The organism is Rickettsia philipii str. 364D (assembly GCF_000283995.1).
GTDB lineage: Bacteria > Pseudomonadota > Alphaproteobacteria > Rickettsiales > Rickettsiaceae > Rickettsia > Rickettsia rickettsii.
On sequence record NC_016930.1, the window covers coordinates 57,672 to 115,342 of the forward strand.

Sequence of the window (57,671 nt, forward strand, 5' to 3'; positions counted from 1 at the left end):
AAGAAAAATGAAGCTTAACGAAAATATCATTAGATTTCTTACAATTCAAGCAGATTCAATTAGTAGTGAACCTTCACCGATATTAAAAAATCAAAGTACAGAGAATGCTCCGGTAATTGACGTAACGATTAATAATTAAATTTGTAAGAATTAAGGTTAAAGAATGTTAAAAAGTAATAATGCTAGTGAAACAGCTGCTCACAAGGTAGGAGATAAAACTGCTAAAAAAGTATTTTTTAGAAGACGTAAAGGATGCCCTCTTTCTGTGCCTAATGCACCTGTTATTGATTATAAAAACCCTGAGCTTTTAATAAAATTTGTCTCTGAAGGCGGTAGAATGTTACCAAGCAGGATCACAAATGTTTGTGCAAAGAAACAAAGAAAGCTAAATAATGCTATTAAAATTGCAAGAATTTTAGCGTTATTACCTTTTGTATTTCAAGCTAAATAAAGGCATAATACATGGAAATTATATTAATAAAACCCGTAAGAAAATTAGGTAAAATTGGCGACATACTCAAAGTAGCAGACGGGTTTGGTCGTAATTATCTTTTACCGCAAAAATTAGCTATTAGAGCTACTGAGCCTAATAAAGAGCTAATAGTTAAACAAAAACACGAATTTGAAGCAAAAGATAAGCAAATAAGAGAAGAAGTAGAAAAAATTAATGCTCTTATTAAAGATCAACAATTAGTTTTTATCCGTCAAACATCAAATGACGGTAAACTTTTCGGTTCGGTTACTAATAAAGAAATAGCCAATAAATTATCTGAAAATATATCTTATAATATTTCTCATTCAAATGTTATTCTTGATAAACAAATTAAATCTACCGGAATTTATACAGTTGAAATAAGACTCCATGCAGAGCTTAATGCTATAGTTACGGTTATTGTTGCAAGATCAGAATCAGAAGCACAAGATTATTTACGCGAACAAAAGACTGAAACTTCAGAAGATTTAGCTGAGTCAGCATAAATTTTTTTTATCATCTAATTGTGTAGTTTTTTGTTACCATTGCAAAAGTAGAGCATTGTTGTATGGATTGAGAAACTTGTTCGATGTCATTCCCGCGTAGGCGGGCATCCAGCATAAAGCAAGATAAATCGAGCTTTTAATTTCAAGAATTTGCTGTATTTATACTTTTTTCTGGATTCCTGCTTTCGCAGGAATGACATAAGAGCCATGCAACAACGTCCCGCCTACGCGGAAATGACATACTACTAAGTTTGACCACAATATCCAAACACTTTACAAACAGTACTAACATTTTTCAACCATGCTATATGAAAAATTTGAGTATAATATCAATAATCTAATAGGTAATTTTAGCTTATCTAAAATATCGATTGCAGTATCTGGTGGGAGCGATTCGGTAGCACTTCTTTATCTTGCTAATATTTGGGCAGAGAAAAATAATATAGAATTATTTGTTATATCGGTTGATCATAACTTACGGGAACAGTCGAAGCAAGAGACCCATTATATCCAAAATATCAGTAATAGTCTAAATCGCAAGCATTATAGTTTATCTTTTGACCATCAAAATAATTTTTCCAATTTACAAGAAAGAGCAAGAGAAGGACGCTATGATTTGATGACCAATCTATGTCTAGAACTCGATATATTAGTACTTTTAACTGCTCACCATGAAGATGATTACGTAGAAAATTTTTGTTTAAGATTAGAGCGTAATAGCGGTATATTTGGACTTAGTAGCAGTAATATCAATTGGTATAATAATATACACATAATTAGACCGCTATATAATATTCCAAAAAGTGAATTAGTAGAATATTTAGTCAGTCATAATATAAAATGGTTTGAAGATGAGTCAAATTCATCTGATAAATATAGACGAAATGTTATTAGGCAAAAATTAGCTAAAGGTGCAGATTATATTAGACATTTTTCCAAACCAGTTTATAGAGAGGAATTTAAAGGAGACACGGAACGTAGCACCGCAGCGTACACAAGCGTACGTGAGGATGCGAGTACCGGAACGGCGTCTAAATTATCTCTAGAAGCGAAGTGTGGAAAGATGTCTAAAGCCGCAATAATCTCACAACAACTTAAAACCAACAAACGTATAGAAAACGAGTTTAAGCCTGAATTAATATCGGCGATAGCTGAAGCGGTCAAGATTTTTGAATATGGCTTTGCTTTTCTTGATTTAGTTAAATTTGATAAGTTTTCAAATGAGGTGAAAGTACAAATAATTAATTTTTTACTGATAATAATTAGTGGACAATCTAGAGCAGCTCGTTTTTATTCGGTAGAACCTATTTTGAAATTAATTACTCAAGACGTAAACTTTAAGAATACACTTCATGGCTGTATAATTAAGCGCATACAAAACGAGTTACTTATATACAGGGAATTCGGCAAAAAATTGCCTGAGAGTAAAATATTACTAGATAAATCCGTTATTTGGGATAATAGATTTTGTATCACAAAAAATCAAGAAGCTCCAAATTGTTTTGTAACTCATCTATCGTTAAAAGATTATAAAATAATAAAGAAACAATTAGATTTAGAACCTTTGAAAAATCTATCTTGCAAAAACCACAATGCAGTTTTATTGACCTTACCTATCATTAAAATACTTGAAAAAGTTATAGCAATACCACATATATCATATTATGATAACGACATGTGGAACTTTGAAGTATCTTTTTCTCCAAATTTTGTATCTCGTTTCACCCATTTTTGCTAACACCGGTATTTAAGAGGTTATCTGTAAATAAATTTTAACTATAAAATTTATTTACAGACCTCTCTTATACCAATAAAAATTTTATTAGGTTTTATATCGATGAATAATCAAGGTAGAAGTATTTTAGCTTGGGCAGTACTTTTTATTTTTGTAATATTACTTTTTAATGTGTTCCAATCTGACGGTTTACTTGGTGGAAGAAATAATATAACTTTTTCGGATTTTTTAACACGAGTTGATGAAAAGACCGTTAATTCGGTAAAAATTCAGGGTAGAGTAATTGAAGGCACTTCAAATGACGGCTCTACTTTTAATACTTATGCTCCTGATTATCCTGATTTAGTAAATCGTCTTACTAGCAATGACGTTAATATTGAAGTAGTGCCTCTTGAAACAAGAATGAATACCTTTTTAGGCTTTTTAATTTCTTGGTTTCCTATGCTTTTATTGATAGGTGTTTGGGTTTTTTTCATGCGTCAAATGCATGGAGGTGGGAAAGCTATGGGGTTTGGAAAATCTAAAGCTAGGTTGCTATCAGATAAAGGACCAAAAATTACCTTTAAAGATGTAGCAGGTATCGATGAAGCAAAAGAAGAATTAACTGAAATAGTAGATTTTTTAAGGGATCCAAGCAAGTTCCAAAAGCTTGGTGGTAAAATACCGAAAGGCTGCTTACTTATAGGTCCTCCCGGAACCGGTAAGACACTTCTTGCTAAAGCAATTGCAGGTGAGGCTAATGTTCCGTTTTTTAGCATATCCGGCTCTGATTTTGTTGAAATGTTTGTAGGTGTTGGTGCAAGCCGTGTGCGTGACATGTTTGAACAGGGTAAACGTAATGCTCCTTGTATTATCTTTATCGATGAAATTGATGCGGTAGGTCGCCATAGAGGTATCGGTATGGGTGGCGGCAATGATGAACGTGAGCAAACCTTAAACCAAATGTTAGTCGAAATGGATGGATTTGAAGCAAATGAGGGAGTTGTGATCATTGCAGCTACAAACCGTCCTGACGTTCTTGATCGTGCATTACTGCGTCCCGGTAGGTTTGATCGTCAAATTGCCGTTGCAAACCCTGATATAAACGGTCGTGAGCAAATTCTAAAAGTACATTTAAAGAAAATTAAATATAATAGTACGGTACTAGCACGAATTATTGCTCGCGGTACTCCGGGCTTTTCCGGTGCTGAACTTGCTAACTTAGTTAATGAAGCTGCTCTTATTGCTGCAAGGCTTGGTAAGAAAGAAGTAGATATGCAAGACATGGAAGAGGCAAAAGATAAGGTGCTGATGGGAGTTGCACGTCGCTCCATTGCAATGTCAGAGAAAGAAAAAAGGTTGACTGCATATCATGAAGGCGGACATGCATTAGTAGGACTTTATTGTCCTGCAGCATCACCTATTCATAAGGCTACGATTATACCGCGTGGTAATGCTCTTGGGATGGTGCAAAGACTTCCTGAAACTGATGAATATTCTCAGAATCGTGAACAGATGGAATCATCTATAGCAGTTTATATGGCAGGAAGAGTAGCGGAGGAAATTATTTTCGGTAGAAATAAAGTTACCTCAGGAGCTTCGTCGGATATAAAAGGTGCAACTAATATTGCCAGAGCGATGGTTACAAAAGCAGGTTTAAGTGATTTAATAGGACCGATATTTCACGGTTCAAGTGGTGACGATATGTATGGTAGACAACCTAATAATGAAACCTCGGAAGCTACTGCAGAGTTAATTGATGCTGAAGTTAAAAGAATTATTACGCAAGGATATGAATTTGCAAAAGATATTTTAACAAAACATATAGATCAACTTCATACCTTAGCAAATGCTTTAATTGAATATGAGACATTGTCCGGTCAGCAAATTAAAAATTTACTTAGTGGTAGAGCTTTAGATTCAGAAGAGGAGAATAAATTTCCTTTTAATGATTCATCTACTATAAAAATAGATAAAGAAAAATCACCTGAGAAAACAAAAACAACTAAAGCTAAAAAAGAAAATTACGCTTCCTAAGTTTAGTAGTATAATTTACGTATAAATGATTTATTTTGTGGTATTGGTGGTTTTAGAAAAGCCTTGGAAATAAAGGGGCTTGAATGTGTTTTTTCATAGACAAAGATGTACAAGAAGCATATAAAAGAAATTTCGGTGATAAGCCATATGGTGATATTATGGAAATATCAGAAACCAAAATCCCTAAACATGATATTTTATGTGCCGGTTTTCCTTGCCAATCTTTTAGTATTTCAGGTAAGAGGCTTGGTATAGGAGATGTAGACTTTTGTATGCAATAATCAGAATAGTACAATATCACAAATCCTATATATTATTGCTTGAGAATGTTAAAAATATTCTGAATATTAATAATGGCAGCGTAATTGAAACTAAAAAATTAGATGAGATTATAAAATATATATGACTCAATAAAAGAGCAGTTTAATGGATAATGGAATATACTTGATCAACTTCAAAATTGGCGAAGTCGTTCTACAAGTACTGCGGTACTCACGTGTTAAGTATACGCTGCGTTCCTCGTCTTGTGAACTCCTGGCTCTTTTTGAAGTTGATCTTCGTATATGGATTGCTAACTATAAATATCGTCATTGTGAGTAGGCATTGTTGCGTGGACCAGTAAATGCTCTTGATGTCATTCCCGCTTCTGCGGGAATGACATCGGTATCCACGCTGGCAATACCTTGTGAGTAACTGTAAGTAGCATGGCAACCTAGAGACATTAATGTCATCCACGTAGCAGGTATGAAAGATTGTGAATTAGCTAATGATTTTGTATAGTTCTAAAAACAAATTTTAAGAGAGTACTTAAAATGGCAGAGTTAAGGTTACCGCCAAATTCAGTAGTAAAAAAAGGTAGAGAGCATAAAGAACAAGAGGAAATGCTTAAACCTAGAAAGATAAAAATTTATAGGTATGATCCTGATCTTGATAAGAATCCTACTATCGATAGTTTTGAGATAGATTTAAGCAAAACCGGACCGATGGTTTTAGATGCTTTAATTAAAATCAAAAACGAAATCGATTCTACTTTAACTTTTAGGCGTTCTTGTCGGGAAGGAATTTGTGGTAGTTGTGCAATGAATATTGACGGTACAAATACTTTAGCATGCATAAAACCAATAGAAGATATATCAGGCGATATCAAAATCTATCCGCTTCCTCATATGAAAGTAGTGAAAGATTTAGTACCTGATATGTCGCATTTTTATGCACAATACGAATCTATAGAACCTTGGCTCAAAACTGATAGCCCTACCCCTTCAAACTCTGAAAGGTTACAGTCGATTAAAGACCGAGAAAAGCTTGACGGTGTATATGAGTGTATATTATGTGCTTGCTGTTCTACTTCTTGTCCTAGCTATTGGTGGAACGGTGATAAATATTTGGGTCCTGCGATTTTACTACAAGCACATAGATGGATTGCCGATTCAAGGGATGATAATACCGGTGAACGTCTTGAAGCTTTAGAAGACCCATTTAAGCTTTACCGTTGTCATACGATTATGAACTGTACTAAGACCTGCCCGAAAGGCTTAAATCCTGCTAAAGCTATCGGTAAAATAAAAAGTTTAATTGCAGAACGTCACGGTGTGTGATTCTTAATTAATTATTTTTAAAAATGATAAAATAATGAAAAAAGCAATTATTTTCTGTTGATTGTAATAATACCATGACACAAGGTGAAATGAATTATTGTGTCGTTGCAGAATATAAGAAAGTTGATAATAAATCAAATATACCAAGAAATATTAAAACAATATTTCAGACAAACGAGAACAAGTTAATTTACTTAAAAAATCCCCAAATTAATGGATTAAGTACCGAGATGCTGATTGTGAAGTTCGAAGTTTTGGGGTTTATAGCGGTTCCGTATACCCAATGATACTGCTTATGTGTCTTACATCTTACAGGAAAAACCGAAGAGCGTATAAAAAAGAATTTGAAGCCATGCTGAAATGTGAAGAAGGGGACTTAAAGTTGTCCATTTATAATCAAGACTCAGAACCTAGGTTTTTTTGTGGACATTTCTAGTTGATTTGCTATTTTGAGGTATTTTGTAACAAAAATTAATAAGATTTTTGCGGAATAGTTAGTCATATTTCAAAAAAATCTTATAATTTGCAGCAACAAATTAGAAATGTCCACAAAACCTAAATTAATTCATAATTTGTAATACTTTAAATAATTCTCCCATTTGTTTCGGTGATATTAGTCTTTCTACCTGTCTTTCTATTATTTGTGCCTGCTCAGACATCTTGCCAAACTCTACTTCTAGAGGTAATTTATACGTCGATCCGATACTCGCATCCTCACGTACTAAAGTGTACGCTGCGGTGCTGCGTTGCGTGTCTCCTTTAAATTCCTCTCTATAAGCGAATTTGGCAAGATGTCTATCATTAAGCTTGTCTTGCAATGTTTGTTTACGTAATAAGATTCCATTTTCTATTAAAAAATCTCGTTGCGATATTGTATCTATTACGTTTATTTTGCTGTTTTTAGCTACCGTCTTTAATGCATAAAAATCCACATGTGCCGATAAATCAGCTTCTCCAAGATTTTCAAGGATGGGGCAATATTTATGGTTTTTAACCGCTTGTAATGTTTGATTATATTGATATCTAGTTCTACCATTCGGAGCTATATCATAGCCGTAATCTATTATTAAGCCACTGCCGCTTAGTCTTTTTAGATGCTGCGCTATAAATTTTATAATTTCTATCGATTTATAAGATTCTTCAAGTACTGCCCCGTCTTTTGCTTCAATATGAGTACACAGCAGATATTCTTGTAATTGCTTATTAACGCTTATTTTATCGTATTTAATTCTTTCGTCTACCGGCTGCACTACAAATATTCTTTCATACCATAATTCCTTGACTTTAATATATTGCTTTATCGGTATAGCATCAAAGAATTCGTTAGCTATTATTATAGTAGGTTTTTTTGGTATATCTTCTACAAATGATTGATGACTAATCGGTAAATTAATATCTTGTAAATTAGCCTTTTGATAAGCAATAAAATTTTTATTAATTTCTATTAGTTCAATTGATAAGGCTTTATAAAATTCCGGTACTAATTTTGCAGTACGTAGTAAATCACGCATTAATAGACCTCGACCAGGACCAAGCTCTACTAAACTAAGACTTTTTGGGCAGCCAATTCTTTGCCACTCTCTGATACACCATAAGCCGATAATTTCACCGAATAGCTGTGAAATTTCAGGAGCCGTAACAAAGTCACCTTCATTAGCTAATGATTTTACTTGCTTATAATAGGAAGTAGGATTTAAGTTTAATACCTCCTGCATGAGGACATCGCAAGTAATATAACCGTTTTGATCAATTAATTGTCTTATTTTGGATTCGATTGACATATTAAATAACTTCCTAAAAGTAACATAGGTACAGATAAAATTTGTCCCATAGTTAAGCTATCTAAAATAAACCCGATTTGTATGTCGGGTTCTCTAAATATTTCAATAGTGATTCGGAAAAGACCGTAAAATGTGAAAAATATTCCTGAGTTTAAACCGCACTTTTTAAGAGTTTTGTGCTTAAATGTTGCATATGCTAAGATACTAAATAATACTAAACCTTCAAAAAAAGCTTCATATAATTGACTAGGATGTCTTGGCATCAAATCGCTATTTGGAAAAATCATACCAAAAGAAGCATTTGTAATACGTCCGTATAGTTCGCCGTTAATAAAATTAGCGATCCTACCTAAAAATAATCCGATAGGTACTGCAGGGGCTATTATATCCGTGAGACTTAAAAAATTAATTTTATATTTTCGGCAAAACAAATAAGCAGCAATAATCCCCCCTAAAGCTCCGCCATGGAAAGACATCCCGCCTTCATAAGTTTTTAAGATATCTATTGGATTTGAAAAATATCTAGAAGGGTTATATAATAAAACAAACCCTAGTCTGCCTCCGACTATTATGCCTATAACGGCATAAGTAATGAAATCTTCTAGATTTTTTTTGGTAATTTGAGGCTTAAATTTTTCTATAATTTTATTTGCATAGAACCAGCCTAGCAAAATTCCTATTACATATGAAAGAGAATACCAAGAGATAGCAAGTGGACCTATAGAGAAAATAACTGGATTGATATTAGGAAATGTCATAGATAAATAAGTTATTTAATTCATTTAACGTCTGAGTTACGGAAAATTACATAAGTAATTGACTAGGCAATTCAGTTTTTTATTATTTTTATGGGTTGCTGCAGCTGCTTCGTGGCTTTGCAATGACAGTATCTATATTTGCTTAGCAATACCAAATTCTTTTGAGTTAAAATTATTGATAAAAATAAAATTCTTAGTAATAATAAAAAAGATTTATATTCATAATAATAATGATAGGTAAAATATGCAATATTTAATGGATCTATATCATACCTCAAGTACTGAGTTAGTATTATTGTTTTTTATGTTAGTATCTCTTATACCGGTGATATTTCTAATTAAAAGATTAATTTTTATTCCGGTAAAAAATTATTTAACTAGACATCATTATGATGATTATGAAAGGATAAAAAAATATCCTATATTTCGTTATTTATTAAATACTTTATTAGCACTTTACTTTGTATGTTGGGGAAAGATTTTTCATCCTACTTCTTTTAAAGCACATGTATTACTGGGAATCAAAGATACTATAGTAATCTTATATACTGGTATATCTGTGACGATGTTATTATTAACGCTTATAGATGCTTTTGCAGATCTGTATCAAAATAGAATCAAAGCCGTTACAAAAAATGCACCGCTTAGCTTATATTTTCAAATATTAAAAATTATTGTCATAGTTATTGCAGCAATGGTAACTATTTCATATATATTAAATATTTCGCTTAGTACATTCTTAACAAGCTTAGGTGCAGCCGCAGCTCTTTTAACATTTGTTTTCAAAGATACCGTTTTAGGATTACTTGCAAGCTTGCAACTAACTACTCAAGAAATTATTAATATTGGAGACTGGGTACGTATAGGCGCAATTGAAGGAACAGTTGAAAAAATTACTATTTCCGTAGTAACAATTAGGAATTTTGACCAATCTATTTCCACAGTTCCTACTTACAGCATTTTAAATTCTAACGTAACTAATTATAGAGGAATTAGTGAATCAGGAGCAAGAAGGGTAAAGAGAGTATTTAATATTAATATGGCAACTATTAACTTCTGTGATGCTAATATTTTAAAAGCACTAAAAAAATCTCCTTATATATCAAAGGATGTAATAGATAAAATCACTCTTGATAAAGAAGAGAAAGATTTAACCAACATTAAACTATTCAAATTATATATTCAGGAATATCTAAAAAATAATCCAGCAGTTTATACCGAAGGGTTTACTTTTCTAGTAAGACAGCTTGAACCTACGATTCATGGGTTGCCTATAGAAATATATATCTTTGTTAAAGAAGTAAATTTAGTAGGTTATGAAAATATACAGGACAATATTTCTGAACATTTCATTTCTATACTTCCTGAATTTAAATTAAAAATATTTCAGAATGTAGGAGTGGTATAATATATCCGAAGTAAAATGAAAAGTAGTAAAAATAAAAAAATAAATTAAATTTGTATCCAAGATGGAAGTTGTCTTTCAGCTTGGATATTCACTACTTTTGAAAGCCAAGAAGTATATTATACTACTTGATTATTTGTTCTAAATGCTTTAAAACTTAAAGCTTTAAAAATATTAAAATTTAAGACCTAGGAATGAATAATAATATAATTAATTTAATAGCCGCTATTATACTGTCTTTAAGTATAATTTTCAGTTGGCAGTATTTTGTTGTAAAACCTGAACAAAAAAAACAGCAACAGCAAATAGCAGTGCAGAAAGCAGAAAATTTAAAGAAACAACAGTTAAAAGCTTTAGTCGAACCTGCAACTGGTATTGTTGTGCAAGAAGAAAGTCAAGTACAGCGTATTAAAATAGAATCTGAATCACTTACCGGTTCTATTTCATTAAAAGGACTTAGATTTGATGATTTAATATTAAAGAAATATAAACAAGATTTATCTAAAAATAGTCCTGAAGTGAGATTATTTTCACCGGCTAATACAGAAAATGCATATTTTGCTGAAGTTGGTTTAGTTAGTAATTTATCTAGTGTAAAACTCCCTAACAATGATACTATATGGAATAGTGATAGTGAAATATTAAGCCCTGAAAAACCTGTGCATTTATGTTGGGTTAATGAAGACGGAGTTAAATTTTTAGTTACTATTACTGTCGATGAAAACTATTTATTTACTATAGAGCAAACCATCGTTAATAATAGTGATAAAGAACTTCCTGTGCAATCTTACGGTTTAATAAATCGTAAATATATTGCTGTAGAGAAAGCGGTGAATATATTACATCAAGGACCTATCGGGTGTATAGACGAGAATCTTAAAGAATATTCTTATGATGATATTAAAGATAAGAAAAGTGAAAAATTTGCAGCAAGTAAGGTTGACTGGATAGGAATTACCGATAAATATTGGTTATCTTCCTTGATTCCGGATAAATCAAGTAATTACAGCTCGAATTTTAATTATGCTCTTAAGCAAGGGATTGAAAGATATCAGGTAGATTTTATTTCACCGGTACAAATAATAAAGCCCGGCAAAAATTTTTCAATTAAAAGCAGAATTTTTGCTGGAGCAAAAAAAGTAGACTTGCTTGATAAATATGAAAAGCAATATGATATTAAATTATTTGATAGAGCTATTGATTTCGGTTGGTTCTATATAATTACCAAACCGGTTTTCTACGCCATGAATTTTTTCTATGGCTATGTCGGTAATTTCGGTGTTAGTATATTAATTGTTACGGTTATAATTAAGCTATTAATGTTTACTTTAGCCAATAAGTCTTATCGTTCGATGAAAAAAATGAAAAATTTACAGCCGGAAATCGATAGGATAAAAATTTTATACAGTGATGATAAAGCACGTTTAAATCAAGAAATTATGGCTTTATATAAAAAAGAAAAAGTAAATCCGGTAGCTGGTTGTTTACCTATACTTGTTCAAATTCCGGTATTTTTCTCCATTTATAAAGTATTGTATGTAACTATTGAAATGCGGCAAGCACCGTTTTACGGCTGGATTAAAGACTTATCTGCACCTGACCCTACTACTATTTTTAATTTATTCGGCTTATTACCGTTCGCGCCGCCGTCATTTTTAATGATTGGAGCATGGCCTATTTTAATGGCTATTACTATGTTCTTACAGCAAAAAATGAGTCCTGAACCTGCGGATCCGATGCAAGCTCAAGTAATGAAATTTATGCCGCTAATTTTTTTATTTATGTTTAGTAGTTTTCCTGTTGGACTTTTAATATATTGGTCTTGGAATAATATTCTATCCATCATTCAACAATATTATATTAATAAATTTAATTAATTAATGAGAATAGATAAAAATTTACCTAATTATCTAACTATTGCTCGAATAATGGTAATTCCAGTTATTATACTGGTATTTTATATCAATAACTCACTTGCACGTACACTTGGGGCATTATTATTTGTTTTAGCTAGTATTACGGATTTTTTTGACGGTTATATTGCAAGAAAATATAATTTAGTTACAAGTTTCGGCAAGATGTTTGACCCTATAGCAGATAAGCTACTTGTAGGTTGCGTTATTATCATGCTACTAAAAAAAGATAATGTAGATGAGATACCTTGCTTATTAATTTTAGCACGAGAATTTTTAGTTAGCGGTCTTCGGGAATTTTTAGCTCTAGTAAAGGTTAGTGTGCCTGTATCGAGACTTGCTAAGGTAAAAACGTTTTTACAAATGTTTGCTTTATCGATATTGATACTAGGCTCAAAAGGTTCAGGAATTATTTATTTAGATATAGTAGGGGAAATAATTTTATGGATTGCCGCTTTTTTAACAATCATTACAGGTTATTCTTATTTTAAAGCCTGTAAGAAATATTTTTAAATAGGAAAATTTTATGATACATGTAAAATATATAATTTTAGGGTTTATGATGGTGTCTAGTTTAAATCTTTACGCTGCTAACAATGATATAATTGCCAATAAGAAAGTTGTAAAGGTAGAAGTAAGTAATGCACATTTAAAAACATTAAATGAAGCTTCTACTCTTTTAATTAGTTGTGTAGATTTTAGATTAATAGACGAAACAGATAAATTAATGAAGCAATTAGGATTAGAAGATAATTTTGATAAAGTATCACTGCCCGGTGCATCGCTTGCTCTTATTAACGACAAATATACTTATTGGGGAAAAACAATAGAAGATACTATTGAGATTTTGCAAGAATTACATAACATAAAACAAATTGTTTTTCTTGATCATAGAGAATGTGGAGCTTATAAAATACTTATAGGTCAGGAACAGCTAAATACCAAGGAAAAAGAAACAGCAGCACATGCAGCAATTTTAAACAAGGCCCGTGATATAATAAAAGAAAAATTCCCCCAATTAAAAGTTTATACTTTTTTAATGGGTCTTGATGGTGTAGTAGAGCAGATTTATGAAATACCTAGCTAAAAAGCGGAGTTGTTGTGGATAGGTTTATCCGTCATTGCGAGGACATTGCGTAGCAATCTCAGGAGTTTGTTATTATTGCATGAGATTGCCGCCACAGCCTACGGCTGCTCGCAATGACGATTTTTGACCCGCACAATAACGGTAATTTATTTTGTATCTTTGCTCTTATTATCATTAGAATCAACAGTATTATTCTTTTGGTCGTTTTCTACCGGTAGCTTAGAGATAGATAGTTTTTGTTTATATTTTTGTTGCTCTGCTAAAAAATTTTGAGCCTCTTTGGAAAGCCTGTTATATAGTTCACGTTTCTTCTTATTAATCTTGACTATTGCTACTCTATATTGTTGTATTTCCTCCCGTACTTCCGGTTTTATAGTACCGGCGTAAGCAGAAAAATCATCTATAATTTTTTGTGTTGTAACATCGTTAGTTTTTGCTGCATCTTTTTTTGAGCCGTCAGAAGTTGTACTATTGGCAAAGCAGCTTGTACTAAGTAAAATAGCTATTCCAAATATTATTTTTTTTATCATATAAACCTTAAGCCTTATTCTTGATAAGTAGACCATTTTTAAGTCTAATAGTCAATAGACTTCTTTTGGAACTCTACTTCTAGGGGTAATTTGTACGTCAATCCGGTACTCGCATCCTCACGTACTTTTTTATACGCTGCGGTGCTGCGTTCCGTGTTTCCTCCAAATGCCTCCCTATAAGTGAGTTCGAAAAGAAGTCTAATATATAATAGAAATTATATGTATTTTCTATTTGTATGTTATTGTTTGGTGAGTATAAATATACTAATAGTTGGGAAAAATATACAATATTATAATAATAACGCTCAAGAGTTTTATAGCAGAACAATCAATGCAGATTTGTCTGATAACTATAAAGCATTTACTAGCTATTTACCTGAACAGGCTCATATTTTAGATGCAGGTTGCGGAGTTGGTCGTGATACAAAATATTTTTTAAGTCAAAGATATCAAGTTACTGCTTTTGACGGTTCAACCGAAATGGTTAAATGAGCTACAAAAGCAACCGGAATAGATGTACTGCACTCCACTTTTCAAGATATTGATTTTAAGGAGTCGTTTGATGGTGTTTGGGCTCAAGCAACTCTCCTTTATGTACCTTATAATGAAACAATCAATGTGTATAAAAAATTCATGCTGCATTAAAGCCGGAAGGCATTTTTTATGTTTCTTACGGATACTGTTCAGATATTATACAACGTGATGATCGCGATTTTTACAATATGCATGAAGATACAATAAAACCTTATTTTAACAGGCTTTTTGAAATAGTTAAAATATGGACGGAAAAGAGTAAGAGATTCTCTCCAAGTCAAGAGGCATTATGGTTAAATTTTATTGTTACGGCAATAAGTAAGCATGGTGATAATCAAATCTCACAGAAAGGCTTTATATTGTCCTTTCCACAAGCAACAAGTTTGCCGGTAGTAAATATAAATGATTCTGTAAAGTTAATTTTGGAATTTCTCGATAAAGACGGCAAGCTTATAAATTTAAGTAACACTGCTTCAATAGTAACCGGTATTCCCTTATTGGTTCAAAACGGTAAAAATGTTGTAGATAATCCAAAGCAAGATGATCTGGCTCATGCTCGTACTGCCTTAGGAGTGTGTAATGACGGCACTATAGTTATAGTTGTAGTCGAACATATTTATAAGCAACATGTCAAAGACCTTAAGCTTGTGCAAGTAAGATCAATATTACGGAAAGAGAAAGAAATAAATGTTGATAAATTAATAATCCCTGAAGCTTTAAAAATTTTAGAAAAACACCTTGTTAATTATACTGTGATAGGATTAACTAAAACAGAACTTGCATATTATATGTTAACTTGGATATGAATCGGCAATCAATTTAGACGGTGGCGGTTCTTCTACATTATTCATGGGCGGAAAAATTATAAATAATGTAACAGGTGATGAAGATGAAGCTTTAGGCGAACATCGCATGCGTCCCGTATCCGATTCAATAGTATTATACCAAATAATATAAAGTAAATTTTCGCGGGAATGACATACTCAAATTTTAGCTAGAATGATATTTGAGATTTAGAGAACTCTAAGATTTTATATTTTCCTGCTCCATTGCTTTTTTACGCATTTCTAAATATTCTTCTTTAGTCATTATTTTTTTTGGAGCTACATAATCTAAAAATACTTTTCCGTTTAGATGATCGATTTCATGCTGGATAACTCTTGCTAAAAATCCTTCTGCGATACCTTGAATTTGATTGCCATTTATATCATATGCGTGATAATGAATTTTCTTGAATCTTGCTACCGGTCCTGTAGCATTTTCAACAGAAAAGCATCCCTCGTAATCTTCATGTTTATCAATACCTATCGGTTTATATGAGGGGTTAATCCAAATAGTTTTAGGCATTGTATCCTTAAGGTCAGGATGCCATTTTTTTAACTCTGCATCTTCATGTACTGCAAATATTATTATACATTTTGATATGCCTATTTGCGGTGCAGCAAGTCCTGCACAATTTTCTTCTTGATCATATTTCTTTTCTAAAATAGATATATCACGTAAATCTTCTGAAGATAACGGAAAGTTTAAAGTTTTTGCCTTTATTCTAATAGTTTTATCCTCTGAACTATTTAAGGTTTGAATGTTCAAAGTTACATATTGCGGTAATGAAATATTGTTTTCATTTTTCATATTACTTTTACAACCTGTTATAAAAATTATAGCAGTTAATAATAGAGCTGTTTTTAATTTGGACATATATTTTATTATAATAATTTATAAATAGAAAATTATGGATAGAAACTAAAATCAAGTAAATAAATTGTCATATTTCTTTTACGCATCCTATAGTTAATAATTTTATTTAATTTCTTTTGAGAAAAATCAATAGGTTTGACTTTTCTAACATATTCTAGTATAATATTTATCTTCAAAATAAATAGAAAAATTTAATTTATGAATACTCCCAAAAATGACAATTATCTCTCAGAACTAAGCAAGGTAATTTGGCCTATAGAAAGATATGAAAATAAGAAGTTTCTTCCTATGGCGTTTATGATGTTCTGTATTTTATTAAACTACTCAACGCTTCGTTCAATTAAAGACGGGTTTGTAGTAACGGATATAGGAGCAGAAGCAATAAGTTTCTTAAAAACATATATAGTACTACCTTCTGCCGTAATCGCTATGGTAATTTATGTTAAGCTCTGCGATATTTTAAAGCAAGAAAACGTGTTTTATGTTATTACTTCATTTTTCTTAGGGTATTTTGCATTATTTGCGTTTGTTCTTTACCCTTACCCTGATTTAGTTCATCCTGATCCTGAAACCATAGAATCTTGGAGTGTAGTTTATCCTAATTTCAAATGGTTTATAAGAATAGTTGGGAAATGGAGTTTTGCATCTTTTTATACTATGGCAGAGCTTTGGGGAACAATGATGCTTAGTTTATTATTTTGGCAATTTGCTAACCAAATTACTAAAACCGATGAAGCTAAACGTTTTTACTCAATGTTTGGTTTACTTGCTAATTTAGCATTGCCTGTAACATCCGTAATTATTGGATATTGCTTGCATGAAAAAACTCAAATAGTTGCAGAACATCTAAAATTTGTACCTTTATTTGTTATAATGATAACAAGTAGCTTTTTAGTAATATTAACATATAGATGGATGAATAAAAACGTTCTAACCGATCCTAGACTTTATGATCCGGCATTAGTAAAAGAAAAGAAAGCTAAAGCTAAAATGTCATTAATAGACAGTTTTAAAATGATCTTTACTTCTAAGTATGTAGGTTATATTGCATTGTTACTTATTGCTTACGGTGTTTCAGTAAATTTAGTTGAAGGTGTTTGGAAATCCAAAGTAAAAGAATTATATCCGACGAAAGAGGCTTACACTATATATATGGGGAAGTTCCAATTTTATCAGGGTTGGGTTGCAATTGCTTTCATGCTTATAGGTAGTAATATTTTAAGAAAAGTATCATGGCTAACTGCAGCTATGATAACTCCATTAATGATGTTAATTACCGGTGCAGCGTTTTTTGCATTTATCTTTTTTGATAGTGTTATTGCTATGCATTTAACAGGTATTCTTGCTTCAGGTCCTTTAGCACTTGCTGTTGTGATCGGTATGATTCAAAATGTTTTAAGTAAAGGTGTAAAATATTCTTTATTTGATGCTACTAAAAACATGGCGTATATTCCGCTTGATAAGGATTTACGAGTAAAAGGGCAAGCTGCTGTTGAAGTTATCGGAGGAAGATTTGGTAAATCAGGTGGTGCTATTATTCAATCTACATTCTTTATTTTATTTCCTGCGTTTGGTTTTGTAGAGGCAACTCCTTATTTTGCTTCTATATTCTTTGTAATAGTAATATTATGGATATATGCCGTTAAAGGTTTAAATAAAGAGTATAAAGTTTTGGTAAATAAAACCGAAAAATAGAATTTGTTAAAATTTAATATTATAAAAAAACAAGTTTAAGAGTCTAGCAGTAAATAAATTTTCTTTAATTATTAATGAAAATTTATTTACTGCTAGACTCTTAAACTTGTTTTTTTTATAGTCGGAGAGTTTATAATATGACAAATACAAAATCCAAAATTAAAACTCCAAGATCGCCATATGTAAAAAAATATAATAGTTGGCGAGTAAGGATTTTGTATTCTATTATTATAGGTTACGCAACTTTTTATTTTTGTCGTCAGAATTTTAATATAGCAACTCCTGCTATAAGAGAATATTTTGGGGTTACTAAAACACAAATTGGCTGGATATTAACTGCTTCATCTATTATGTATGGAGTTAGTAAAGCGTGTAACGGGTTTATTAGCGATAAAGTGCATGCTCGGATATTTATGGTTTTGGGTCTTTTATTTGTCGGGATCATTACTATGCTAATAGGTTTTTCAGATTCTTTATGGCTTATAGGAATTTTATGGATAGCCAGTAACTGGTTTCAATCTATGGGCTGGCCTCCTGCAACAAAGATGCTTACTCACTGGTTCGCTTCAAAAGAACTTGGAACTAAATGGGCTATGGGTGCAACTTCTAATCAAATAGGTGGTGCTCTTGCTATGATAAGCTGCGGTTATTTAATCGATAAATTTGATTGGAGAGCTGCCTTTTTTGTTCCAGGTGTAGTTGCTTGTGTAGTATCGCTTTTTTTATATAATAGGCTTCGTAATTCTCCAAAAGAAGTAGGTTTATCTACCGTAGAGGAATATAAAGAATATCCGCTTGAAGCTATAGGAGATTATGAGAAGCTATTAACTCCACAATTACTTAAAATGGTCTTTTGTAATAAGCTAATATGGTATGTTTGTTTAGCAAACATGTTTGTTTATATAATACGTTCCGGAGTAATTTATTGGGCTCCAACATTTTTAAAAGATTTACGTAATATAAGTCTTGCAAATGCAGGCTTACAAATCGGTTTATATGAAATGATAGGTATCCCAGGGGCATTAATAGCAGGTGTTTTATCTGATAAACTATTTCAAGGTCGTCGAGGTCCTGTTGCATCCATATGTATGGTATTGCTTAGCTTATTGTTAGTCTTGTTTTGGAAACTTCCTATTCACAGTGAATTATTAAGTATAGTAATTCTTTCTTTAATAGGCTTTTTTGTTTCAGGGCCTCAGCTCCTTGTAGGTATAGCAGCTGCTGATTTTAGTACCCGTCAGGCTGTCGGTACGGCTAATGGATTATCAGGGTTATTTGGTTATTTAGGAGCGGCTATTGCGGGAGTCGGCGTAGGATGGATTAGCGATAATTATGGTTGGAATGGGGTATTTATATTTTTCAGTATTTCTGCTCTTTTAGGAGGAGGATTATTTGCTTTAATATGGAATCGTTCAGCTAAAAAATACATTTAATAATTATAATAAATAGGTTACAAAATGACAATACAATATACTTTTTCAATGATTAAGCCTGATGCTATCAAAAGGAATAAAATAGGGCAAGTTAATACTTACTTAGAAAATGCCGGTTTAAAAATAGTGGCTCAGAAAATGAAATTTTTAACTAAATATGAAGCTGCATGTTTTTATGATGAGCATAGAGCAAGACCGTTTTTTAATAGCTTAGTTGAATATATTACTTCAGGAGCGGTAGTACTTCAAGTGCTTAAGGGGGAGGATGCTATAACTTTAAACCGCACCGTTATGGGTGCAACTAATCCTGCTGAAGCTGAAGCAGGCACTATTAGAAAAGATTTAGGCGAATCAATTGAGGCTAATAGTATTCATGGTTCAGATAGTGAAAATAGTGCGAAAAGAGAAATCGAATTTTTCTTTAATAAATCTGAAATTATAGAATAATTAATGCTAAAATATGACGTAATAGTTATAGGCGGTGGACATGCAGGCGTAGAAGCAGCCGCTGCTTCTGCACGTCTTGGAGTTCCTACTCTCTTAATTACGTTAAAACCGGAAAATTTAGGCGAAATGTCTTGCAATCCAGCAATCGGTGGGATTGCAAAAGGCACATTAGTTAAAGAAATCGATGCACTTGATGGGTTAATGGGTTATGTTATAGACCAAGCCGGTATACATTATAAAATGCTGAATGAGACTAGAGGACCAGCAGTTTGGGGACCTAGAGCTCAAGCTGATCGAAAGCTTTATAAAAAAGCAATGTATCAAATATTAACAAATTATCCTAATCTAGATATATTATATGGAAAAGTGGAAGATATAGAAATTAAATCTTCTAAAATTGAAGCGGTTATTTTAAATAACGGTAGCAAAATTCTTTGTCAAAAAATTATATTAACTACAGGTACTTTCCTATCAGGTCTTATTCATATTGGACAAAAAAAAATTCCTGCAGGTAGAGTAGATGAAGAGCCTTCGTATGGATTATCAAATACATTAAAACAAATAGGTTTTAAACTGGCTCGTTTAAAAACAGGTACACCGCCTCGCATTGATGGACGTACTATTGATTATAGTAAAACAATTTTACAACCCGGCGATAAAATTCCTCGTCCTTTTTCTGAATTAACAAATATTGTTAATGTTTCTCAGATAAATTGTTTTATCACAAAAACAACCTCAGAAACTCATGATATTATACGTGAGAATCTTGATAAATCCGCAATGTATTCAGGGCAAATAGAAGGAATAGGACCGCGATATTGTCCTTCTATTGAAGATAAAATAGTCAGATTTAGTACAAAATCAGAACATCGTATATTTTTAGAACCTGAAGGGTTAGATGATTATACGATTTATCCAAACGGTATTTCTACTTCTTTGCCTGAAGATGTGCAACATAAATTAATCAAAACAATACCAGGATTAGAAAATGTAAAGGTTTTACGTCCAGGTTATGCTATAGAATATGATTATGTTGATCCACGTGAAATAAGTGTTACGCTAGAGACAAAAAAAATAGCTGGATTGTATTTGGCCGGGCAAATTAACGGTACTACAGGATATGAGGAAGCCGCAGGGCAAGGTATAATAGCCGGTATAAATGCTGCTTTAGCAGTAAAAGATCAAGCACCGTTTATGTTAACAAGAGCAAACAGTTATATTGGAGTAATGATTGACGATTTAACAACATTTGGTACTATAGAACCTTATCGTATGTTTACTTCTCGCTCAGAATATAGATTATCTTTAAGAGCAGATAACTCTGATTTACGTTTAACGGAATTAGGGATGAACATTGGAGTCGTATCAGAAAAACGTAAAAAAATATTCACAAAAAAATGTGAAGATATAGAAAAAATAAAATCATTATTAAATACCTTGTCTTTAACTACTAGTAAACTTGCTAAAATGGGTATACAGGTTGCACAGGATGGTACATATAAAACAGTATTAGACTTATTTAAAATACCTAATTTTAATGTTGAACAAGCTATTAAAATTTTTCCTATGCTTAAAGAAACACAAAATAATAACATTTTGCAATTACTCTATATTGAAGCAAAATATGCTTCATATTTAACTAGACAACAAGCAGATATTAATTTATTTCAAAGTGAAGAGGCGCAGTTCATACCTAAAAATATTGACTATTTTAAAATACCAAGTATATCATTAGAGATACAGGAAAAACTTTCTGCCCATAAACCTACTACTATTGGTGTAGCACGTCGAATTCCAGGGATTACACCTGCAGCAATTACGGCTATTATAATTTATTTAAAAACTAAATATAGTGATGGAAGTTCCACGTGAAATAATTGAAAAGTTAGAAATTTTTCAAAAGTTAGTTAAAAAATGGAATAAATCAATCAATCTTGTATCGGATAATACTATACATAATTTTTGGCAACGTCATATATTAGACTCATTACAATTAATACAATATATTGATAATAAAGAAATACATTTAGTTGATATAGGAAGCGGTGCCGGTTTGCCTGGTATAGTATTATCTATAGCGGGGGTAGCGCAAGTAAGTTTAATAGAAGCTGATTTACGTAAATGTATATTTTTAGAAAAAGCATCAAAGATATCAAATAATAACGTACAAATAATCAATCAAAGAATAGAAAAAGTAGAAATAGATTGTAGTATATTAACTTGTAGAGCTTTCTCTAACTTAAATACAATATTTAATTGCATAAAAAATATTTCAGTACGAGAAAAATTTTTGTTATTAAAAGGAAAAAATTATTTAACTGAAATAGTAGAAGCTAAAGAGAGATGGTTATTTGGTTATTTAATACATCAAAGTATTACTTGTGAAGAAGGGAAAATTCTAGAAGTTAGTAATTTAACAAAAATGATATGAAAGTAATTGCTATTGTTAATCAAAAAGGAGGGGTAGCTAAAACTACAACTACTGTAAATTTAGCTACAGCTTTTGCTGCTGTAAATAAAAAAATTTTAGTTATAGATCTTGATCCTCAAGGGAATAGTAGTACCGGTTTTGGAATTAGTCAGCAACAACGCAAAAATACTATATACCAAGTATTAACAAATTTAATAGAATTGCAAGATGCAATAATTTCTACAGATATACCAAATTTAGAAATAATTACTTCAAACACTAATCTATCTGCGGCTGAATTAGACTTAACAAAATTAAAGGACCGAGAATATATTTTAATGAAGCTATTGGCAGAAATAAAAATATTATATGATTATATAATTATTGATTGTCCTCCTTCATTAAATTTATTAACGGTAAACGCTTTAGTTGCAAGCGATGAAGTACTGATTCCAATGCAATGTGATTTTTATTCTTTAGAAGGATTAAGTCATTTGTTAAAAACAATTGAAATTGTAGAGAAAAAATTAAATCCTAAGATAAAGATTGCAGGTATATTATTTACAATGTATGATAAGCGTAATCGTTTAACTGAACAAGTAGAAGATGATGTTAGAAAATGCTTAGGAGAATTAGTATTTAAAACCGTTATTCCAAGAAATATTAAACTATCTGAAGCTCCTTCATATGGAAAACCGGCTATTATATATGATTATAAATGTTCGGGAGCAGTTGCATATATAGAACTTACAAAAGAAATCTTAGAAAGATATGGCGAAAAATAAAGGACTAGGAAGAGGATTATCTTCATTACTTGGAGAAGAAGTTATTTCTATAGAATCAGAAATAGTACAAATAATAAATATTGATAAAATAAGACCAAACGAGAATCAGCCTAGAAAAAACTTTGAATATGATAAAATAAAAGAATTAGCAGATTCTATATTGAATAATGGTTTATTACAGCCTATTATTGTTGATAATAATTTCCAAATTATAGCAGGAGAGCGACGCTGGCGTGCATGTAAATTAGCAAAAGTTTTAGAGATACCGGTAATTATAAAAAATTTAGATGCTAGAGAGAGTATGGAAATAGCATTAATTGAGAACATACAAAGAACTGATTTAACAGTGATGGAAGAAGCGCGTGGCTTTAAATATTTAATAGAAAATTTTAATTATACGGTAGAAAAATTAGCTGAAAGGCTTGGTAAAAGTCGTAGTCATATAGCTAATTTATTAAGGCTTAATAATTTGCCGCAGTCTATTCAAGATAAAGTAAATGAAAATATACTAAGTATGGGTCAAGCTCGGTGTTTAATAAATCATGAACATGCAGAAGTAATAGCCGATTATATTATAAATAATGATTTAAATGTACGTCAAACAGAAGAATTAGTAAGACAATGGTATAAAAATGAGTATACAAAATCCCCGAACAATAATAACAAAATAGGAAAGCGTTTTTTAAAGGACAACGCTACGAATAATGATCTAGAATTATTAGTAAAAGCTTTATCAGAAAAATTTGGTATAAAAATAACAATAGAAAATTATCCATTAGGCGGAAAATTAATATTTCATTATAAAGATTTGGAAGAATTAGACTTGATATTGTTAAAATTAAATTAAAATGCATATGGAAAAATTATCAATAAGCTTGAACGAAGAATTATAAGTATAAAAGTATACACAATCCTCAAGCTGCTAAAATTAAAAGTATATATACAGTTATTTCTTAAAATAAATATCTAAACGAGAAAAACAATGATAGAAATTACAATGTCTAATTTTGAATTATATGATCATAGAGCAATAAATTCATACAATACAGTAGTAATAATAATATAAGGAAATAAGTAATTTATGTCATATCAATATGTTTATGAAATGGTTGGTTTAAGCAAAATTATAAATGGTAAACGAATTTTAAAAGAAACAAATTTATCATTTTTACCAAAAGCTAAAATCGGTATAATAGGTCCAAATGGAGCAGGCAAATCGACTTTATTAAAAATAATGGCAGGTATTGATAAAGAGTTTGAAGGTAAAGCAACAGCTAAAATTGGTATAAAAGTAGGATATTTACCTCAAGAACCGTATCTTGATGCTAGTAAAAATGTTTTTGATAATATCATAGAAGGTCTTCATGAAAAGAAAAAACTTATTGATGAATTTAATTATATAAGTAACAAATTTGCTGCTGAAATCGCTGATGAAGAAATGCAAAAGCTTTTTGATAAACAAGCAGAATTGCAAGAAAAAATAGACAATTGTGATGGATGGAATCTAGAACGTGAAATAGAGATCGCAATGCTTGCTTTACGTTGCCCACCAAAAGAAGCAGATATTACAAAAATTTCCGGTGGAGAAAAAAGAAGAGTGGCTTTATGTAAATTGCTTTTAGAGAAACCTGATATGTTGTTACTTGATGAACCTACAAATCATTTGGATGCAGAATCAGTTTCTTGGCTTGAGGATTATTTAAAGCATTATGAAGGTACTGTAATAGTAATTACCCATGATCGTTATTTTTTAGATAATGTTACAGAATGGATATTAGAAATAGATCGTGGAAATTGTATACCGTGGGAATTAAATTATAGTTCTTGGCTTGAGCAGAAGCAAAAAAAATTAGCTTTAGAAAGTAAAGAAGACGATGATAGAAAAAAACAATTGAATCGTGAACTTGAATGGATTCGTCAAACTCCAAAAGCTAGACAATCAAAAAATAAAGCACGTATTACAGCATATCAAGAGTTATTAAATAAACAACAAGAACAAAAAACTGATCCTACTCAAATCATTATACCTAACGGACCTCGTTTAGGTGATCTTGTTATTGAAGCAGAACATATAGCTAAAAAATTTAATAATAAAATATTATTATCAGATTTTAGTTTTAAAGTTCCACGTGGAGCTATTGTAGGAATTATTGGACCGAATGGAGCAGGTAAGTCTACTTTATTTAATATTATTACAGGTAAAATAATGCCAGATAGTGGTTCTATTAAAATTGGTCAAACGGTAAAATTAGGTTATGTCGATCAATCACGGGATCATTTAGATGATAATAAGACTATATGGGAAGAAATTTCAGAAGGTCTAGATGAATTACAACTTGGTAATAGAATAATTAAAAGTAGAGCTTATTGTGCAGCTTTTAATTTTAGAGGCGGTGATCAACAAAAAAAAGTTGGACAACTTTCAGGTGGAGAACGTAACAGAGTACATTTGGCAAAATTACTAAAAGAAGGAGCAAATGTTATATTATTAGATGAGCCGTCTAATGATTTAGATATTGATACGTTAAGAGCACTTGAAGATGCTATTTTAGATTTTGCAGGTTGTGTATTAGTGATTAGTCATGATAGATGGTTTTTAGATAGAATAACCACTCATATTATATCATATGATAAAGAAAATAATGCTACATGGTTTGAAGGAAATTATCAAGATTATCATGAATATATGCTAAGTACTAACGGGGAAAGTATTTTAAATCCAAAATATAAACATAAGAAATTAATATAAATATGTCTTTAACGCAAATATTATTAATTTTGTTTGTAGGAATATTGGTAACAAAACCGCATGATATTTTTATAATTATTAAAGAATTAAAAAAAATAAAAGCGTATTTAATTAATATTAAGTCATCTATTGTAAAAAATATAGATGAACCGTTAGAAACAGAGCAGGTAAATTTTTATTTAAAAAAAATTATTAACCTAGAAGGTTATTATCATGGTAGTTATGATTTAACGACAATAAAAGAAAAATATTATACACTAATAATTAATAATGACTTAATAGAAAATGAATCAGTGCCTGATATAACAGAGAAACACTAATCTGTGTCTCACTCAATTGATTAAATCTAAGAATTATGCAAAAAGTAGTAAAACTTAACAATATCAAAATAGGAAATGATTTACCGTTTGTTCTAATTACAGGGCCTTGTCAGATTGAAGGAAAAGATCATGCGTTGTTTATGGCAGAAAAACTTGTTAAATTAACTAGCAAGCTTGAGATTCCATTGATTTATAAATCTTCTTTTGATAAAGCTAATAGAACTTCCGTACATGGGATTAGAGGAGTTGGTATTGAGAAAGGTTTAGAAATTTTATCAAAAGTAAAATCTGAATTCGATTGCCCTATTGTTACTGATGTTCATTCAGAGAGTCAATGTACTGCAACAGCTGAAGTAGCAGATATTTTACAAATTCCGGCATTTTTATGTAGACAAACCGACTTGCTTCAAGCTGCAGCAAAAACAGGTAAAATAGTAAAAGTAAAAAAAGGACAATTTCTAGCTCCGTGGGATATGAAAAATGTACAAACAAAACTAGAAACTTTTGGAGTAAAGGATATATTATTTACAGAGCGAGGAGCATGTTTTGGCTATAATAACTTGGTATCTGATATGCGTAGTCTTGCAATAATGGCAGAGTTAAATGTACCTGTAGTTTTTGATGCCACACATTCCGTTCAGCAACCGGGTGGGCTAGGAGGCAGTACCGGCGGAGAAAGAAAATATGTAGAGTTACTTGCAAAGGCAGCAACTTCTGTAGGTATCGCCGGTATGTATATGGAAGTACATCAAGACCCCGATAACGCTCCAAGCGATGGTCCATGTATGATGAAGTTGGATAATCTAGAGTCTATTCTTATCAAACTAAAAAAATATGATAAAATTACAAAAGAAAAATAACTTCAAATTTTACCTTTCAAAATATATATAAATATCCTCTATTAATTCAATTTTAAAATAGAAGTAATAATTTTTACAATATAAAAAGTAGAACTTTCGTATCGTTAGAATTTCACAAATTCGCCTTTAAATCTTTGTTGTAAATTTACTTATTTAGAATTTTTTTAAATAGTATTAATATTGATTTATTCAGCTTATAGATCATAAATGTTTTTATTTGTATAAATGCAAATAATTTATAGGTATAATTATTATATGGAATCAAATAAAAGCAGTTGGCAGTACACTGCTTGGTAGTCCTAAACAGAAAAATATAAATGATTTTGTGACGGAGTAAATAATAATATAAAATTAAAACCTTATCAAGTAACCGATAATGTAGAATCTAATAAAGAACAAAAAAAATATTATAAAGAAGCATTAGAATGGCTTGATAAACTTACGGGATCGCAAGCTGAGCATATTATTATATCTATAAATGAAATAAAAGCCAATGCTCATTATTATTGAGGTATGATCTATGAAAATAGTAAATCGGAATTAGATTGGTTTAGAGCAATAAGAGAATATATTAGTACTCTGGAAATTGATAAAGATTTTAACTTTCTCTATAACCATGATACAATTCCGTACATTTTTAGCAATATTTGTAAAAAAATAGGTGGATTATTTTAAATTTAGGGAGATTCTATAAGGACGAAAATAAAAGCGAAATAGTAATTAAATTGCTTCTTGAAGCAATAAAATATTTCAAGGTAAGTTTAAGTATAGACCCGATAGAAGAGTGTAGTTTATTCTTAGAGAAATTTTTAACATCCCTAAGAATAAAAAAGAAGTAGAGCATTATCTATCTTTAAAAAAAGATCTTTATATATCTTTAGAAGAATTTTTACTTAAATTAAATTTAATACCGCTAGCTGCTTTTGAATATTTAAAGGCTGCAAGTATAGCTAGCCCTCAGGAAGAACAAAAATTATTGTTAAAAGTTCATAAAGTTTATAGTACGGAGATGGAGGAAAATACTGCTTTTATACTCTCAATGCTTGACAAAGGTAAGATGGAAGATCTGAGTATAGTTACTAAAGAGGCTGACAGAACAAAATTTTTAAGTGATACACAGACTATAATAAATGATTTTGTTTCACTGCCGGAGCTGCAAGCCAAGGAGTGGCCAGAAGTCAAAATCAAAATGAGCAATTGACTAATAATCAACAAGAAGTAAACAAATTCCAATTAATACAGGACATAGGCATTGGGTAAATATGAGATAATGATACAAATAAGATAATATTTACTTATAATGATCCTTTGGGCAGATCGTTAAATGATCATCCTGACTTAGTAAAACTTATTACCGAGGTTTGCTCTGATGCAGAAATAATGGATTTCAAAACTCAACAACAAGAATAAGGAAATACTTAGGACTAAGGAGTTTTGGTATGCGATGATTTAATAAGCCAATCTCAAGGCCTTAAAATTCTCTCTACGGAGCAATGTAAAGGACAAGGACTAAATTTAAGAAAATCTCAAGCTGAAACATTAAAATAAAGTTTAATAGCTCTCAACAAGTCCAAGAACAACATTATATTAACATTAGATAGTAATGCTTCAGATAACGAAGAAGATAAAGATAATAACGTTAATAGTAATGAAGTAGAGCATCCTCCTTATGATAACAATGACGAAGTTGAGGTAGGTTGGAGCAACTATGCAACTTAATGATTAACATTAAAAGTTTGACGTTGCGATGTCATTGCTGCTGTTGCAGGAATGACATCGGCATTCTAATAACAATGCCCACTCGCAATACTTGCATTTACAACGAGAAAGAATTACCGCAGCCGCATTTTGCTTTAGCTTGCGGATTACTAACTTTGAAATATGAACTGCCTAGTTCTTCTATAAAATCAAGAGTGCAATCTAGCATAAATTTTTGAGAGATAGGATCAATAATAATTGTAGCATTATGTTTAGTAATGACATAATCATCTTGCTCTATATTATCTTTTGAGACTAGTTCATAATTATACATCAGTCCTGAGCAACCGCCGCTATCAACCGAAACTCGCAGTACTAAATTCTTATCTTTTTCTAGCTTTACTAACTCGCAAACCCGTTCAAAAGCTCTATCCGTAATTGTTATCGTCACTTAAAATTACCTTGTAAAAGTCTCATAAATTATATAGTATATCTTGATATTTTTCAAGTTGGCTTTGTTGTGTGGATACCCAATCGGCATTGCGAGCAGCCGTAGGCTGCGTGGTAATCTCATGAAATAATAACAAACTCCTGAGATTGCTTTGTCAATTGCTATGCAATTTCCTCGCAATGACGAAAAGTTAGAACCACAACAACGTCTTTCAAAATAAAGGATAACGATGCTTGCTTCATACGCTTCTGATCCTCTTAAAAGTAGGGGAAGATTATATAAGGAAATCCCAACCTCTTATAGAAACGAGTTTGAACGTGATCGTGATCGCATTATACATACTAATGCATTTAGGCGTTTGCAATATAAAACTCAAGTTTTTATTAATCACGAGGGAGATCATTACAGAAATAGGCTAACTCATTCTCTAGAGGTTTCGACTGTTGCACGTTCGGTCGCTAGTACTTTAAATTTATCAAATGATTTAGCTGAGACAATAGCACTTGCTCATGATCTTGGGCATACGCCTTTCGGTCATGCGGGAGAGCGGGCTTTAAATGAATGTATGAGAGAGTATAACGGCTTTTCTCATAATGCTCAATCTTTAAAGATACTAACATTACTTGAAAAAAGATATGCGGCTTATAATGGAGTAAATTTAACATGGGAAGTTTTAGAAGGAATAGTAAAACATAACGGTCCTATACTAGGCGAGATAAATGAATATATAGCAGAGTATAATAAGCAAAATGATTTAGAACTTAGTACCTATGCATCAGCAGAGGCTCAAATAGCAGCTCTTGCCGATGATATTAGCTATATTTCGCATGATTTGGAAGATAGTATCGGTGCTAAAATTATCGATTTTAATAGTCTTGCTGAACTTAAATATATTGATCAACATGTTGTTGAACTCAAGTCAAAATTTAAAAATATTAGTTCCTCATGTCTGATTTATGAGGTAGTACGTAAGCTAATACATGAGTTAATTACCGATTTATTATGGCAAACAAAAGAAAATTTAAATAAAGAAAAAATTACTAACATAGATGAGATACGTAACTTAAATTATCAGATAGTGGATTTTACGGAAAAAACTAATAAAAATATTAAGGAAACTAAGAAGTTTCTTCATGAGCGAGTTTATAAAAGTAATAAAATTACGGCCATCAGCCTTAAATGTACTAAAATCGTACAAGGGCTGTTTAAGGTTTATATGGATGATATTAATTTATTGCCGGTTAATTGGAAAATGCTAATAGACTCTAATGAAACATATAGTAAAGCTAGAGTTATTGCTGATTATATAGCAGGGATGACTGACCGTTTCGCCATTCAGGAATATAATCAGCTCTGCTCGACTTCCTACATAACTTGCTTCTAAGGGTAATTTGTGCGTCGCTGCGGTGCTGCGTTCTGTGTCTCCTACAAATTCCTCCTTATTAGCAAGCGTTTGTAAGAATTCTATTCGCTGAATTTTAATAACATTTAATAATTATGAACATATTTAATCAATTGAAACAAGATATAATTGTGGCAAGCAAGCAATTATATAATAATCAAGCAATAGCAAATACTGCTACTATTGACATACCGAAAGATAGTTTTAACGGTGATTTATCAAGTAATGTTGCAATGATTATTGCAGCTAAAGAAAGTATTGCTCCTCGGGAAGTGGCTTTAAAATTTAAAGAAGTCCTTATAACATTACCTTATATTGCAAGTATAGAAATAGCAGGACCGGGATTTATTAATTTTACTATAAAAGCTGATAGTTGGCAGGCATCAATAAAGGATATTTTACAGCATGAAGAAAAGTTTTTTGAAATTGATATAGATAAAAGCAGAAATATTAACATCGAGTATGTTTCGGCAAATCCCACCGGTCCAATGCATATAGGGCATGCTAGGGGTGCGGTATATGGTGATGTGCTAGCAAGGATTTTGCAAAAGGTAAGTTATTCCGTTACAAAAGAATATTATGTTAATGATGCAGGCTCACAAATAAATGATTTAGTTAGTACTGTATTATTACGTTATAAAGAAGCTTTAGGTGAGCAAATTACTATCCCTGCCGGGTTATATCCGGGAGAGTATTTAATTCCGCTTGGGCAAATTTTAGCGAAAGAATACGGCAATAAATTATTAACGATGAACTATGATGAAAGGTTCAAAATAATTAAAAGTTTTGCCGTAGAAAAAATGCTTGATTTAAATAGAAAAGATTTAGCAGATTTAGGGATTAAACATGATATATTTTTCTCTGAGCAATCATTGCATGATAAAGGTGAGATAGAGGAAACAGTTAAACTACTGGAGCGTATGGGGCTAATTTATGAAGGTACGTTACCTGCCCCTAAAGGTAAAATTCACGAAGAGTGGGATAATAGAGTTCAAAAATTATTTAAATCTACTAAGTACGGTGATAGTCAAGATCGTCCTATAGAAAAAGCTGATGGAAGTTGGTCTTATTTTGCTTCTGATCTTGCATATGCTAAGGATAAAATAGAGCGGGGAGCGAATCACTTAATTTATGTACTGGGTGCCGATCATAGTGGATATGTTAAAAGAATTGAGGCAATAGTTAAAGCTTTAGGTAAGGAGCAGGTTAAAGTGGACGTTAAAATCTGTCAATTGGTCAATTTCGTTGAAAACGGTGTGCCGGTTAAAATGTCAAAACGTCTTGGGAGCTTTGCTAGTGTGCAAGACGTAAATAATGAGGTGGGGAAAGATATCATAAGATTTATGATGTTGACTAGACAAAATGATAAGCCACTTGATTTTGATTTGGTAAAAGTGAAAGAACAATCAAGAGAAAATCCTATCTTTTATGTACAATATGCACATGTGAGAACGATATCTATTTTATCAAAAGCTAGAGAATTAATGCCTGAATCTTATAATAACTTTGAATCAGGTAAGTATGATTTATCTTTATTATCCTCTGAAGAAGAAATTGAGATTATAAAACTTTTGGTTAGCTGGACAAAAACATTAGAAGCATCTGCAAAATATTTTGAACCGCATCGCATCGCATTTTATTTAATAAATTTAGCCTCAAAATTTCATTCTATGTGGAATTTCGGTAAAGAAAATAGCGAGTATAGATTTGTAATTGAGAGCAATAAAGAATTAACTCTAGCACGCCTTGCTCTTGCAAGTGCCATACAGAAAGTTATAGCTAGTGGTCTCGAAGTGATAGGTGTAGAACCAATGAACAAAATGTAGTTAGGTTTTCATCGTCATTGCAAGGAGGTATTGCTCATGTGGATACCGAGTCGTCATTGTGAGCAGCCGTAGGCTGCGTGGCAATCTCATGAAATAATACTCCTGAGAGTGCTTCGTCAAAACTTACAATTTTTCCTCGCAATGACGTTTTTCTATTATCAAATTACTAAATATGATCAATAATATTTTTATTAAAATATTGCTAGTATTTTTAGTATGTATGTCCGCTATTTATTTTGGTTATCAATATTATCAGAATAGCAAGCCGGTAATTACTATTTATCCTGATGAGATGCCTACAAAAATAAAACCGTCTATAATAGAAAATAACCAAATAGCCGCAGTACATAGTACAATATATGAAAATCTTATTGCTAAAGATACAAATATTAAAACCGTAAAATTGCTTCCTGACCCTGAGAAACCTATGAGTATAGATTCTCGCAACCAAAGTCAAAGCGATGAATCTTTTGATGAAATATCTAGCCTTATTGCATTAATAGAGCCAAATAATAACTCCAAAAATGAAACGGATTTAAATATAATAAAGCTTGAAAAAGGAAGTAAAGATAAGGTTAGTAATGCTAAAAATTGTAAAAATAATGAAAGTTATAAAGTACAACTAGGTTCGGTAAAATCTGAAGCAGAAGCAATGAAAGAAGGGGAAAGAATAAAAAAGCAATTCCCGAAAATTCTTAAAAATGTTGTTATCACAACCAAAAAAGTTAAATATGACGACGGCAAATTTTTCTATTTAATCTTAGCCGGTGATTATGGTAGTTTTAGTCAAGCTAAAGCGGTTTGTAAGAAATTAGCTTATAATAAGCAGAGTTGTGTGTTGAAGTGATATTTGTATACTCTTATGTCATTCCTGCGAAAGCAGAAATCTATCATAAAGCGAGATAAATCGAGCTTTTAATTTTAAGAATTTGCTGTGTTTATACTTTTTTTCTGGATTCCTGTTTTCGCAGGAATGACATAGAGAACCACGCAACAACGACTATAAATAAAAACTAAATAACTTATGAAAGAAGCTAAAATAGAAAATATTGACTTTGGTAATGCATTATCAGAGCGTTATCTTGCTTATGCGTTATCAACAATTATGTCACGTTCACTTCCTGACGTACGTGACGGACTCAAGCCTGTACATCGTAGGTTATTATACGCAATGCTACAGTTAAGGCTTGAGCCGAATTCCGGCTATAAGAAATGTGCGAGGGTGGTCGGTGACGTAATAGGTAAATACCACCCGCACGGTGATGTGGCAGTGTATGATACCTTGGTACGCCTTGCTCAGCATTTTTCGTTGCGTTATCCTTTAATTGATGGGCAGGGTAATTTCGGCTCTATCGACGGTGATAATGCAGCAGCTATGCGTTATACCGAATCACGTATGACGGACATATGTACGTTATTAATGGAGGACATCGATAAAGATACGGTAGATTTTCGCCCTACTTATGATGGTTCCGATTTAGAACCGGTAATAATGCCGGCAAGTTTTCCGAATTTACTAGCTAATGGTTCTGAAGGGATAGCAGTCGGTATGGCAACCAATATACCGCCGCATAATTTACATGAGCTTTGTGATGCTCTAATACATTTAATTAACTATCCGAAAGCTGAAATTAACGATATAATGAACTTTGTCAAAGGTCCTGATTTTCCGACCGGCGGCATAATTATTGATAAAGCTGAAGTTATTAATGCTGCATATACTACTGGACGTGGTAGTCTTAGAGTGAGAAGCAGATGGGAAAAAGAGGAGCTAAGTTACGGTACATATCAGATAGTTGTAACCGAGATACCTTATCAGGTTCAGAAATCAAAACTTATAGAACAAATAGCAATATTACTAAAGGACAAAAAAATTCCCCTTGTTAGCAATATTAGAGATGAATCAACAGACATTATAAGGTTGGTTATAGAGCCGAGAGATCGGGGATGTGATCCGCAAATAGTTATGGAATCTCTATTCAAGCTAACGAATTTAGAAAGCCGCATTCAGTTAAATATGAATGTGATCGGCAGTAATAACGTGCCGAGAGTAATGAATATTTTAGAGATTTTACAAGAGTTTCTATATCATAGGCAAAATATTGTTACTCGCAGATCAACTTATCTTTTAAACAAAATCAAGCATCGTTTAGAAATTCTAAAAGGGCTTAGGATAGCTTATCTAAATCTTGATGAGATAATTACAATTATTCGTGAAGAAGATGAGCCAAAAGCGATAATAATGGAGCGGTTTAAACTAACCGAAATACAAGTAGAAGCGATATTAAATACCCGTCTTCGCTCGCTTCGCAAGCTTGAAGAGCAGGAAATTATTAATGAGCATAGTAATTTGCAGAAACAACAAGCTATATTAGAAGAAATTCTAAATAATCCTAAAGAACTATGGAAAATAGTTAAAAAAGAAATCAAAACAGTACAAACGAAATTTGGATTAAATACGGTAATAGGAGCAAGGCGTACAAGCTTTGAGGAAGTAACGTTTACGAATCAAGTAGTTGATATAACGGCTTTCATTACTAAAGAGCCGATTACTATTATCTGCTCAAAAATGGGGTGGGTGCGTTCGTTAAAAGGTCATAACACCGATTTATCGACTATCAAATATAAAGAAGGTGATGCAGAAAAATTTATTTTAGAAGCTTACACGACTGATAAAATATTAATAGTTAGTTCAGAAGGCAGATTTTTTACTTTGCTTGCCGATAATATTTCCAAAGGTAAAGGAACAGGGGAATCTATAAAGCTACTTGTGGATATAGGTAATAACGATATTACGAATATTTTAGTCTATAAACCTGATCAGCTTTTATTACTTGCAAGTAGTGTAGGTAAAGGGTTTTTAGTTAATTCAAATGAAGTAATGGCTCAAACAAAAACAGGAAAGCAAATTATGAATGTACCGGATGGTCATGTATGTATAGCTTGTTTACCTGTAAACGGTGATAGTATTGCTTGTATCGGTGAAAGTCGTAAATTATTGGTATTTAATATGGATGAAATACCTGAAATGAAAAAAGGGCAAGGTGTAACGCTGCAAAAATTTAAGAATGCTAAGCTTCTAGATATTAAAATATTCAATAAAGAAGACGGCTTAGGTTGGAATAACAATGGAAAAGTAAAACTTGAGAAAAACATTGTTGCATTTTTAGGCAAAAGAGGTAGTACCGGTAAATTACCTCCTATGGGCTTCCCAAAAAATAATAGATTTTCATCATATTAATATAGGAGGGAAAAGATTTTCATTGTCCTCTGATGCTGGTTTTCGATGTTCTGAGTTACATATCTTTAGAGAATTATCTTGTTGCATATTAAAAAACTTCAATGCTGCCTCAAAATCCCTGTCTTTTGTATAGACTTTCTGAATATTTAAAGCATGTAATATTGTAAATATTTTTTAAGTTGGAACTAGAAACAAAATTATATGTATCTTTAAATAATAATTTAGAAGCGGTTGCATATCTTGTAACTGCTTTTAATCCATTTACAAAGGAATATCCTGAGCTTGTAAATTGAGCATGATTCATAGTGTTACTCCTGTTTTAAAATAATAAAAATCATATATCACATGATTACCATATATTGTGGTTGCATCACAATATATGGTAATCAGAGAAAATCAATATCTAAAAATAAAAAAAGTAAAATATATAATTTTATTTAATCAAAAGGCAGTATAAAATAAATTTTTCAAGGTTTGGACCGGTACTTGAAGTACAAAAGCTAAGCATAATGTGACAAGAATTAGAGTACTGTAAGCTAATAGAATGGTTTAAAGATTTAACAGAAGAGAAAACAAGATTATTACAACGACGGAACAAAGTTTATTGATAGTTCAATTAAAAAAAAATATAATAATCAAAGCATAAGCTTACTCTAAGCCTTGATTATAATAGTGATGGCAATTAATTTGTAAATAATTAAAACTTAAGTTTTGTACCTATAAGACCAACAGTACCTCGTGTTGTTCTACTAGGTGCTTCAGGGTAATATACAGGTTTACCTTTAGCTTGGAAATGAGAAATTTCAGCATATGGTAATAAACCAGGCATGATCTTATATTCAGTAGCGAGGCTTACAGCATCAACGGTGTTTTTATATCTTGAAGTTTTAAGATATTCAAGACTTGTTTTTATAGGTCCTTGTCCATAAGCAATTGCTCCATTGTAATAATAGGTATCACGACCGACTTTATAATATTCCTTCGCGGTTAAGCTTTTACCTAAATTACCGTAAGAAGCACCACAAGAGAAATTACCATAAGTAAATACAGCTCCAAGATTATATGCTTTTAAATTAGAAAGTTTATAGGTATTAAGCACTTGAATTGTAGTTCCGTCCATTTTAGCATGAATAAGACGACGAGCAGGTTTACCGTATTCTCCGGTGACAGATAGTTTTAAGTCTGCATCTTCGCTAATTTCATGTTCATAAGTTAAGCCGGCAGAAAAAGCATCCCTAATATTCTGATTAATAGTCATGGTTTCGTTATTCTCTAATTTAACCGTCTTTATTCCGGTTTTAGAAACACTAACTCCGTTTCTGCCTGAGCTTTCAAGCGTTAAATTATTTATATCTCTATTACCGCCTGTATTAGCAGTATCGGGAGTATAAGAAACTCCGGCTTGGAAGCCTTTCATTTTAGGCGTGAAAAAATTCAATCTTCTAGCTCTCTCAGCTTTATCATTGATTTGATCAAAAGAATTAGAGTATGACTCAAGATAAAAGCTAGCATTAGTATCAAAATCCGATTTTAAACCATTATATCGCATATATTGACCGTCAAGTAGAGCATATCTAGACCATCCTCCGGCACCTGCAGTTACTTGACTACCGGTAATACGCAACTTAGCGCTTGCATCAGCAGGAGAGCCTAGTTCTACTTTACCGTAACTAGTTTCAATAAATATATGTGACCCATTATAACTTGTAGAGGTTTTTGCTCTTGTAGTAGGCTGAAGCACTATTTTAGCACCTGCTATTACATCATTGATAGTTTTAGCAATAGTGGCCGCAACCGCTGCTTCCGTGTAAAACCCTAGCTTTTTCCTGTTATCAGTTACATTTTTATCAAATAAAATTAAGTGATCCTGTTTAATATAACCGTTTTCAAATAAATAGAATCCTTCTAATTTTATTTCAGTATCAGAATTAGAAATAACAGGTGTTGGATTTTCTTCGGCAAGACCAGCCGATGCAAGGCAAATAATACTTGCAGCTAATAATTTTTTCACTTTAATAATAGCTCCTAATAAACTTAAATAAAATTTACTAATACAAAGTAAATTTTTAGTATTAATAAATATAAATTAACTATACTATAACTATACTAATATAATAATTCTTTTCAGAATTGACAATAAAAAACTATTTTAATTTGTAATAATTTAATTTTAAATATATAATGTTGTATTATTGTCACTATCATTATTCAAGTAGTCTCAGACTTATAGTTTTAAAGAAAAATTTTGTATTGTAAATAATTATGAGTTATAATCATTAGTTTATTAATTAAATCAAGTTGTGATTATGGCTATAATGTCAGATAAGTGGATAAAAGAAGCTGTGATAAATCACAGTATGATAAGGCCCTTTGCGGAAAAGCAGGTAAGAGTGCATAATAAAGAAAAGATTATTTCTTACGGCTTATCTTCTTACGGCTATGATGCTAGAGTATCTAATGAATTTAAAATATTCACCAATATAAATTCTACTACGGTTGATCCAAAAAATTTCAGTGAATATAATTTAGTTGATAGAGAAGTAGATGTGTGTATTATCCCACCTAATAGCTTTGCCCTTGGCAGAACTATAGAATATTTTAAAATACCGCGTGATGTATTAGTTATTTGTGTCGGCAAGTCCACTTATGCAAGATGCGGTATAATAGTAAATGTGACTCCGTTAGAACCGGAGTGGGAAGGACATGTAACTTTAGAGTTTTCTAATACTACTCCATTACCTGCTAAAATATATGCAAATGAGGGAGCTTGTCAGTTTTTATTTTTAAAGAGTGATCAAATTTGTGATACTTCATATGCCGATCGCCAAGGAAAATATATGAAACAAGTAGGCGTAACTTTACCGCTAACATAACTTTTTTATGTAGAAAATTATATTAAATTTTTAATAAGGATTTTTATGAGTACAATAAACACTGATACTAATGAGACAATGCCGCATATTTCCGTTAATGCACAATATATAAAAGATTTATCTCTTGAGAACCCTTCTGCCCCGTCTTCTCTTGCGGCTTTGGATCAACGCCCTCAAATTGATTTATCTCTAGATATAAATATTACTAATTTATCGGAAGAAAGTTTCTATGAAGTAGAGTTAAATATCGAGGCAATTGCAAGAAATGAGAAATATAAATTATTTCAGGTAGAATTAAAATATGCTGGAGTATTTAATTTAATTAATATTGATTCTGAACAACATCCGGTTTTATTATCCGTTCATTGTCCGGCAATGATATTTCCATTTGCCAGAAAAATTATAGCTAGCTGTACTCAAGATGCAGGATTCCAGCCTTTAATGATTGATCCTATAGATTTTGGTGCCTTATATCATAAGAAAATGTCAGAGCATCAAAACTAAGAAAATCATTTAATTATTTAATACATTTCATTTTAAACGCCATGGTTTTTAAACCACAGATAGAGCTTAATAGTAAAAATTTTATCAAGATTAAATATTCTTTACTTATATTATTAATGAATGTATAAAGCACTAGATAAAAAATTATAATTTAGTTAACAATAATTACCTGTAATTAAATTATAGGACAATATAAAAATTGAATTTTATGGAGAAAAATAATGCGAGTTTTGTTAATTGAAGGCGAGCCGGAAATGGCTAACTTAATTGAACTAACTTTAGCTTCAGAAGGGATAGTTTGCGATAAAGCTTCAGTTGGTGTAGAAGGTTTAAGACTTGGTAAAGTTGGTGGTTATGATCTAGTAATCTTAGACCTTATGTTACCGGATATTAATGGTTTTGAGATATTACTAAGATTGCGTGCTGCAAAAATAAAAACCCCAATCTTAATTTTATCTAGCTTAACGGATACGTATCAAAAGATTACTGGTTTCTCTTCCGGAGCCGATGATTATCTAACCAAGCCGTTTGTAAGAGAGGAATTAATTGCTAGAATTAAAGCTATAGTTAGACGTTCTAAAGGTCATGCAGCATCAGTATTTAGGTTTGATAAGGTTAGCATAAACCTAGATACTAGAAGTGTAGAAGTTGACGGCAAAAAAGTACATTTGACGAACAAAGAATATGCTATTTTAGAGCTATTAATACTCCGAAGAGGAACTGTCTTAACTAAAGAAATGTTCTTAAATCACTTATATAGTAGTGTTGATGAACCGGAAATGAAAATTATTGACGTATTTATTTGTAAACTTCGTAAAAAGTTAAGTGATGCTGCCGGCGGTAGAGATTATATCGACACAGTATGGGGACGTGGTTATATGTTAAAAGAATATGATGAGTTACAACAAAAAGAAATTTTAGCACAAGGAGCATAATTAATGCCTTTATCTACTTCTTTACTTGGTAAAAAAAGTACTTATAAAGATAGTTATGATGTGACTTTATTATTTAAAATTCCACGTATAAATAATCGAAACGAACTTGGAATAAATAGTAATAATCTTCCGTTTTATGGTGTAGATGTTTGGAATACATATGAACTATCTTGCCTTAATAAGAACGGTAAGCCATGGGTTGGAGTAGGCACTTTTTATATACCGACGGATTCTGAAAATATAGTAGAATCAAAATCATTTAAATTATATCTAAATTCTTTTAATAACTTTGTTGTTGAATCAGTAAAAGAACTAGAAAGAATTATCTTGCAGGATCTAAGTAATGTTACACACGCTAAAGTAACAGGACGTATATTTCCTATAAATACAAAAGTAGAATTTGGTGTTCCAAGTGGTAAAAATATCGATGATTTAGATATAGTATGCAATAATTACGGTGCACCCGATAATAGTTTAATTGAGTATGAAGATGTTTTGGTAGAAGAAGAGATTAATTCTAATTTACTCAAATCAAATTGCCTAGTAACCAGTCAACCGGATTGGGGTACAATCGTTATAAAATATAAAGGAAAAAAGTTAAAATATGATTCTTTTCTGAAATATTTAATATCTTTTAGAAATTGTAATGAGTTTGCAGAGCAGTGTGCTGAGCGTATTTTTACAGATATTCAAAACGCTATAAGTCCTGATTTTCTTTCTATTTATATAGTATATGCTAGGCGTGGAGGAATTGATATTTGTCCCTATCGTTCTACCGATAAAAGTTATACTTTACCTAGCGATAAACGATTTATTAGGCAATAATCACTTTTCTACTCCATAAAAAAATCCGTTTGTGAGAAAAGTATTGTCAGTGTGGATTGAAAAACGCATCCGTTGTCATTCCGTGGCTTGACCCATGGGGTGACACAGTGGATTTTACCAGTCCATCCAGCAATGTTCTGACTATACAGAAATGACATAAACAAGCCACGCAATAACGCTGATCAAGGTGGGGTAACAATCAAAAATAATTCACGTAAGCAAGCTTTTCGCAGGATAGCAGATAGTATAATTTTATGATTCTTTTGTAGGATTTTGTCGAGGCTTTAGGCTTTCTACTATTTTATTCAGGTCTATTTGACTACAGATCCCCAGTAATACGGGATCACGAGGACGAATAGAATTCATATTCCAATGGCTACGGGTTCTAATAGCATCTATAGTAATTTTAGTAGTACCTATTAATTTAATTATTTGATGGTCTTGGATGTTCGGATAATTAGACAATAACCAATATATAGCATCCGGTTTATCTTGACGTCTTGCTATAGGAGTGTATTTAGCACGTTTTTTTTTCTGATTTTTCATCAATTCATCAGCAGGGTTATATGAAATTTGTAAATTAGCATTAGGATCTTTACTGCAACGCTCAATTTCCTCTAAAGTTAACTGACCGTTTGCAATTGGATTTAAACCTTTTATAGATTGTGCTACTTCACCGTCAGCCATACCTTTTATTTCAAATTCATGAATACCGCAAAAATCGGCAATTTGTTTAAAAGTTAAAGAAGTATTTTCAATTAACCATATAGCCGTGGCTTTTGGCAGAAGCGGTAATGTTTTTTGTGAATTCATGATAATGGTTTTTTGGCTTATTAATTTAAGAAATTATAACAAATAGAGTTATTTAAGTCAATCTTCATTTAGAAACTTAACTATCTCCTCAACTACTTTCTTAGCATCGCCGAATAACATAAAAGTATTATCGTGATAAAATAGCGCATTTTTTATACCTGCATATCCGGATGCCATAGAACGTTTAATAAACAAAATCGTACGTGCTTTTTCGACATCGAGTACCGGCATACCGTAAATTGGACTGTTCGGATCATTTTTAGCAGCAGGATTAGTTACGTCATTTGCACCAATCACAAGCACTACGTCAGTGGTAGCGAAATCTCTATTAATTTCTTCAAGCTCAAGTACTTTCTCATAATCTATATTAGCTTCTGCAAGTAAAACATTCATATGCCCCGGCATTCTACCTGCTACCGGATGTACGGCAAAACGTACATTAATATCTGAACGTTCTAATATATCAACCATCTCTTTTATGATATGCTGAGATTGGGCTACTGCCATACCGTAACCGGGAACAATTATCACCGATGATGTATTAAGTAGTAAATGTGCCGCATCTTCAGGGCAGCTTGTTTTTGCTATTTTATCGTCGTCTATATCCTTGTTAATTCCAGTAGGTGCAGGCAAAAACGCCCCAAAAATAACCTTAATTAATGAGCGATTCATCGCTTTGCACATTATATAGCTAAGTATAGCTCCGCTACTACCGACTAATGCTCCAGTAATAATAAGTAGGCTATTGCTAAGCGTAAAGCCTATACCTGCTGCCGCAAAACCTGAATAAGAATTTAGCATTGAGACTATAACAGGCATATCTGCACCGCCTACCGGTATTATTAGTAATACTCCGATTAACAGTGATAAAAAGACTATTAGATTAAATAAAAATATATTCTCTGAACGAATAAACGATATTACTAGAATGACCAATATTATTGCCGTTAATAAGCATATATATTGCTGACCGTAGAATTTTAACTGGCTACTTTTCATTAAGCCTTGTAGTTTTAGAAAAGCTATAATCGAACCGCTAAAAGTTAAAGCACCGATAGAGACGCCTACTGATATTTCTATTAATGCATTAATCGGTAAACTTCCTGCTATTCCTATAGAAAAATTTTCAGGAGCAAGTACTGTAGCATAAGCTACAAATACCGCAGCAAGACCAACAAAAGAGTGAAATCCCGCTACTAATTGAGGCATTGCTGTCATGGAGATTTTAAGTGCTATAATCCCGCCGATTATAGCACCTAATAATATGGTTGCTATAATGGGTAATTTATGAGTAAAATCCGGTAGGAAAAAAGTAACGATGACTGCTATCGCCATCCCCAAAATACCTATGGTACTGCCTAAACGTGCTTGTTTCTGTGAGGATAAGAATTTGAGTGATAGAATAAAGCAAACAGCCGCAACTAAGTATAATAACTGGATAATTTGTAGGGACATAGGTGAATGTATGTTTATATTATTAGCTATTTAGTGTCATACCGCAGCTTGACCACGGTATCCAAAAAAAATAAAAAAACTGGATCCCGCGATCAAGTCGCGGGATGACAAATACGCTTCAAGAACCATGCAACAAGGCTAAAAAGTAAATCCTATACCTATAGAAACTATTAAAGGATTAAGTTTAACTTTAGAGGTCATGGTTTTATTACCTACTAAATTCGGTTTATACTCAAGTTTAGGATTTAAGAAAAATTGTCTTACGTCAATATTGATTAAAGTATCGTCTTTAGCATAAAAATCTACACCTATTTGTCCTACGGCACCGTGTCCGTTTCTAATTTTAAGACCGGTAGCTTGAGTAAGCATATAAGAACCGTGATAACCTATACCTATATATGGTCTTATTCCACCGTAAGGAGCTATATGAAATTGTCCGGTAACTGTTGCAGGAATCATATAAATAGGTTTGTTTTTTCCTAGTTTAACATTATCAACGCCATAATTATGAGCAACGGCTGCAAGGGATGTATATTTAGTGCGTAAAACATTAAAGCCAAGTGATAATTCAGTAGCTAAATAATTATTAAAGAATATAGTAGTGGACGCATCACCTCCATAACCGTTTTTTGCCACTTCGCCTACTGAAACAGGTTGAGGAGAGGTAGGAGTAGGTAATCCTTTTTGCTTAGCACTTGAAACAACACCTCCTAGACGCATCTTGAAAACTAAACTGCCTTCGTTTTCGTAATACGGTGTACTATCATAGTCAGAAGCAGAGTCTACATCATCATACATGCTTTTAGCAAAACTATTAATACTTATGGTGGATACAAACAAAATTATCCCTAATTTTTTCACTATTCTTAACATATAATTATAACCTTTACTTGCTTAAAATTGATTACCGTATTATTATATAAAATTTTTGTTTATTTATACCATATATCATAAAAGATAGAATTCTTTTATGCTAAAAGTCAAGACATTTAAGTAAAATTATAGAAATTATTGGAGCATATTAATGAATGATGCATTAAAAACATATTTAACCGGTATAGGTTGGTTTTTACTTAGTTTAGTAAGTAGTAGTGCCAATGATGTAATATCTAAATATCTTGGGACTCGTTTACATAGCTTTGAAGTAGCTTTTTTCCGCTTCTTTTTCAGTAGCATAGTTTTACTACCTTTTGTTGTTTATTATGGTAAAAATACTTTAAAAACAAGTCGTCCTTTTGTACATATATTAAGAGGGTTATTATTATTTTTCGGTATGACTTCTTGGACTTACGGTCTTACCATAGCTCCCGTTACTACTGCAACAGTCGTAAGTTTTTCTATTCCTTTATTTACTTTAATACTTGCCGTATTTTTTCTGAACGAAAATATTATTTGGCCAAGATGGGTAGTTACCGTAGTAGGATTTATAGGACTTGTTATTACGCTTAAACCGCATGCCGAGGATTTTAACCCAGAAATTTTGTATTTTGTATTAGCCGCTATTTCATTTGCTATGCTTGATATTATTAATAAAAAATTCGTAATAAAAGAATCGATGATTAGCATGCTATTTTATTCGGCAATAGTAACTGCTATAGTGTCGTTACCTGTAGCATTGCAGTATTGGCTAACTCCTAGTAGTTTTGAATTAGCTTTATTGTTTGTACTCGGTAGTAGCGGAAGCTTAATATTATTCTTCCTGCTTAAAGCTTTTTCCATGGTAGATGCAACCGCTACCGCTCCTTATAGATATTTAGAGCTGGTGATTTCGGTAATAGCGGCATATTTCATATTTAACGAATTTCCTGATAAAAGCACACTTCATGGAGCAGTAATAATAATTCCTACCACCTTGTTTATAATATATTCCGAAAAAAAAGCTATGAATAGAAAACATGAATTGCAGTAAACTAGTATTTTCAAGCGGTATCGCTAACATTTTTGAATGGTATGATTATGTATTATTCGGTTATTTTGCACCCATAATAGGAACAAAATTTTTTCCAAATGATGATGCTAATACTTCTTTACTGCAAGTTTTTTTAGTATTTGCTATAGGTTATTTGGCAAGACCGTTGGGCGGCATATTTTTTGGTGTTATCGGTGATAGATTTGGACGCAAAGTAGCCTTAACTAGTGCGTTATTTTGCATGTCTGCCCCAACCGTATTAATAGGAATATTACCAACTTACCATACTATCGGTATAACTGCGACTATATTAATGATTTGTGTACGAATTCTACAAGGATTATCAATGGGGGGAGTTTTGACCGGCTCTATTTCCTTTGTTATTGAGCATACTAGCCATAAACACCAAGGCGTCACCGGTAGTATTTCAATGTCTAGTATATGCGCCGGTTTATTGCTTGGTTCTTTTGTTTCTTATATCGTTAAGAATATCCTAACAGCTTCACAATTTGATAGTTTTGGCTGGAGAATACCTTTTTTACTTGGTTTTTTTATTCTTTTTGCAGCATTTTATATTAAAAAAAATACACACGAAACACCGAATTTTAAAAATCTAAGAGAGCAGAAAAAGATTTTACAATCACCGTTAAAAAAAGTCATTACCAATTATTGGTTTGATATATTAATCTCGATTTTTATCAATGCTCCCGGTTCGATAATATTCTATCTAACTACAATTTACTTGGTATCGTTTTTAAAAATCAGCCGCAACTTTACTGAAAATGAGGTAAATAGCCTTGCTAGCGTGTGTTACGTGATTATGATAGTCGTAACTTTATTAAGCGGTTATCTATCCGATATTATAGGTCGCAGGAAAATTTTTGTAATTAATCTGATAATAATTATTGTAACAACGCCATTTTTACTTAATAATTTTGAGAATGGGGTCTTCACAAGTGTAATTATCTCACAATTGATACTTGCTATACTTGCTGCTAGCTATATCGGTCCTGAACCGGCATTACAAGCAGAATTGTATCCTACAAATATACGTAACACTGCTCTCTCTATTTCATATAACACTGCTACAAGTATTTTTGGTGGTACTACGCCTCTTGTCTTTGAATATTTAGTACACAAAACAGGGCATGTAACCTCAGCAGTTTATTATGTCATATTAAGCTGTATTTTTGCATTGATTGCCTTATCTTTTTACAAAAATAGAAGTTTAGATAAAATATGAAAAAAATTACAAAACCTGCAAACCTAGTTGAATTTAATAACAAAATTGTAGTCTTTAAACCTAAGAGTTATTACTATGGCGATGTTTGTGAACATAAAATAACTGCAAAGGGATTAGTCTTTGCCAGTATCTCTGAGGATACATCAATCATTCCAGAACTTTTAAAGAAGTAACTAGTGACGAAGCAATTTCAAGGATAGATCTAGACTTATTCGGTACATATCATAGAGTTACTACGAGTGTAACGGCTGACCTTCTACAATAAGAAGAAAATGGTTGTTTGGCAATGAGGCTTGTTACTGCAGAAGAGAGACCCAAATTACACAAGTTAGTACAAGATAATAAAATGATATTAGCATGCCAAACCAAAGAAAAAACACTAAAGATTTTAAGTGATTATTTACAGCAAGAATTTGGGATGCATGCTAATGAAACTACATTAGCATCTTATGATGGGGTACATATAAGTGGAGCGAAGAAGAGATCGAATAAGAGCTTTTTTGTAAAGAGTAAACGAATGTCCAAAATTTTTCTTGATTTAATGACAAATATGTGGCAAAAAGGGTTTGAAATAATCTTGCTACTATAGCTCAGGGGTAGAGCACTTCATTGGTAATGAAGAGGTCGGGGGTTCGATTCCCCCTAGTAGCACCACCACACATCCTAAGCTTGGTGAGTTTTTAACCTTTCTTGAAAAATTCATATGCTGATTTTAGTCTAGTTTCTGTCAGATACTATTATAGTATTATGTTTATTTTATAAAGCTAAGTTGCAAATAATATAAAACTAATGTATGATTTACATTTAAAATACGGTAACGATTATTTTATTATATGATAGACATTCTTCTTTTTGTACATATTACTATTGCAATATTGCTAATTATAGTTATTCTGATGCAGCGTAGCGGATCGGATGGAATTAGTAGTATAAGCGGCGGTAATAATATGGGAGTAGTCAGTGCTAAAACAGTCGGTAATTTTCTTACTAAAAGCACTATAATACTTACAACATTATTTTTAATAAATGCAATAGTACTTGCTAACCTTTCCTCAAAAAAGAAATCTGATTTAGTTTCTAAGATTAATGAAATTGAAGAAAATCAAACAGAAAATAGTTTACCTATAGCTAAATAGTTACAGTTTGATCTTAGTAATATCTCTCATACTTGTCATTGTCTACCTTTGTTGGTGTTGTTGCGTGGATCGGTCAAATCCACTGTGTCACCCCGTTGCTTGACCATGGGGTGACAGATAAAAGTACTAGATTCCTGCTTTTGCGGGAATGACATAACAGGAGTCATGTAACAACACCTATGGATCAATGGCATGACATCAGAGAATTTAGTATAGTTTTCAGAACTCCCAATATATATTATTAGAGTACAGCAATGTTTTTGCACCTAAAATAATTTTAGAAATGTCTATAGAATTTAATATAAAAGAAAAAATTTATATCATTTTATGTACGTTTTTTACAGTCCTTATTATAGTAGGAAACTTAATATAGCAAAAATTTGTTTACCTTAATATTTTTAATTTTTATATTCTTGAATTATCTATAGGAGCAATTTTTTACCCGTTAACTTTTTTATTAACGGATTTAATAGCTGAGTTTTACGATAAAGAAAGAGCCAATTTTTGTGTAAAGCTTGCTATTATTTTTAATATAATAGTAGTTTTAATAATAAGTCTCATGGATAAATTGGAAGCTACTAATATCTTTTTTAGTATCAACTTTTGCCTGTTATATAGCTCAACTTGTTTATATTAATATTTATTTATGGATCAGAAATAATTTTAGTACGGCAATTTCTTTATTTATCGATACTTTTATTGTAATTGGGATTATGAGCTTATTTAATATTTTTCCTTTTGACCAATTAGGGCATCTTGTACTTAATAGCTATTCATTTAAACTATTTTTTACTATATTTAGTACTCCAGTATTCTATGCAGGAGTTTAGTTAATAAGTTTATTCATTAAGCAAGGATAAGCTCTTAGGAAAAGCTTATCCTTATTTAAATTTTCTATTGGTGATTTACAAATTGACTTTTAGTTTCATAAGTCCTTGATGGCTTTGATACTTTCTATGCGTATAATAATTATACTCAAGTAGAACATTGATATTTTTTCTACTCATAAGTATATTACTACCGATATTATATCCAAGCTTAGGTTGTTTTAGTGTAATAATTGTTTCTTGTAATGTTTGTCCTTTAAAAGTCGCTTTTGCATTAACTTTTGTATTTTTATTATTGAAGTGATGCTCAATATTACCATACAAACTTGGTGTTAATACTATATTGTTTGTGGTCACTATAGGCTTAAACACTATTTTACCGCCAAGGCTACTTTCAAATAATTGATTTGATTTCTTTTGAATCATGAGATTTTCTATATCTACATTATACTCTTTATAGTTGCTAGCTCTTGAATAATCATATTGAAAACCGATATTAGGAATAAAATGTAAATCGTATTTTGTACGATATTTATAATTTAATAAAGTTTGAACACTTAAATTATTGTTTTGATATTTTCCAATTATATTATTAATATTTTTAGATCTATTCTTAATATAATTATGACCGTAAGATGTTATAGTCTGCAATGAGAAACCTTTAATTAGTTCTTTTAGACTGTAAATGCTTAAAAGATGACCGTTCACTGCTGTTTTCCCTAGTTTTTTATTATATTTAATTTGGGATGCCAAACGGCTATAAGCTATTCCTATAACATCATGACTATTGATGAATTCAGCATCAGTCCCGATGGTTATGCCGGTTGTACGATTTTGATATTTTGGAATATTCTTCCAAATGCTTTGTTTGTTGATGCCGTATAAACCGCTAATCCATACCCCTCTGTTTATACTAGTTTCTTCATCACCGGCCCCTATTGCAGCAACCGTTAATCTATCATTTATATTATAGTGAACAGGTTTGTGAAGAGTTGAAGTCGCCTGAACTAATATTGCTACTTTCCCACTAGTATCATCAGAGACCTGTTGTCTCTGTGTCACCCTATCTTGTTCTGTAATTGCTTCAGTTTTGAATGATACATCGATAGCTTCATCTTCGCTTTCTAAAACTATATCTTTTTTTAATTCTTCGCCAGTGGTGCTATTGCCTTCTTCTAATTCTTCTTCATCAGTTGCATACCCTTTATCGTCTTCATCACTAGATCTTAATGCTAGAAGTGATTTTTTGTAATCTGATGATTTATCATTTTTGCTATCGTTAGAACTCAATAATCTCGGTGATAAAGCGGTTTTTGAATCAGATTGCTCTGACTTTTTATTGCTATCTTCAGGTTGTGTATCATCCTTTGTTGATGATTCGTCATTTGTAGCTTCGTTTTCTTGTTGGAATAATCGTAATTTTGTCTGATCTAAACGCCCTACTTTCTTTTCATCGTTACTATTTTCTGATTGAATATCACTACCATATTTTTGTTCTAGTTCAGCAGAATCTACTAGTACTTGTTGAACAAATAGAAACAATTCTTTATCTTTTGCTAACTCTAAAAGTTGAGATTTATAAATATTATGTACTTCTTGCCCTATTTCAGTTCTAGGACCTATAAAATCAGGGTGAGCAGTATTAAATGCCTCTTTTACCGCTTCCTCTGGATATTTTGTCAATTGCTGTATATAAATATCATGTATTTTTTGTCCTATTTCAGTTCTAGAATCTATAAAATCAGAGTCAGCGGAAGTAAACGCCTCCGTTAATTTTTTGCTAAGTATAATATTATCTTCAACATATTTAATAAATGCTTTATCTTTTGTTAATTCCAAAAGTTTAGAAGTATAAATATTATGTATTTTTTGTCCTATTTCAGTTCTAGGACCTATAAAGCGAGGGTGCATAGTGTCGACTGCTTCTTGGATTTGTTCAAAATACTTATTATTTTGATGAGCTTTAGATAAATTTTTTGAATGCTCAAATGCTACTGATTCCACTATAGCTTTTTGCAATAAATCGGCATCGGAGTATTTTGCTTTATATCCTGCTGATTTTTGTCCTGATAAAGTAAATTCTTTATATCTTAAAGCTATATCGGAGCTAAAGTGATAAGTTTTTGGAGTTGTTTTAAAAGTAGATGTATTTGCATTGAATTTAGTAATCCCTAAACTTCTTAGATAAGCTAATTCCAAATCGTGTGCATTAGGCAGTGGCGGTGGTGGTGGTGGTGGCATGTTTCCGGTATGGATGTGTTGTTTAGCTTTTTCTTGCGAGCACTCTTGAATAGCTTTTAATATTATAGGCATCTTTAATTTATTAGCAAGAATTCTTATTTGTTCATTGCTCATGTCTGTAAATGAAGGCAAAGCTAATCTTAATTGATCTAAATTATTATTACCTGTTAGTTTGAGAGTAGTAGCTTTTAAAAACTCTTGTAATAATGCGGGGTCTTTTTCCTGTACTATAGCAATAAAATCATGTTGAGGTAAATTTGCTGTAATTAATTCTTCAAATTTTATTGTGCTTAAAATAGCTGTTCTTAAATCATCAAGTTTAGCCTGTGCTTGATCAGAATTAATTGTTTTTCTTAAGTTTGTATCTTCTGTTATTAAAAAAGTAGCTTGTTGTACTATAGTTAATATATTAGGGTTGTTAATTAACTCGTCGACTCTATTGCTAAATATATCTTGATCGAAGTTTTTTGCATTAATATAGGCAAATTCTAATTGTTCAAACGGATTTGGTTTGCCCTGTAACTCTCTAATCAATGCTGATTTATTGAATTCAAGTTTAATAGGTCTCTTTAATTCTTCAGATATTTTACATGACGATAATAAAATACGTTTTACTGCATCATCAGTGTCTTCATTGAAAAGATTTTTAATTATCTCTTCGCTTGTTATTGTTTTCTTACCATTTACGGTTATATCTTTTATATACTGGTCTTGAGCAAGGGTGTTAAAAGCTTCTTTAGCTTTTTCTGCGATTTCAGGGGTTGAAATGCTAAATAAGTTTACAAGAGTTTTCTCGTCAGCTCCTTGGTTGGCGTATGATTCTGTTAATATTTGACGTATAACATTTGTAAGATCAGCTTGTCTTTTTATAAGCTGATCTTGTAAATCATTAGCTTTGGTACCTCCTGTCTCAGTTCTATATTCTGCATATAGTTTGGCATAAGCTGTCTCTGGCGTGCTTCTGCCTGTGCTGGTTGCACTAGAAGCTGTAGGTTGAAGTGGTGCTTTTGATTGAACAGTAGTATTGTGAGTAAACTGAATATATAACGAATGTATGTGAGGATATTCTGTTTGTAACTGATTTAAATCAAAATGTTTAGAGTTGCTACTAAAGCCTTGAGAATGTAAGGGCGGTGGTGGTGGCATGCTTCCGTTTAGCGGTAGAGGAGGCGGATTTGGAATATCCCCATTTAGCGGTAGAGGTGGTGGATTCGGAATGCCGCTTTGTGTTTGTTCTAAATTATTTGCATTATTACCTACTGCTAACCCTAAAATTTTATTGGTTTCATTGCTGAGTATGTTACTATCAGATAATATTACTTTAATTACTGAATTTAATGTGTGGTTATTTACTTCTTTGGCTAGTTTAATCATATAGTCTTTAGTTAAACTATCTCTTATTAGCCCTTTATTTTTTAGTTCTATATTTATTTCTTTTACTATTTCTGGTGTTAAAATATAGACGCTGTTTACAATATAGGGTTGCATTCTGTTTTTTAACTCTAATTGCAGAGTTAAAAAGTTTTCTACTGAACGCTTATCTTTACTTGCTGCTAGTTTGATAAGATCTAATCGTGCCTTTTCTTCAAATTGACTATGAGATATATTGCGTGTTGCATAGTCTTGAATTCTTTCAGCAAATTTAGTTTTTTCTTCAGAAGAACTATTTTCTAATAATTCTTGTAAAATAGGTCTATTTTTAACGTCAATATTGGTCTTGAAATCTAATTGTCCCTTATCATTGCTAAATAATACCCTTTGAATAGTATTATCATTAAAATCACTTAAGATAGTCGTTACTGCTTCTTGTTTATAACTACTATCTACTTGAAGAGTTAATGCTGCTATAGGATCTGTTTTAATAAGATTTTTAAATTCTGCAATATTTTCTTCTTGTTGTATTATTCTATTTATATTGTGTTGAGACTGCGTTAAATTACCCTTACTTGCTTTAGTATTAAAGTGAGTTTTAAAAGTACTTATAGGATCAAAAAAATATCGTTGTTTCTTTTCTCTACCTGTGAAAATCCGTGAAGATGTTCCTGTATCATTTATACTTTGATTTGACATATACCAATGGTCGTTTTTGCTTCCGCTCTTTTTTTGAGAGTGTCCGGTAGATGGTTTAGTAGTATCATTGTTGTTTAGAAACTGCTTTGCTTCTATTCCGGCTCTTATTTGGTTTATATAAGAAGTTGCTTTTACTGGTCCTATATTAAATTCATTCATTAATTCGTCAGTGTTAGGGATAATATTATTATCTATATAGTACGATTTTTTACCAAGCATCATCTGAGTTGCTATTGATGCGATATAATTTGTTGCCTCACCTTTATCAGTACCAAATTTCTGCTCTAGCTCTTTTTCTGTAGGAATATGGCTATCGGCTATATATTGTCCCTTTGCGTTTTCCATAACTTTAAGTCTTATTGACTTAATATAGCCGTCTCTATTATCATCACGAGATATACCAAACTTCTTTTTTAATTCTTTTTCTGTAGGAATATGGCTATCGGCTATATATTGTCCCTTTGCGTTTTCCATAATTTCAGTTCTTATTGAAGCAACAAAAGATTGTGCATCATCTTTATTCATGTTAAGAGCAGTCCTTACTTCTTGCATTTCAGGGATAATATCATTATCAACATAATGTTTGTATTTAATATCTCTGTTTATTGAGCTGATATATAGTTCGATTACTGCTTTTTTGTCTTTTTCTGCACGACGTACCTTTTGATCGTGTTCTACATTATGGTCTATTTTGCTAGGGTCATAACTTATTCCAAGATTTGTTGCTGCTTCTATATCTGTAGGAACTACACCTTGATTAATATATTCTTGTTTTTTTGTATCAAAATCCTGTTGTTTTATTCTTTCGATGTATAATAAAATTTCAGCTCTTGCTTGTCTTGCTTTATGTCTAGTATTATCTAAAAAGCTTGATAAATCTGTTTCCTTATACTTTATGCCTAGATCATTTTGTGCTTGAGTAAAACTAGGAACTAAAGCTGCTTCTTGCCATTTTTTGATTTTTTCAGTTGGAGTCAAATCTTTCCAAATATTTTGTTGCTGTGTTGAATTGTGCTTTGCCCATGCCGGGGTTTTACTAACTAAATCTTTAAAGCTTGCCGCTCTAGCACTTGTACTTAAAAAGCTACTAGTCAACAAACATGTTGACATGAAAAAAGTTAAAACATATTTTTTTGAGTGGGAATTTTGTAAATTCATTCAAACCTCGATTAGTTATTATTTTTTCAATACAAACGAGGCGAATAATATAATTTTTGTTAACTTATGTGAACTATTAATTACTAATTTTTGTTAACCAATGAATTTTTTAGCCAAAATGTGTTTAATATATCACAAGTGAATGTATACTCCGAATTTTAAACTTTTTTCAAAAGGAGTATGTAATACTAATTTTGAAAGAAATGTACTTCAGTTTTTGGTAAATATAAAATATGCAAATTCAATTTCGCTTATATAACACTCTTAGTCGTACTAAAGAGGTTTTTAATCCTCAAGATCAAGATAACGTAAAAATGTATGTATGTGGACCGACTGTTTATTATAATCCTCATATAGGCAATAGTAGGTCGGGAGTAGTATATGATTTACTTTATCGTATAGTTATAAAAATATTCGGTGAGAAGGCAGTAAAATATGTACGTAACATTACGGATGTTGACGATAAAATTATCGATAGAGCTGCACTACTTGGTGTTACTATTGATGAGTTGACTGATAAAGTTACGAAAGAGTTTCATAAAAATATGGCATATTTAGGTTGTATGCTACCTAGTATTGAGCCGAAAGCTACAAAGCATATTGATGTAATGATCGCAATAATAGAACGCTTAATAGCAAAAGATCACGCATATATTGCTGATAATCATGTTTATTTTGATGTTTTATCAGCGCCAAATTATACGGAATTATCTAACCGAAATTTAGAAGAAATGTTTGAGGGAGTGCATGTAGAAAATAGTAAAACCAAAAAAAATCCACAAGATTTTGTATTATGGAAACCGGCAAAGCAAAATGAATCGGCAAATATGAATTTTGAAAGCCCCTGGGGACTTGGTCGCCCTGGATGGCATATTGAATGTTCAGCCATGAGCTACAAATATTTAGGTGAGAATTTTGATATTCACGGCGGCGGAGCAGATTTAATCTTTCCGCATCATACCAATGAGATTGCTCAAAGTAGATGTGCTTTTCCAAGTTCTACCTATGCTAAATATTGGGTACATAATGGGTTTCTAACGGTTAACGGTGAGAAAATGAGTAAATCTCTTGGTAATTTTATTACTGTAAGGGATTTAATGGATAAACAAATTCAAGGAGAAGTAGTAAGGTTATTTTTATTAAGTAGTCACTATAGGCGTCCTCTTGATTATAATGATAAAGCTATAGAAGATGCTAAGAAAACTTTAGATTATTGGTATAGAGCTATAGAAAATATTAATGTGCAGAAAATAGATTTACCTCATGATTTCATGCAAAGCTTACTTGATGATATGAATACGCCGCTTGCCGTTAAAATCATTAATGACTACGCTAAAGGTGTTTTTATTTCTAAAACTGAAGAAGAAAGGCAGCTTAACGCCTCTGCTATTATTACTTGTGCTAATTTTATTGGTTTAATGAATAAGAGTCCACACGAGTGGTTTAATAGCGGTGTGGATGAACTCTATATAAATGAGCTTGTAAATAAGCGTTTGGAAGCAAAAAAACAAAAAAATTGGTTATTAGCCGATCAAATTCGTAACCAGTTATTAGAGGAAAAAATAATTCTAGAAGATCAACCTGATGGTACTACTATTTGGCGAAAAGAATAAAGGCTTGTAAATTACGCAATATGCGTATATAATTTATGGGCTTGTAAGTCGTCATTGCGAGGAAATTATGTAATAATTGACGAAGCAATCTCACAGGATATTTGATGAGATTGTCACGCAGTCTACGGCTGCTCGCAATGACGATTATCCAAAACTTAAGCAAAAAATTCACACGTAAGATATATGTTAGTTCATTAGAATGGACATCTTACGGAGGTATAAACTAACAATTAGGAGAATTTAAAAATGTCAAAAATACCATCTGTTAACATTAAAGCATTATTAGATGCGGGCGTGCATTTCGGTCACAAGACCTCACGCTGGAATCCTAAAATGGCATCTTATATATATGGTGAACGTGATGATGTTCATATAATCGATTTAAGACAAAGTGTCGCTTTAATGAACGTTGCTTTGAATGCAATATATGAAACTGTAAAAAAAGACGGTAAAATATTATTTGTAAGTACTAAAATACAGGCAAGCGATATTATAGCGGAATATGCCGAAAAATGCGGGCAGTATTACGTAAATCATAGATGGCTTGGTGGTATGCTAACTAACTGGAAAACTATTGCGGGTTCAATAGAAAAGCTAAATAAGTTAGACAAAACCTTAGAAAACGAAGAAGCACTTATGGGTTATACTAAGAAAGAGATACTCGATATGAGCCGTAAGAAAGATAAATTACTTCTATCTCTTGCCGGTATTAGAAATCTTAATTCTAAACCTGATCTTCTAGTAGTTATTGACACTAATAAAGAGCATATCGCAATTAATGAAGCGGTAAAGCTTAATGTTCCTATAGTTGCAGTAGTTGATACTAATTCTAATCCTGATAATGTAGATTATCCGATTCCGGGTAATGATGATTCTATAAGATCAATAAGACTTTATTGTAGTTTATTTGCAGATGCGGCATTACAAGGACTTGAAGAATCAATGAAAGCTTCAGGAGTTGATATGGGTGCTATGCAAGAGCATACAGATAAGGGGTTAACTTCTAAAAATGTTTCTAAATTAAAACAAGCTAAAAAATTCTCTAAAACGAAAAATATTGATGAAGAGACAAATACAGAATTTGAGCAAGTATTAAATGATGCCGATGAAAATAAAAATTCTGATAATGCATAAGTGTTGTTGCATGGATTGGATTTCCCATTGTCATCCCGCGACTTGATCCCGGGATCCAGCTTAAAAATACTAATAATATTAATATTAGTATTTTAAATTGTTTTTATAGACCCTAGGAGCAAGCCACGGGGTGACACCGGGGTCGTTCTTCGAGCTACAACCCAAGCCAAATTATAATAATTAAGGAGAAAGTAAGGTATGAGTGAAATAAATATAAGTGCTGTAGCAGTTAAAGAATTAAGAGAAAAAACCGGTGCAGGTATGATGGATTGCAAAAAAGCATTAATAGAAACCAGCGGTAATTTTGAAGAAGCTATTGATTTTCTTCGTAAGAAAGGTTTAGCTGCTGCTGCAAAGAAAGCCGGACGCATTGCTTCTGAAGGTTTAACGGCTGCAAAAGTTGATGGGCTTACCGGAGTGGTAATTGAAGTAAATTCCGAAACGGATTTTGTTGCTAGAAATGAGCAGTTTCAGGATCTAGTTAAGGAGATTGCAAATCTTGCAGTAATTGCAAAAACTATAGACACGCTAAAAACATTTAAAATGCAAAGCGGTAAATCAGTTGAAGAAGAAGTTATAGAAAATATCGCTACAATCGGTGAAAATTTAACATTACGTCGTATGGATGTATTAGAGATATCTGAAGGAGCAATCGGTTCGTACGTGCATAATGAAGTTGTACCGAATTTAGGAAAAATTTCCGTATTAGTAGGTCTTGCGTCTAACGCAAAAGATAAAGCAAAACTAGAAGCTTTAGCTAAACAAATTGCTGTTCATGTAGCAGGAAATAACCCGCAAAGTATAGATGATTCAAGCTTGGATCAAGCACTCGTAGAGCGTGAGAGAAAAGTATTTTTTGAAAAATCTAAAGAAGAAGGAAAGCCTGATAATATTATAGCAAAAATGGTAGAAGGTAGAATACGTAAATTCTTCTCGGAAGTTGTATTACTTCAGCAAAATTTCTTATTTGAACCTAAACTTACCGTTGCGGAAGTAATTAAAAATGCTGAAAAAGAACTCGGTGCAGAAATTAAAATTGCCAAATTTATTAGATACGAACTTGGTGAAGGTATAGAACACGAAGAAAAAAACTTTGCCGATGAAGTAGCTGCAATTACGCAAGGTTAATGGGCTTGTTTCATAGCTTCAATGTCATTCCCGCGTGGATACCAAATCGTCATTGCGAGCATGCGTTGTTGTGCAGACACAATTCTATCCTGTCATCCCGCGACTTGATCGCGGGATCCAGTAAAAATATAAAAACACCTAATACTAGTTATTTTTATGAATACCGTGGTCAAACCACGGTATGACACCGAATACGTTTTTCTATCCACGCAATAATACCTTCCCGTGGTCAATTGAACTAGGTGACAGTAAAAAACTCGTGAATACTCACTCACACCTTTTCAAAGCAAACAAAGGCGAATTTAGGATAAGTGCTTATTCTAAACTCGTATTTATAATACTTTCTAACTACAATCAACTATCTATTAATAAATAATTTTCGGTTTTTTACTTTATAATAAAAGATTTATATTGACTTAATCATAGAAAATCTTACATTAATTGTTATTATTAGTTT

General features: G+C 31.9%; 52 protein-coding genes, 1 tRNA gene and 5 pseudogenes (1 of these 58 only partly in view). 45 read left to right on the forward strand and 13 right to left on the reverse strand.

The window, feature by feature from the left end:
* The 8 genes and pseudogenes from rpsF to RSA_RS10175 form a co-directional block, all read left to right on the forward strand.
* Window positions 1-139: the 3' portion of a 30S ribosomal protein S6 gene (rpsF, locus tag RSA_RS00325; RefSeq protein WP_012150292.1), read on the forward strand. It extends 227 nt beyond the left edge of the window; 139 of the gene's 366 nt are visible here — the last part of the coding sequence; its start codon lies off the left edge, out of view; the stop codon is at window positions 137-139.
* 24 nt (window positions 140-163) lie between these two features.
* On the forward strand, window positions 164-451 hold the full coding sequence (gene rpsR / locus RSA_RS00330; RefSeq protein ID WP_004996865.1) for a 30S ribosomal protein S18: 288 nt from the start codon (window positions 164-166) through the stop codon (window positions 449-451).
* A gap of 11 nt (window positions 452-462) precedes the next feature.
* On the forward strand, window positions 463-978 hold the full coding sequence (rplI, locus tag RSA_RS00335; RefSeq protein ID WP_012150293.1) for a 50S ribosomal protein L9: 516 nt from the start codon (window positions 463-465) through the stop codon (window positions 976-978).
* Between the two features lie 301 nt (window positions 979-1,279).
* Window positions 1,280-2,716, forward strand: a complete 1,437-nt coding sequence (tilS, locus tag RSA_RS00340; protein WP_012150294.1) for a tRNA lysidine(34) synthetase TilS — start codon at window positions 1,280-1,282, stop codon at window positions 2,714-2,716.
* Between the two features lie 99 nt (window positions 2,717-2,815).
* Window positions 2,816-4,729, forward strand: a complete 1,914-nt coding sequence (gene ftsH, locus RSA_RS00345; RefSeq protein WP_014362702.1) for an ATP-dependent zinc metalloprotease FtsH — start codon at window positions 2,816-2,818, stop codon at window positions 4,727-4,729.
* 63 nt (window positions 4,730-4,792) lie between these two features.
* Window positions 4,793-5,135: pseudogene (dcm, locus tag RSA_RS09200) on the forward strand (DNA (cytosine-5-)-methyltransferase).
* A 406-nt stretch (window positions 5,136-5,541) separates the two neighbouring features.
* Window positions 5,542-6,327: a succinate dehydrogenase iron-sulfur subunit gene (locus RSA_RS00355; protein WP_014364357.1), complete on the forward strand. Its 786-nt coding sequence runs from the start codon at window positions 5,542-5,544 to the stop codon at window positions 6,325-6,327.
* A gap of 217 nt (window positions 6,328-6,544) precedes the next feature.
* Window positions 6,545-6,763 carry a hypothetical protein gene (locus RSA_RS10175; protein ID WP_286036518.1) on the forward strand — a complete coding sequence of 73 codons (219 nt, stop codon included), beginning with the start codon at window positions 6,545-6,547 and terminating at the stop codon, window positions 6,761-6,763.
* 124 nt (window positions 6,764-6,887) lie between these two features.
* On the opposite strand, the gene RSA_RS00365 is transcribed toward RSA_RS10175, so the two are convergent.
* Both RSA_RS00365 and lgt read right to left on the reverse strand, forming a co-directional pair.
* Window positions 6,888-8,108: a class I SAM-dependent methyltransferase gene (locus tag RSA_RS00365; RefSeq protein ID WP_014364359.1), complete on the reverse strand. Its 1,221-nt coding sequence runs from the start codon at window positions 8,106-8,108 to the stop codon at window positions 6,888-6,890.
* The gene (lgt, locus tag RSA_RS00370) at window positions 8,087-8,866 is read right to left on the reverse strand and encodes a prolipoprotein diacylglyceryl transferase (RefSeq protein ID WP_014364360.1); all 780 of its coding nucleotides are present in this window, start codon (window positions 8,864-8,866) and stop codon (window positions 8,087-8,089) included. The genes RSA_RS00365 and lgt overlap by 22 nt, the downstream gene beginning before the upstream one ends.
* A gap of 244 nt (window positions 8,867-9,110) precedes the next feature.
* Between lgt and RSA_RS00380 the strand changes: the two genes are divergently transcribed.
* From RSA_RS00380 to RSA_RS00395, 4 genes are all read left to right on the forward strand, one after another.
* Window positions 9,111-10,274, forward strand: a complete 1,164-nt coding sequence (locus RSA_RS00380) for a mechanosensitive ion channel family protein (RefSeq protein ID WP_012262194.1) — start codon at window positions 9,111-9,113, stop codon at window positions 10,272-10,274.
* Window positions 10,275-10,465: 191 nt separating this feature from the next.
* Window positions 10,466-12,148: a membrane protein insertase YidC gene (yidC, locus tag RSA_RS00385; protein WP_014364361.1), complete on the forward strand. Its 1,683-nt coding sequence runs from the start codon at window positions 10,466-10,468 to the stop codon at window positions 12,146-12,148.
* 3 nt (window positions 12,149-12,151) lie between these two features.
* Window positions 12,152-12,697, forward strand: coding sequence for a CDP-diacylglycerol--glycerol-3-phosphate 3-phosphatidyltransferase (pgsA, locus tag RSA_RS00390; RefSeq protein WP_010976760.1), 546 nt, complete (start codon window positions 12,152-12,154; stop codon window positions 12,695-12,697).
* A gap of 13 nt (window positions 12,698-12,710) precedes the next feature.
* Window positions 12,711-13,271: a carbonic anhydrase gene (locus RSA_RS00395; RefSeq protein ID WP_041472318.1), complete on the forward strand. Its 561-nt coding sequence runs from the start codon at window positions 12,711-12,713 to the stop codon at window positions 13,269-13,271.
* A 146-nt stretch (window positions 13,272-13,417) separates the two neighbouring features.
* Here the strand turns inward: RSA_RS00395 and RSA_RS00400 are convergent, their stop codons facing one another.
* Both RSA_RS00400 and RSA_RS06950 read right to left on the reverse strand, forming a co-directional pair.
* Complete coding sequence (locus RSA_RS00400; RefSeq protein ID WP_012150307.1) at window positions 13,418-13,801, reverse strand: hypothetical protein; 384 nt, start codon at window positions 13,799-13,801, stop codon at window positions 13,418-13,420.
* Between the two features lie 50 nt (window positions 13,802-13,851).
* Window positions 13,852-13,986: pseudogene (locus tag RSA_RS06950) on the reverse strand (palindromic element RPE1 domain-containing protein); the annotation flags it as partial.
* Between the two features lie 34 nt (window positions 13,987-14,020).
* Between RSA_RS06950 and RSA_RS00405 the strand changes: the two are divergent.
* The 3 genes from RSA_RS00405 (at window position 14,021) to RSA_RS09890 (ending at window position 15,292) form a co-directional block, all read left to right on the forward strand.
* The gene (locus RSA_RS00405) at window positions 14,021-14,293 is read left to right on the forward strand and encodes a class I SAM-dependent methyltransferase (RefSeq protein ID WP_049796655.1); all 273 of its coding nucleotides are present in this window, start codon (window positions 14,021-14,023) and stop codon (window positions 14,291-14,293) included.
* Window positions 14,294-14,523: 230 nt separating this feature from the next.
* On the forward strand, window positions 14,524-15,141 hold the full coding sequence (locus tag RSA_RS00410; RefSeq protein ID WP_014362710.1) for a phosphodiester glycosidase family protein: 618 nt from the start codon (window positions 14,524-14,526) through the stop codon (window positions 15,139-15,141).
* Window positions 15,142-15,184: 43 nt separating this feature from the next.
* Window positions 15,185-15,292, forward strand: coding sequence for a hypothetical protein (locus tag RSA_RS09890; protein ID WP_012150308.1), 108 nt, complete (start codon window positions 15,185-15,187; stop codon window positions 15,290-15,292).
* 66 nt (window positions 15,293-15,358) lie between these two features.
* Here RSA_RS09890 and RSA_RS00415 read toward each other — a convergent pair whose 3' ends face one another.
* Window positions 15,359-16,033 carry a peptide deformylase gene (locus RSA_RS00415; RefSeq protein WP_010976764.1) on the reverse strand — a complete coding sequence of 225 codons (675 nt, stop codon included), beginning with the start codon at window positions 16,031-16,033 and terminating at the stop codon, window positions 15,359-15,361.
* Between the two features lie 198 nt (window positions 16,034-16,231).
* Between RSA_RS00415 and tlc1 the strand changes: the two genes are divergently transcribed.
* The 12 genes from tlc1 to RSA_RS10400 all read left to right on the forward strand — a co-directional run bounded on the left by tlc1 (window position 16,232) and on the right by RSA_RS10400 (window position 28,142).
* Complete coding sequence (gene tlc1 / locus RSA_RS00420; protein ID WP_014364363.1) at window positions 16,232-17,728, forward strand: ATP/ADP exchange transporter Tlc1; 1,497 nt, start codon at window positions 16,232-16,234, stop codon at window positions 17,726-17,728.
* A 137-nt stretch (window positions 17,729-17,865) separates the two neighbouring features.
* Window positions 17,866-19,161, forward strand: coding sequence for an MFS transporter (locus RSA_RS00425; RefSeq protein WP_014364364.1), 1,296 nt, complete (start codon window positions 17,866-17,868; stop codon window positions 19,159-19,161).
* A 24-nt stretch (window positions 19,162-19,185) separates the two neighbouring features.
* A complete protein-coding gene (ndk, locus tag RSA_RS00430) occupies window positions 19,186-19,608 on the forward strand; it encodes a nucleoside-diphosphate kinase (RefSeq protein WP_010976767.1) in 423 nt (140 codons plus the stop codon).
* Window positions 19,609-19,611: 3 nt separating this feature from the next.
* Window positions 19,612-21,480: a tRNA uridine-5-carboxymethylaminomethyl(34) synthesis enzyme MnmG gene (gene mnmG, locus RSA_RS00435; protein ID WP_012150311.1), complete on the forward strand. Its 1,869-nt coding sequence runs from the start codon at window positions 19,612-19,614 to the stop codon at window positions 21,478-21,480.
* Window positions 21,464-22,039 carry a 16S rRNA (guanine(527)-N(7))-methyltransferase RsmG gene (rsmG, locus tag RSA_RS00440; RefSeq protein ID WP_012150312.1) on the forward strand — a complete coding sequence of 192 codons (576 nt, stop codon included), beginning with the start codon at window positions 21,464-21,466 and terminating at the stop codon, window positions 22,037-22,039. The genes mnmG and rsmG overlap by 17 nt, the downstream gene beginning before the upstream one ends.
* On the forward strand, window positions 22,036-22,803 hold the full coding sequence (locus RSA_RS00445) for a ParA family protein (protein WP_010976770.1): 768 nt from the start codon (window positions 22,036-22,038) through the stop codon (window positions 22,801-22,803). Before rsmG ends, RSA_RS00445 begins: the two co-directional genes overlap by 4 nt.
* Window positions 22,790-23,650 carry a ParB/RepB/Spo0J family partition protein gene (locus tag RSA_RS00450; protein WP_014364365.1) on the forward strand — a complete coding sequence of 287 codons (861 nt, stop codon included), beginning with the start codon at window positions 22,790-22,792 and terminating at the stop codon, window positions 23,648-23,650. Before RSA_RS00445 ends, RSA_RS00450 begins: the two co-directional genes overlap by 14 nt.
* Before the next feature lie 234 nt (window positions 23,651-23,884).
* A complete protein-coding gene (gene ettA, locus RSA_RS00455) occupies window positions 23,885-25,552 on the forward strand; it encodes an energy-dependent translational throttle protein EttA (RefSeq protein ID WP_012150314.1) in 1,668 nt (555 codons plus the stop codon).
* A gap of 2 nt (window positions 25,553-25,554) precedes the next feature.
* Window positions 25,555-25,872 carry a DUF2672 domain-containing protein gene (locus RSA_RS00460; RefSeq protein ID WP_004996813.1) on the forward strand — a complete coding sequence of 106 codons (318 nt, stop codon included), beginning with the start codon at window positions 25,555-25,557 and terminating at the stop codon, window positions 25,870-25,872.
* A gap of 35 nt (window positions 25,873-25,907) precedes the next feature.
* Window positions 25,908-26,732: a 3-deoxy-8-phosphooctulonate synthase gene (gene kdsA / locus RSA_RS00465; protein WP_014364366.1), complete on the forward strand. Its 825-nt coding sequence runs from the start codon at window positions 25,908-25,910 to the stop codon at window positions 26,730-26,732.
* Window positions 26,733-27,708: 976 nt separating this feature from the next.
* A complete protein-coding gene (locus tag RSA_RS09205) occupies window positions 27,709-27,933 on the forward strand; it encodes a hypothetical protein (RefSeq protein WP_014364367.1) in 225 nt (74 codons plus the stop codon).
* A 107-nt stretch (window positions 27,934-28,040) separates the two neighbouring features.
* A complete protein-coding gene (locus RSA_RS10400) occupies window positions 28,041-28,142 on the forward strand; it encodes a hypothetical protein (protein ID WP_012262199.1) in 102 nt (33 codons plus the stop codon).
* Between the two features lie 406 nt (window positions 28,143-28,548).
* Here the strand turns inward: RSA_RS10400 and RSA_RS00480 are convergent, their stop codons facing one another.
* A complete protein-coding gene (locus tag RSA_RS00480) occupies window positions 28,549-28,881 on the reverse strand; it encodes an iron-sulfur cluster assembly accessory protein (protein WP_014364368.1) in 333 nt (110 codons plus the stop codon).
* Window positions 28,882-28,903: 22 nt separating this feature from the next.
* Window positions 28,904-29,017, reverse strand: a complete 114-nt coding sequence (locus tag RSA_RS06960) for a hypothetical protein (protein WP_014273138.1) — start codon at window positions 29,015-29,017, stop codon at window positions 28,904-28,906.
* Window positions 29,018-29,110: 93 nt separating this feature from the next.
* Here RSA_RS06960 and RSA_RS00485 point away from each other — a divergent pair, with 93 nt between their 5' ends.
* Window positions 29,111-30,265 carry a deoxyguanosinetriphosphate triphosphohydrolase gene (locus tag RSA_RS00485; protein WP_012150319.1) on the forward strand — a complete coding sequence of 385 codons (1,155 nt, stop codon included), beginning with the start codon at window positions 29,111-29,113 and terminating at the stop codon, window positions 30,263-30,265.
* On the opposite strand, the pseudogene RSA_RS10405 reads toward RSA_RS00485, so the two are convergent.
* Window positions 30,179-30,358: pseudogene (locus RSA_RS10405) on the reverse strand (hypothetical protein); the annotation flags it as partial. The gene RSA_RS00485 and the pseudogene RSA_RS10405 overlap by 87 nt on opposite strands.
* Window positions 30,359-30,378: 20 nt before the next feature.
* Here RSA_RS10405 and argS point away from each other — a divergent pair.
* The 3 genes from argS to parC all read left to right on the forward strand — a co-directional run bounded on the left by argS (window position 30,379) and on the right by parC (window position 35,350).
* Complete coding sequence (gene argS, locus RSA_RS00490; protein ID WP_014362714.1) at window positions 30,379-32,109, forward strand: arginine--tRNA ligase; 1,731 nt, start codon at window positions 30,379-30,381, stop codon at window positions 32,107-32,109.
* Between the two features lie 172 nt (window positions 32,110-32,281).
* Complete coding sequence (locus RSA_RS00495) at window positions 32,282-32,956, forward strand: SPOR domain-containing protein (protein ID WP_014364369.1); 675 nt, start codon at window positions 32,282-32,284, stop codon at window positions 32,954-32,956.
* A gap of 177 nt (window positions 32,957-33,133) precedes the next feature.
* Complete coding sequence (parC, locus tag RSA_RS00500) at window positions 33,134-35,350, forward strand: DNA topoisomerase IV subunit A (RefSeq protein ID WP_014364370.1); 2,217 nt, start codon at window positions 33,134-33,136, stop codon at window positions 35,348-35,350.
* Between the two features lie 697 nt (window positions 35,351-36,047).
* Here parC and RSA_RS00505 read toward each other — a convergent pair.
* The gene (locus RSA_RS00505) at window positions 36,048-37,367 is read right to left on the reverse strand and encodes a porin (protein ID WP_410526331.1); all 1,320 of its coding nucleotides are present in this window, start codon (window positions 37,365-37,367) and stop codon (window positions 36,048-36,050) included.
* Between the two features lie 289 nt (window positions 37,368-37,656).
* Between RSA_RS00505 and dcd the strand changes: the two genes are divergently transcribed.
* From dcd to queF, 4 genes are all read left to right on the forward strand, one after another.
* The gene (gene dcd / locus RSA_RS00510) at window positions 37,657-38,223 is read left to right on the forward strand and encodes a dCTP deaminase (protein WP_004996797.1); all 567 of its coding nucleotides are present in this window, start codon (window positions 37,657-37,659) and stop codon (window positions 38,221-38,223) included.
* 45 nt (window positions 38,224-38,268) lie between these two features.
* The gene (gene secB, locus RSA_RS00515; RefSeq protein WP_012150325.1) at window positions 38,269-38,727 is read left to right on the forward strand and encodes a protein-export chaperone SecB; all 459 of its coding nucleotides are present in this window, start codon (window positions 38,269-38,271) and stop codon (window positions 38,725-38,727) included.
* A gap of 221 nt (window positions 38,728-38,948) precedes the next feature.
* Complete coding sequence (gene ctrA / locus RSA_RS00520; protein ID WP_014364373.1) at window positions 38,949-39,662, forward strand: response regulator transcription factor CtrA; 714 nt, start codon at window positions 38,949-38,951, stop codon at window positions 39,660-39,662.
* A 3-nt stretch (window positions 39,663-39,665) separates the two neighbouring features.
* A complete protein-coding gene (queF, locus tag RSA_RS00525; protein ID WP_014364374.1) occupies window positions 39,666-40,487 on the forward strand; it encodes an NADPH-dependent 7-cyano-7-deazaguanine reductase QueF in 822 nt (273 codons plus the stop codon).
* A 252-nt stretch (window positions 40,488-40,739) separates the two neighbouring features.
* Here queF and RSA_RS00530 read toward each other — a convergent pair whose 3' ends face one another.
* The 3 genes from RSA_RS00530 to RSA_RS00540 form a co-directional block, all read right to left on the reverse strand.
* The gene (locus RSA_RS00530) at window positions 40,740-41,300 is read right to left on the reverse strand and encodes a cell cycle transcriptional regulator TrcR (RefSeq protein ID WP_014364375.1); all 561 of its coding nucleotides are present in this window, start codon (window positions 41,298-41,300) and stop codon (window positions 40,740-40,742) included.
* Window positions 41,301-41,357: 57 nt separating this feature from the next.
* Window positions 41,358-42,755: an NAD(P)(+) transhydrogenase (Re/Si-specific) subunit beta gene (locus RSA_RS00535; protein ID WP_014364376.1), complete on the reverse strand. Its 1,398-nt coding sequence runs from the start codon at window positions 42,753-42,755 to the stop codon at window positions 41,358-41,360.
* A 138-nt stretch (window positions 42,756-42,893) separates the two neighbouring features.
* The gene (locus RSA_RS00540; protein WP_014364377.1) at window positions 42,894-43,628 is read right to left on the reverse strand and encodes an OmpW family outer membrane protein; all 735 of its coding nucleotides are present in this window, start codon (window positions 43,626-43,628) and stop codon (window positions 42,894-42,896) included.
* Window positions 43,629-43,779: 151 nt separating this feature from the next.
* On the opposite strand from RSA_RS00540, the gene RSA_RS00545 reads away from it, so the two are divergent.
* The 7 genes and pseudogenes from RSA_RS00545 to RSA_RS06970 all read left to right on the forward strand — a co-directional run bounded on the left by RSA_RS00545 (window position 43,780) and on the right by RSA_RS06970 (window position 47,873).
* Entirely contained in the window at window positions 43,780-44,664 is an 885-nt protein-coding gene (locus RSA_RS00545; protein WP_014364378.1) for a DMT family transporter, read from the forward strand.
* Entirely contained in the window at window positions 44,651-45,907 is a 1,257-nt protein-coding gene (locus tag RSA_RS00550; protein ID WP_014364379.1) for an MFS transporter, read from the forward strand. The genes RSA_RS00545 and RSA_RS00550 overlap by 14 nt, the downstream gene beginning before the upstream one ends.
* Window positions 45,904-46,080 (forward strand): hypothetical protein, encoded by a 177-nt coding sequence (locus RSA_RS08745; protein ID WP_014362722.1) that lies wholly within the window; start codon window positions 45,904-45,906, stop codon window positions 46,078-46,080. The genes RSA_RS00550 and RSA_RS08745 overlap by 4 nt, the downstream gene beginning before the upstream one ends.
* Window positions 46,081-46,187: 107 nt before the next feature.
* Window positions 46,188-46,388: pseudogene (locus RSA_RS10180) on the forward strand (hypothetical protein); the annotation flags it as partial.
* Between the two features lie 98 nt (window positions 46,389-46,486).
* Window positions 46,487-46,561, forward strand: a tRNA-Thr gene (locus RSA_RS00555).
* Window positions 46,562-46,740: 179 nt separating this feature from the next.
* Window positions 46,741-47,043 carry a preprotein translocase subunit SecG gene (secG, locus tag RSA_RS00560; protein WP_014364381.1) on the forward strand — a complete coding sequence of 101 codons (303 nt, stop codon included), beginning with the start codon at window positions 46,741-46,743 and terminating at the stop codon, window positions 47,041-47,043.
* Between the two features lie 283 nt (window positions 47,044-47,326).
* Window positions 47,327-47,873, forward strand: a pseudogene (locus RSA_RS06970) (queuosine precursor transporter).
* Between the two features lie 75 nt (window positions 47,874-47,948).
* Here the strand turns inward: RSA_RS06970 and RSA_RS00565 are convergent.
* On the reverse strand, window positions 47,949-53,339 hold the full coding sequence (locus RSA_RS00565) for an autotransporter outer membrane beta-barrel domain-containing protein (RefSeq protein ID WP_196792864.1): 5,391 nt from the start codon (window positions 53,337-53,339) through the stop codon (window positions 47,949-47,951).
* Between the two features lie 233 nt (window positions 53,340-53,572).
* On the opposite strand from RSA_RS00565, the gene cysS reads away from it, so the two are divergent.
* From cysS to tsf, 3 genes are all read left to right on the forward strand, one after another.
* Window positions 53,573-54,952, forward strand: a complete 1,380-nt coding sequence (gene cysS, locus RSA_RS00570; RefSeq protein ID WP_014362724.1) for a cysteine--tRNA ligase — start codon at window positions 53,573-53,575, stop codon at window positions 54,950-54,952.
* A 246-nt stretch (window positions 54,953-55,198) separates the two neighbouring features.
* Window positions 55,199-56,086, forward strand: a complete 888-nt coding sequence (rpsB, locus tag RSA_RS00575) for a 30S ribosomal protein S2 (RefSeq protein ID WP_014364383.1) — start codon at window positions 55,199-55,201, stop codon at window positions 56,084-56,086.
* 198 nt (window positions 56,087-56,284) lie between these two features.
* A complete protein-coding gene (tsf, locus tag RSA_RS00580) occupies window positions 56,285-57,214 on the forward strand; it encodes a translation elongation factor Ts (RefSeq protein WP_014362725.1) in 930 nt (309 codons plus the stop codon).
* The last annotated feature ends 457 nt before the right edge of the window (window positions 57,215-57,671 follow it).

Excerpts from the sequence above, each read along its gene's own strand:
- RSA_RS00355 (WP_014364357.1), top strand. The coding sequence starts at position 5,542 with ATGGCAGAGTTAAGGTTACCGCCAAATTCAGTAGTAAAAAAAGGTAGA.
- RSA_RS00395 (WP_041472318.1), top strand. The coding sequence starts at position 12,711 with ATGATACATGTAAAATATATAATTTTAGGGTTTATGATGGTGTCTAGT.
- RSA_RS00405 (WP_049796655.1), top strand. The coding sequence starts at position 14,021 with ATGTATTTTCTATTTGTATGTTATTGTTTGGTGAGTATAAATATACTA.
- argS (WP_014362714.1), top strand. The coding sequence starts at position 30,379 with ATGAACATATTTAATCAATTGAAACAAGATATAATTGTGGCAAGCAAG.
- RSA_RS00400 (WP_012150307.1), bottom strand. The coding sequence starts at position 13,801 with ATGATAAAAAAAATAATATTTGGAATAGCTATTTTACTTAGTACAAGC.
- RSA_RS00565 (WP_196792864.1), bottom strand. The coding sequence starts at position 53,339 with ATGAATTTACAAAATTCCCACTCAAAAAAATATGTTTTAACTTTTTTC.
- RSA_RS00550 (WP_014364379.1), top strand. The coding sequence starts at position 44,651 with ATGAATTGCAGTAAACTAGTATTTTCAAGCGGTATCGCTAACATTTTT.
- RSA_RS00485 (WP_012150319.1), top strand. The coding sequence starts at position 29,111 with ATGCTTGCTTCATACGCTTCTGATCCTCTTAAAAGTAGGGGAAGATTA.
- tilS (WP_012150294.1), top strand. The coding sequence starts at position 1,280 with ATGCTATATGAAAAATTTGAGTATAATATCAATAATCTAATAGGTAAT.
- RSA_RS00425 (WP_014364364.1), top strand. The coding sequence starts at position 17,866 with ATGACAAATACAAAATCCAAAATTAAAACTCCAAGATCGCCATATGTA.
- RSA_RS00530 (WP_014364375.1), bottom strand. The coding sequence starts at position 41,300 with ATGAATTCACAAAAAACATTACCGCTTCTGCCAAAAGCCACGGCTATA.
- pgsA (WP_010976760.1), top strand. The coding sequence starts at position 12,152 with ATGAGAATAGATAAAAATTTACCTAATTATCTAACTATTGCTCGAATA.
- RSA_RS09890 (WP_012150308.1), top strand. The coding sequence starts at position 15,185 with ATGGGCGGAAAAATTATAAATAATGTAACAGGTGATGAAGATGAAGCT.
- rsmG (WP_012150312.1), top strand. The coding sequence starts at position 21,464 with ATGGAAGTTCCACGTGAAATAATTGAAAAGTTAGAAATTTTTCAAAAG.
- kdsA (WP_014364366.1), top strand. The coding sequence starts at position 25,908 with ATGCAAAAAGTAGTAAAACTTAACAATATCAAAATAGGAAATGATTTA.
- yidC (WP_014364361.1), top strand. The coding sequence starts at position 10,466 with ATGAATAATAATATAATTAATTTAATAGCCGCTATTATACTGTCTTTA.
- RSA_RS00460 (WP_004996813.1), top strand. The coding sequence starts at position 25,555 with ATGTCTTTAACGCAAATATTATTAATTTTGTTTGTAGGAATATTGGTA.
- RSA_RS00415 (WP_010976764.1), bottom strand. The coding sequence starts at position 16,033 with ATGTCCAAATTAAAAACAGCTCTATTATTAACTGCTATAATTTTTATA.
- ftsH (WP_014362702.1), top strand. The coding sequence starts at position 2,816 with ATGAATAATCAAGGTAGAAGTATTTTAGCTTGGGCAGTACTTTTTATT.
- RSA_RS00445 (WP_010976770.1), top strand. The coding sequence starts at position 22,036 with ATGAAAGTAATTGCTATTGTTAATCAAAAAGGAGGGGTAGCTAAAACT.
- secB (WP_012150325.1), top strand. The coding sequence starts at position 38,269 with ATGAGTACAATAAACACTGATACTAATGAGACAATGCCGCATATTTCC.
- RSA_RS00380 (WP_012262194.1), top strand. The coding sequence starts at position 9,111 with ATGCAATATTTAATGGATCTATATCATACCTCAAGTACTGAGTTAGTA.
- RSA_RS08745 (WP_014362722.1), top strand. The coding sequence starts at position 45,904 with ATGAAAAAAATTACAAAACCTGCAAACCTAGTTGAATTTAATAACAAA.
- queF (WP_014364374.1), top strand. The coding sequence starts at position 39,666 with ATGCCTTTATCTACTTCTTTACTTGGTAAAAAAAGTACTTATAAAGAT.
- RSA_RS00495 (WP_014364369.1), top strand. The coding sequence starts at position 32,282 with ATGATCAATAATATTTTTATTAAAATATTGCTAGTATTTTTAGTATGT.
- rpsR (WP_004996865.1), top strand. The coding sequence starts at position 164 with ATGTTAAAAAGTAATAATGCTAGTGAAACAGCTGCTCACAAGGTAGGA.
- RSA_RS00410 (WP_014362710.1), top strand. The coding sequence starts at position 14,524 with ATGCATGAAGATACAATAAAACCTTATTTTAACAGGCTTTTTGAAATA.
- ctrA (WP_014364373.1), top strand. The coding sequence starts at position 38,949 with ATGCGAGTTTTGTTAATTGAAGGCGAGCCGGAAATGGCTAACTTAATT.
- secG (WP_014364381.1), top strand. The coding sequence starts at position 46,741 with ATGATAGACATTCTTCTTTTTGTACATATTACTATTGCAATATTGCTA.
- RSA_RS00545 (WP_014364378.1), top strand. The coding sequence starts at position 43,780 with ATGAATGATGCATTAAAAACATATTTAACCGGTATAGGTTGGTTTTTA.
- RSA_RS00450 (WP_014364365.1), top strand. The coding sequence starts at position 22,790 with ATGGCGAAAAATAAAGGACTAGGAAGAGGATTATCTTCATTACTTGGA.
- rplI (WP_012150293.1), top strand. The coding sequence starts at position 463 with ATGGAAATTATATTAATAAAACCCGTAAGAAAATTAGGTAAAATTGGC.
- RSA_RS00540 (WP_014364377.1), bottom strand. The coding sequence starts at position 43,628 with ATGTTAAGAATAGTGAAAAAATTAGGGATAATTTTGTTTGTATCCACC.
- dcd (WP_004996797.1), top strand. The coding sequence starts at position 37,657 with ATGGCTATAATGTCAGATAAGTGGATAAAAGAAGCTGTGATAAATCAC.
- tlc1 (WP_014364363.1), top strand. The coding sequence starts at position 16,232 with ATGAATACTCCCAAAAATGACAATTATCTCTCAGAACTAAGCAAGGTA.
- ettA (WP_012150314.1), top strand. The coding sequence starts at position 23,885 with ATGTCATATCAATATGTTTATGAAATGGTTGGTTTAAGCAAAATTATA.
- rpsB (WP_014364383.1), top strand. The coding sequence starts at position 55,199 with ATGTCAAAAATACCATCTGTTAACATTAAAGCATTATTAGATGCGGGC.
- parC (WP_014364370.1), top strand. The coding sequence starts at position 33,134 with ATGAAAGAAGCTAAAATAGAAAATATTGACTTTGGTAATGCATTATCA.
- lgt (WP_014364360.1), bottom strand. The coding sequence starts at position 8,866 with ATGACATTTCCTAATATCAATCCAGTTATTTTCTCTATAGGTCCACTT.
- mnmG (WP_012150311.1), top strand. The coding sequence starts at position 19,612 with ATGCTAAAATATGACGTAATAGTTATAGGCGGTGGACATGCAGGCGTA.
- ndk (WP_010976767.1), top strand. The coding sequence starts at position 19,186 with ATGACAATACAATATACTTTTTCAATGATTAAGCCTGATGCTATCAAA.
- cysS (WP_014362724.1), top strand. The coding sequence starts at position 53,573 with ATGCAAATTCAATTTCGCTTATATAACACTCTTAGTCGTACTAAAGAG.
- RSA_RS00365 (WP_014364359.1), bottom strand. The coding sequence starts at position 8,108 with ATGTCAATCGAATCCAAAATAAGACAATTAATTGATCAAAACGGTTAT.
- tsf (WP_014362725.1), top strand. The coding sequence starts at position 56,285 with ATGAGTGAAATAAATATAAGTGCTGTAGCAGTTAAAGAATTAAGAGAA.
- RSA_RS00535 (WP_014364376.1), bottom strand. The coding sequence starts at position 42,755 with ATGTCCCTACAAATTATCCAGTTATTATACTTAGTTGCGGCTGTTTGC.